General features: G+C 41.4%; 51 protein-coding genes (2 of these 51 running past the window's edge). 26 read left to right on the top strand and 25 right to left on the bottom strand.

Going from position 1 to position 57,671, the window contains the following annotated elements:
- Together G563_RS0123760 and G563_RS0123755 are read right to left on the bottom strand one after the other, a co-directional pair.
- Positions 1-3,728, bottom strand: partial view of a M12 family metallo-peptidase gene (locus tag G563_RS0123760; RefSeq protein ID WP_028667532.1) — the 5' portion only. 19 nt of this gene lie to the left of the window's left edge; the window shows 3,728 of its 3,747 coding nt (coding positions 1-3,728); the start codon lies at positions 3,726-3,728; the stop codon falls past the left edge of the window.
- Between the two features lie 14 nt (positions 3,729-3,742).
- Positions 3,743-4,168 carry a hypothetical protein gene (locus tag G563_RS0123755; protein WP_028667531.1) on the bottom strand — a complete coding sequence of 142 codons (426 nt, stop codon included), beginning with the start codon at positions 4,166-4,168 and terminating at the stop codon, positions 3,743-3,745.
- 275 nt (positions 4,169-4,443) lie between these two features.
- Here G563_RS0123755 and G563_RS0123750 point away from each other — a divergent pair, with 275 nt between their 5' ends.
- Positions 4,444-5,463, top strand: coding sequence for a motility-associated ABC transporter substrate-binding family protein (locus G563_RS0123750; RefSeq protein ID WP_157585569.1), 1,020 nt, complete (start codon positions 4,444-4,446; stop codon positions 5,461-5,463).
- Positions 5,464-5,909: 446 nt separating this feature from the next.
- Here the strand turns inward: G563_RS0123750 and G563_RS0123745 are convergent, their stop codons facing one another.
- The 3 genes from G563_RS0123745 to G563_RS0123735 form a co-directional block, all read right to left on the bottom strand.
- Complete coding sequence (locus tag G563_RS0123745; RefSeq protein WP_028667529.1) at positions 5,910-7,304, bottom strand: FGGY-family carbohydrate kinase; 1,395 nt, start codon at positions 7,302-7,304, stop codon at positions 5,910-5,912.
- 1 nt (position 7,305) lies between these two features.
- Positions 7,306-8,580: a sugar isomerase gene (locus G563_RS0123740; RefSeq protein ID WP_028667528.1), complete on the bottom strand. Its 1,275-nt coding sequence runs from the start codon at positions 8,578-8,580 to the stop codon at positions 7,306-7,308.
- Positions 8,581-8,729: 149 nt separating this feature from the next.
- The gene (locus G563_RS0123735) at positions 8,730-10,862 is read right to left on the bottom strand and encodes a bifunctional rhamnulose-1-phosphate aldolase/short-chain dehydrogenase (protein WP_028667527.1); all 2,133 of its coding nucleotides are present in this window, start codon (positions 10,860-10,862) and stop codon (positions 8,730-8,732) included.
- A gap of 296 nt (positions 10,863-11,158) precedes the next feature.
- Here G563_RS0123735 and G563_RS0123730 point away from each other — a divergent pair, with 296 nt between their 5' ends.
- Positions 11,159-12,133: an NAD(P)H-quinone oxidoreductase gene (locus G563_RS0123730; RefSeq protein ID WP_028667526.1), complete on the top strand. Its 975-nt coding sequence runs from the start codon at positions 11,159-11,161 to the stop codon at positions 12,131-12,133.
- Here the strand turns inward: G563_RS0123730 and G563_RS0123725 are convergent.
- From G563_RS0123725 to G563_RS0123705, 5 genes are all read right to left on the bottom strand, one after another.
- A complete protein-coding gene (locus tag G563_RS0123725) occupies positions 12,130-13,404 on the bottom strand; it encodes a hypothetical protein (protein WP_028667525.1) in 1,275 nt (424 codons plus the stop codon). The genes G563_RS0123730 and G563_RS0123725 overlap by 4 nt on opposite strands.
- Before the next feature lie 97 nt (positions 13,405-13,501).
- Positions 13,502-13,915 carry a hypothetical protein gene (locus G563_RS0123720; protein WP_028667524.1) on the bottom strand — a complete coding sequence of 138 codons (414 nt, stop codon included), beginning with the start codon at positions 13,913-13,915 and terminating at the stop codon, positions 13,502-13,504.
- A gap of 53 nt (positions 13,916-13,968) precedes the next feature.
- Positions 13,969-14,451: a hypothetical protein gene (locus tag G563_RS0123715; protein WP_028667523.1), complete on the bottom strand. Its 483-nt coding sequence runs from the start codon at positions 14,449-14,451 to the stop codon at positions 13,969-13,971.
- Positions 14,452-14,467: 16 nt separating this feature from the next.
- Positions 14,468-14,884 carry a hypothetical protein gene (locus tag G563_RS37225; RefSeq protein WP_051211160.1) on the bottom strand — a complete coding sequence of 139 codons (417 nt, stop codon included), beginning with the start codon at positions 14,882-14,884 and terminating at the stop codon, positions 14,468-14,470.
- 122 nt (positions 14,885-15,006) lie between these two features.
- Complete coding sequence (locus G563_RS0123705; protein WP_028667522.1) at positions 15,007-16,440, bottom strand: mandelate racemase/muconate lactonizing enzyme family protein; 1,434 nt, start codon at positions 16,438-16,440, stop codon at positions 15,007-15,009.
- Positions 16,441-16,658: 218 nt separating this feature from the next.
- Between G563_RS0123705 and G563_RS0123700 the strand changes: the two genes are divergently transcribed.
- Entirely contained in the window at positions 16,659-17,573 is a 915-nt protein-coding gene (locus tag G563_RS0123700; protein WP_028667521.1) for an RraA family protein, read from the top strand.
- 8 nt (positions 17,574-17,581) lie between these two features.
- On the opposite strand, the gene G563_RS0123695 is transcribed toward G563_RS0123700, so the two are convergent.
- From G563_RS0123695 to nadB, 6 genes are all read right to left on the bottom strand, one after another.
- Positions 17,582-18,766, bottom strand: a complete 1,185-nt coding sequence (locus G563_RS0123695) for an RNA/DNA-binding domain-containing protein (RefSeq protein WP_037327969.1) — start codon at positions 18,764-18,766, stop codon at positions 17,582-17,584.
- Positions 18,767-18,772: 6 nt separating this feature from the next.
- Complete coding sequence (locus G563_RS0123690) at positions 18,773-21,169, bottom strand: COR domain-containing protein (protein ID WP_028667519.1); 2,397 nt, start codon at positions 21,167-21,169, stop codon at positions 18,773-18,775.
- A gap of 17 nt (positions 21,170-21,186) precedes the next feature.
- Positions 21,187-21,384 (bottom strand): PIN domain-containing protein, encoded by a 198-nt coding sequence (locus G563_RS35665; protein ID WP_037327965.1) that lies wholly within the window; start codon positions 21,382-21,384, stop codon positions 21,187-21,189.
- Positions 21,385-21,482: 98 nt separating this feature from the next.
- The gene (locus G563_RS0123680; protein WP_028667518.1) at positions 21,483-21,734 is read right to left on the bottom strand and encodes a hypothetical protein; all 252 of its coding nucleotides are present in this window, start codon (positions 21,732-21,734) and stop codon (positions 21,483-21,485) included.
- A 14-nt stretch (positions 21,735-21,748) separates the two neighbouring features.
- Positions 21,749-22,993, bottom strand: a complete 1,245-nt coding sequence (locus tag G563_RS0123675) for a DUF5690 family protein (RefSeq protein ID WP_028667517.1) — start codon at positions 22,991-22,993, stop codon at positions 21,749-21,751.
- Between the two features lie 150 nt (positions 22,994-23,143).
- The gene (gene nadB, locus G563_RS0123670) at positions 23,144-24,727 is read right to left on the bottom strand and encodes an L-aspartate oxidase (RefSeq protein ID WP_028667516.1); all 1,584 of its coding nucleotides are present in this window, start codon (positions 24,725-24,727) and stop codon (positions 23,144-23,146) included.
- 224 nt (positions 24,728-24,951) lie between these two features.
- On the opposite strand from nadB, the gene rplM reads away from it, so the two are divergent.
- From rplM to G563_RS35660, 10 genes are all read left to right on the top strand, one after another.
- Positions 24,952-25,395 (top strand): 50S ribosomal protein L13, encoded by a 444-nt coding sequence (gene rplM / locus G563_RS0123665; protein ID WP_028667515.1) that lies wholly within the window; start codon positions 24,952-24,954, stop codon positions 25,393-25,395.
- Between the two features lie 2 nt (positions 25,396-25,397).
- A complete protein-coding gene (rpsI, locus tag G563_RS0123660) occupies positions 25,398-25,784 on the top strand; it encodes a 30S ribosomal protein S9 (RefSeq protein WP_028667514.1) in 387 nt (128 codons plus the stop codon).
- A 104-nt stretch (positions 25,785-25,888) separates the two neighbouring features.
- Positions 25,889-26,692, top strand: coding sequence for a 30S ribosomal protein S2 (rpsB, locus tag G563_RS0123655; protein ID WP_028667513.1), 804 nt, complete (start codon positions 25,889-25,891; stop codon positions 26,690-26,692).
- Between the two features lie 220 nt (positions 26,693-26,912).
- On the top strand, positions 26,913-27,749 hold the full coding sequence (gene tsf / locus G563_RS0123650; RefSeq protein WP_028667512.1) for a translation elongation factor Ts: 837 nt from the start codon (positions 26,913-26,915) through the stop codon (positions 27,747-27,749).
- Positions 27,750-27,937: 188 nt separating this feature from the next.
- On the top strand, positions 27,938-28,564 hold the full coding sequence (locus G563_RS0123645) for an RNA polymerase sigma factor (protein WP_051211159.1): 627 nt from the start codon (positions 27,938-27,940) through the stop codon (positions 28,562-28,564).
- 4 nt (positions 28,565-28,568) lie between these two features.
- Positions 28,569-28,778, top strand: a complete 210-nt coding sequence (locus tag G563_RS0123640) for a hypothetical protein (RefSeq protein ID WP_028667510.1) — start codon at positions 28,569-28,571, stop codon at positions 28,776-28,778.
- The gene (locus tag G563_RS0123635; protein ID WP_028667509.1) at positions 28,775-29,605 is read left to right on the top strand and encodes a mechanosensitive ion channel family protein; all 831 of its coding nucleotides are present in this window, start codon (positions 28,775-28,777) and stop codon (positions 29,603-29,605) included. Before G563_RS0123640 ends, G563_RS0123635 begins: the two co-directional genes overlap by 4 nt.
- Positions 29,606-29,749: 144 nt before the next feature.
- On the top strand, positions 29,750-30,589 hold the full coding sequence (locus G563_RS0123630; RefSeq protein ID WP_229598556.1) for a DUF3078 domain-containing protein: 840 nt from the start codon (positions 29,750-29,752) through the stop codon (positions 30,587-30,589).
- Positions 30,590-30,659: 70 nt separating this feature from the next.
- Positions 30,660-30,998, top strand: a complete 339-nt coding sequence (mscL, locus tag G563_RS0123625; protein ID WP_028667507.1) for a large conductance mechanosensitive channel protein MscL — start codon at positions 30,660-30,662, stop codon at positions 30,996-30,998.
- Between the two features lie 253 nt (positions 30,999-31,251).
- Positions 31,252-31,647: a LytR/AlgR family response regulator transcription factor gene (locus G563_RS35660; RefSeq protein ID WP_051211157.1), complete on the top strand. Its 396-nt coding sequence runs from the start codon at positions 31,252-31,254 to the stop codon at positions 31,645-31,647.
- A 79-nt stretch (positions 31,648-31,726) separates the two neighbouring features.
- On the opposite strand, the gene G563_RS0123615 is transcribed toward G563_RS35660, so the two are convergent.
- Complete coding sequence (locus G563_RS0123615) at positions 31,727-32,383, bottom strand: porin family protein (protein WP_028667506.1); 657 nt, start codon at positions 32,381-32,383, stop codon at positions 31,727-31,729.
- 341 nt (positions 32,384-32,724) lie between these two features.
- On the opposite strand from G563_RS0123615, the gene G563_RS0123610 reads away from it, so the two are divergent.
- The 3 genes from G563_RS0123610 to G563_RS0123600 all read left to right on the top strand — a co-directional run bounded on the left by G563_RS0123610 (position 32,725) and on the right by G563_RS0123600 (position 35,007).
- The gene (locus G563_RS0123610; protein ID WP_028667505.1) at positions 32,725-33,099 is read left to right on the top strand and encodes a hypothetical protein; all 375 of its coding nucleotides are present in this window, start codon (positions 32,725-32,727) and stop codon (positions 33,097-33,099) included.
- 156 nt (positions 33,100-33,255) lie between these two features.
- Complete coding sequence (locus G563_RS0123605; RefSeq protein WP_028667504.1) at positions 33,256-34,404, top strand: hypothetical protein; 1,149 nt, start codon at positions 33,256-33,258, stop codon at positions 34,402-34,404.
- A 96-nt stretch (positions 34,405-34,500) separates the two neighbouring features.
- Entirely contained in the window at positions 34,501-35,007 is a 507-nt protein-coding gene (locus tag G563_RS0123600; protein WP_028667503.1) for a hypothetical protein, read from the top strand.
- 15 nt (positions 35,008-35,022) lie between these two features.
- Here G563_RS0123600 and G563_RS0123595 read toward each other — a convergent pair whose 3' ends face one another.
- The 4 genes from G563_RS0123595 to G563_RS0123580 form a co-directional block, all read right to left on the bottom strand.
- The gene (locus tag G563_RS0123595) at positions 35,023-35,799 is read right to left on the bottom strand and encodes a hypothetical protein (RefSeq protein WP_028667502.1); all 777 of its coding nucleotides are present in this window, start codon (positions 35,797-35,799) and stop codon (positions 35,023-35,025) included.
- 145 nt (positions 35,800-35,944) lie between these two features.
- Positions 35,945-37,336: a dihydrolipoyl dehydrogenase gene (gene lpdA, locus G563_RS0123590; RefSeq protein WP_028667501.1), complete on the bottom strand. Its 1,392-nt coding sequence runs from the start codon at positions 37,334-37,336 to the stop codon at positions 35,945-35,947.
- Between the two features lie 176 nt (positions 37,337-37,512).
- Positions 37,513-39,642 carry a xanthine dehydrogenase family protein molybdopterin-binding subunit gene (locus tag G563_RS0123585; RefSeq protein WP_028667500.1) on the bottom strand — a complete coding sequence of 710 codons (2,130 nt, stop codon included), beginning with the start codon at positions 39,640-39,642 and terminating at the stop codon, positions 37,513-37,515.
- A gap of 50 nt (positions 39,643-39,692) precedes the next feature.
- Positions 39,693-40,157 (bottom strand): (2Fe-2S)-binding protein, encoded by a 465-nt coding sequence (locus tag G563_RS0123580; RefSeq protein WP_028667499.1) that lies wholly within the window; start codon positions 40,155-40,157, stop codon positions 39,693-39,695.
- Between the two features lie 231 nt (positions 40,158-40,388).
- On the opposite strand from G563_RS0123580, the gene G563_RS0123575 reads away from it, so the two are divergent.
- The 7 genes from G563_RS0123575 to G563_RS0123545 all read left to right on the top strand — a co-directional run bounded on the left by G563_RS0123575 (position 40,389) and on the right by G563_RS0123545 (position 49,281).
- Positions 40,389-41,318: an Rpn family recombination-promoting nuclease/putative transposase gene (locus tag G563_RS0123575; RefSeq protein WP_028667498.1), complete on the top strand. Its 930-nt coding sequence runs from the start codon at positions 40,389-40,391 to the stop codon at positions 41,316-41,318.
- Positions 41,319-41,477: 159 nt separating this feature from the next.
- Positions 41,478-42,728, top strand: coding sequence for an efflux RND transporter periplasmic adaptor subunit (locus G563_RS0123570; RefSeq protein WP_028667497.1), 1,251 nt, complete (start codon positions 41,478-41,480; stop codon positions 42,726-42,728).
- Between the two features lie 379 nt (positions 42,729-43,107).
- Positions 43,108-44,610, top strand: a complete 1,503-nt coding sequence (locus G563_RS0123565) for a TolC family protein (RefSeq protein ID WP_157585567.1) — start codon at positions 43,108-43,110, stop codon at positions 44,608-44,610.
- 36 nt (positions 44,611-44,646) lie between these two features.
- Positions 44,647-45,312, top strand: coding sequence for an ABC transporter ATP-binding protein (locus G563_RS0123560; RefSeq protein ID WP_028667495.1), 666 nt, complete (start codon positions 44,647-44,649; stop codon positions 45,310-45,312).
- A gap of 2 nt (positions 45,313-45,314) precedes the next feature.
- The gene (locus G563_RS0123555; protein ID WP_028667494.1) at positions 45,315-46,562 is read left to right on the top strand and encodes an ABC transporter permease; all 1,248 of its coding nucleotides are present in this window, start codon (positions 45,315-45,317) and stop codon (positions 46,560-46,562) included.
- Between the two features lie 5 nt (positions 46,563-46,567).
- On the top strand, positions 46,568-47,734 hold the full coding sequence (locus G563_RS0123550; RefSeq protein ID WP_028667493.1) for an ABC transporter permease: 1,167 nt from the start codon (positions 46,568-46,570) through the stop codon (positions 47,732-47,734).
- 107 nt (positions 47,735-47,841) lie between these two features.
- Positions 47,842-49,281, top strand: coding sequence for a sigma-54-dependent transcriptional regulator (locus tag G563_RS0123545; protein WP_028667492.1), 1,440 nt, complete (start codon positions 47,842-47,844; stop codon positions 49,279-49,281).
- Between the two features lie 19 nt (positions 49,282-49,300).
- Here G563_RS0123545 and G563_RS35655 read toward each other — a convergent pair whose 3' ends face one another.
- The gene (locus tag G563_RS35655; RefSeq protein ID WP_037327961.1) at positions 49,301-49,999 is read right to left on the bottom strand and encodes a 2'-5' RNA ligase family protein; all 699 of its coding nucleotides are present in this window, start codon (positions 49,997-49,999) and stop codon (positions 49,301-49,303) included.
- An 8-nt stretch (positions 50,000-50,007) separates the two neighbouring features.
- On the opposite strand from G563_RS35655, the gene G563_RS0123535 reads away from it, so the two are divergent.
- From G563_RS0123535 to G563_RS37220, 3 genes are all read left to right on the top strand, one after another.
- Positions 50,008-51,285, top strand: coding sequence for a sensor histidine kinase (locus G563_RS0123535; protein WP_028667491.1), 1,278 nt, complete (start codon positions 50,008-50,010; stop codon positions 51,283-51,285).
- A gap of 150 nt (positions 51,286-51,435) precedes the next feature.
- Positions 51,436-52,875 carry an AAA family ATPase gene (locus tag G563_RS0123530; protein ID WP_169579802.1) on the top strand — a complete coding sequence of 480 codons (1,440 nt, stop codon included), beginning with the start codon at positions 51,436-51,438 and terminating at the stop codon, positions 52,873-52,875.
- A gap of 8 nt (positions 52,876-52,883) precedes the next feature.
- Complete coding sequence (locus G563_RS37220; RefSeq protein ID WP_051211155.1) at positions 52,884-53,750, top strand: HNH endonuclease family protein; 867 nt, start codon at positions 52,884-52,886, stop codon at positions 53,748-53,750.
- Between the two features lies 1 nt (position 53,751).
- Here G563_RS37220 and G563_RS0123520 read toward each other — a convergent pair whose 3' ends face one another.
- The 3 genes from G563_RS0123520 to G563_RS0123510 all read right to left on the bottom strand — a co-directional run.
- On the bottom strand, positions 53,752-55,011 hold the full coding sequence (locus G563_RS0123520; RefSeq protein ID WP_028667489.1) for a DEAD/DEAH box helicase: 1,260 nt from the start codon (positions 55,009-55,011) through the stop codon (positions 53,752-53,754).
- 62 nt (positions 55,012-55,073) lie between these two features.
- Positions 55,074-55,544 carry an IS200/IS605 family transposase gene (tnpA, locus tag G563_RS0123515; RefSeq protein ID WP_028667488.1) on the bottom strand — a complete coding sequence of 157 codons (471 nt, stop codon included), beginning with the start codon at positions 55,542-55,544 and terminating at the stop codon, positions 55,074-55,076.
- A 344-nt stretch (positions 55,545-55,888) separates the two neighbouring features.
- Positions 55,889-57,671: the final stretch of a PVC-type heme-binding CxxCH protein gene (locus G563_RS0123510; RefSeq protein WP_028667487.1), read on the bottom strand. The gene runs 2,045 nt beyond the window's last position; the window shows 1,783 of its 3,828 coding nt (coding positions 2,046-3,828); its start codon lies off the right edge, out of view; the stop codon is at positions 55,889-55,891.

Raw genomic sequence — 57,671 nt, 5'->3', positions numbered from 1 at the left:
TTGTGCGTTTTGGTGCCTTCGTCCGTCATGATTTGGCAAAAATAAACGCCAGCGGGTAGTGAAGTATCATCTAGTTTTATCAAATACCACCCCGCTTCCAAGATTCCTTCTTTGATAGTGTTTAAGGTCTCACCTTTACTGCTGAGCAAATTCATCTTTACCTTACTTTGGCGGGGAAGCCCTAACTTAAAAGTAGTACTTGTCGCAAATGGATTGGGGTAATTGGTCAATACTAAGTTTGTAGGGATGTCCGAATTAGGAACTGATAGCAGCTTATCTATTTGCACCGCTACCGACGCCGATGCCAAGCTACAGCCGTCTTTCTGTACTTTTACCACGTAGCTTCCTGATGCTTTGGCTTCATAAGTAGCACTAGTGGCTCCTACAAGGTCGGTACCGTCTTTTTGCCATTGGTAGGTGAAATTATCTCCTGTATTTGCATTAAGTATCACTGTATTAGGCTCATACACTGCGGTGTTTCCTGCGGGAGTAATTTTTGCTTCTTTAGCACCGGTGGTAGTAAGAATAGCCTCTGCCGATGTTTGGATACAATTGTTAGCGTCTTTTACGGTCACGGTATAGGCTCCTTCGGCAGAAGCTGTATAAGTATCTGTACTGCCACCTTTGGACCAAGTATAGGTATAAGGGGTTTTACCGCCCGTCACTTCTGCTTTCAAAGTAGTAGAATTTCCAAAACAGAAATTAACATTTCCAGTAATCGCCAACTTCGCAAAGGGTGTACTTATTTCGAAGGGTTCACTTTCTTTACTCTCAAAAATGTCCGCAAAAGTATATTTTACCCGATACCCTTTTCCCGTTCCATCAGTGGGGACTGAAAAAGTAATGTAGCCGTCTTTATAGGTGGCCGGAGTTTCTTTGAAATTAGCCCCATTAGCATCCGACAAATAAAACTTCATCGCCATTGAGTTGGTGGGCGGAGTGGCAAGGCCTACTCTAAAAGTAAGATTACAACCCGTGCCCACTTGTTTTTGTAAAAATCCATTGAAATTGTTACGCTCAAAACGATAAATAGTATTGCCCGATTCTACGTAGTAAAGCCTATCTTCGGTGTCAATCGAAAAATTTTGGGAAGTATATGCCGCACTCATTGTATAAGGCGATATAGTGGGGTAATTGTAATAAATATACCTTGCTCCATCATACTCCAAAAGGCCATTGTATCCCATAAAATAAGTATATTTTTTACCTACTAATATGGTGTTCATAAAACTTGTCAAAAAACCAGTTTTTGTAACACCCGTAGATGATTCTACATAGCTGATTTGATTGGTCAAAAACTTAATATCTTCTCTCGATGTAAATACTGCAATGTCATAATTGCTTTGGGACGGAATCCAAGTAGCGAGCCATATCCGGCCCGCATTATCAAATAGCCTATAATAAGTGTTGGGATTGTTGGTAAAATTGGGGATTGTTATCTCATTCCAAGCCCCGTTTTCATAAACCCCAATTCTATTGTTTTTTTCGGCCGAGAGTATATATAAATTCCCACTTTTATCGGTATTGAATATAGCTAGGTAACTACTATACAAGGTAGAAGGCGGCGTAATATCACTCCATTCATTGCCATCATAGCGCAATATTTTAGCAACATCATTAGAATTGGCATATACCACATTGTTGGGAGCGCTAGCCACTCTATTGAATGAATTGTACCAAATATACCCTCCCACATTTCGACCAAAAGGCGCTCGATTTCTTAGGGTAGTCCATTGGTTGTTTTCCAAGTAAGCCAAACCATCTCTAGTAGCGGCCCATGCTCTTCCTCGTGAATCTTTGGTAAGGTCGTTAATAGAATTAGGCAGCATTTTATTGGATGTAGCTTGATTGAAAGTATTGACACTCCCATCAGTTTTTATTTCATAAATTCCCTCGATCCCATATACCCATTGAGCATTGGTATTATCCACATAGATCCCTCTTAAATAAGCATTGGTAGGTAAGCTCGAATGAGTGGTATTGTTCCAAAGTTTCCAGCGTTGCTCCAAACCTGTCCTAAATTCTGAAGTTCGTGTACTGCTATCAATTCTTGAGACGGCCTTGACCCGATAAAAATATTTAGTGTCACTTTCTAAACCTGAAATCGGCAATACACCCACATAAAAGTTTTCGGGCTGATTGCTATCATCATTGACTAACTGTTTGGTAAAGGCTAGATTCTTAAAATCGGCATCTTTTGCTACTTCTACCGTTATTTTTCGATAGCTATCCAATCTATTGAAATCCACATTCAATGACATAGGAAATTCTAAAGGCACATTATAAGTAGGATTGGCGGTGATATTGAGATTTAGTTTATTGTAGAAATAGACAGAGCGATCGTTATCGTCACTCCATTCTCCTACCGTCGTCCCATTCAAAGCCCTTACTCTCCACCGATAGCTGCCTAAGTCGGCAGGTCGGCTCAAGATGTCACCTATCCTCAAAGTTGTTTTAGTGGTTTTGAAAGTTTTATAGGTATTGGCCGCCGTCAAACTTTCATTGCTTCCTGCCCGGTGAAAAGACACTTCGTATTCTATGGCATCGGCAATCGTCGAAAAAGCAATAATTTGATCTTCGTGTGTTTTTAGGTTATAAACTTCATACGCCACGGGTTTGGTCAACGAAATAGAAGAGGCCGTTTTGAAAGTAAAAGATGCCGACCATCCCCCCGCTCCTGATTCATTTCGGGCACGTACCCGCCAATAATGTGGCGTGTTGAAGGCGAGTTTTTTGCCTACCCAAAATGAAGGAGCATGAGTGGTAGTATCCAGGAGAACATTCGCAAAATCGGCCTTATCGGATATTTGTACCTGATAGTGAGTAGTTTGAGTGGTGGCACGCCACGAAAAGTAATGATTAGTAGTACTTTCGGAGCCATTGGTCGGATACAACAACGCAGGTGCAGCAAAAGGAGCCGATTGCATCGGAATCAACCCATAAGAATCCTTAGCTACTTTTTTGATAAGTTCTACACAAAGCGGATGAAATACATTATGCCCTTCAATGCCATATTTACTACAATAGCTCATTATAGTACCCGTATTAGAGGTTTTGGTACCCGTATAGCAGTTTCCCCCTTCGATGTCATTACAAGCATCAATAGGCCCGCCTCTCCAGGAGCAATCATGTGTATGTGGCGAACCGAGATTATGACCTGTCTCGTGTGCAATAAGATAGGGACTCAACTGGTCGCCAGTATCATGCTGATACGCTCCACCCAAAAATGCAACTCCACCATAAGGCTCCCCTGTGTAGCGCGTCCACATCACTGTAAGGTCTCTCACCACATCGCGCCTCTTTGAATAATCTTCGCTAAAATTATAGAGCTGCCCAAATTCATTAGATACGCCTCTGGTAGCAAAAGTATATCTGTTTTTTTTCTTCAAAATCTCAATAGCTACTACATTAAGGTGAATCCCCAACTGCTTATTAAAAATGATGTTGGCTTGTTGGTAAACAAAATACACGTGTGCTTTAATAGCATTTGTATCAGTCTTGTAGAAGCCATAAATGGTAGAATCTACCACCACCCATACTTTCATTTCCCGCAGTGGTTCGTTGACAGCTCGGGCAGTAGGAGCACTTGCTCCTTTGAGACTTAGCATTAGCTTTCGTATATGGTCAGGAACTTCGGTAGTACCGCACGCCAAAGGTTTTTCTTCGGGGACTTGCGCATAGACATTAGCGCATAAACATACTATCAAAAAGCATAAAAGTTTTTTCATGTGAGGGTAAAGTTTTACTCTTTTATAAGTTTGTACTCATTGATACTATTGCCTGTTTTTAGGCTTGCGATAGCACTTTTGAGCGTCATTTGCTTATCAGTGGCATCGCTAATCATAAACTCCAGCGTTCCGTCAGTGGCCGAAGGTTTAGGCGTAAGATTTTTAAGAATGAGTTTGGTGTCGTTCTCTAATTCGTACTGACCACTGAACGTATGACTATCAAATTCAGTATAAGTAACAGATTGCCCACTCAGCACCAATCGCCAGTTGGCATAGCCTGCACGAATATTTGTATTCGCGCCTTTGCTATACACAAGGGTCGCCCCTTCCTTTACTTCGGCAAGTATCCAATTGGCTTGAATTCGTTCCGACAAAGGGGGGATTTTTTCTTTACAAGCTCCTAAGCCAATAATAAAAAAGAGGAATATACTTCTTTTCATAACCTATATTTTTAGTTTTTCGCAAAACTAAAAAGCATCCAAGTCAGAGTCGAGGAGAAAAACCCCCTATTTCATACCGTATTTTTCTCCTTTAGTGATTGGTTTATTTTAGTTTCAGGTTAAACGCATTATCGAAATTTCTGCCAAGATTCTGAGCAACTTGGAAAACTATCATTGGCGACTCTTTCGTAACTCGCTGATAATTGTTCAAAATCGGGTCGATTTTAGAACACTGACCAAAGAAAAATCTTTTATGCGTACAACCTGCAAAGCCGTTGATATACAAAATAACTTGTTATTTTATATATATTGCAGCTTTAATTCATAAGAAGCAAATGCACTTTTCTAAATTCGCTGTATTGATTTTATTCTTGCGTTGTATGGTCTGTATTTCAGTGACCACTGCTCAGCAAATACAGGTCATCTCCGATTCGACTTACACCCTCACATTTAGGCCCTCGAAGAACATTTCTAACAAAACTCTCTTAATTGATACCTATCATAAGACTGTTTTTCAACGTCCCCAAAAAGACCAAGCTAATGAGGTGATGCTCAAATTAGCTCGGCAAGACGGTTTTAGGATCGATTATATTAATAAACCACACTTGAAAGAAAATCTCCAGTCAGGTGCCATTTTACTCATTGAAGGCTTGCCGAATGAGCAAATCATTGTTAACGAACACCCTAAGGCTATTTTTCAAAAATCACCTCTTTCTGATGCTGAAGTGGACAATATAACTCGCTGGATTGCTAACGGTGGTCGCCTTTTTCTGTTTTTGAGCCATTATCCCAATGGGAGCGGCGGTAAACCTTTATTGGAAGCTTTGGGCGTCCGGTTCAGAGACGGGGGAGCGTCTCATCCAAACTTCCCTGGCATAAATGGTGACCCGTGCGCCTGGTTTACTATGACTTTGGATAATGGTTTAATCAATAATAACCACCCTGTTCTCTCAGATATAAAAGACCAGGAATTGAGCGTGAAAACGGCTCGGTTTCTATGTGCAACGGCGATTTTTCGTAATCCGGAAGATGTAATATTAGCTTTTCCCAAAGGTACTACTCACCTTGCTCCCTACGAAAATGAGCGATCCGAACTAAGAGAAACCTCGGATTCGTATGCAGGCCTGTTAGGTTTTGTATTTGGTAAAGGAAAAGTGATTATTTCCTCTGATCTGGGGGTATTCCGAAATCAAAAAGTGATTAATGGCAACATGGTTTATTACAATACAATCACTGATCCTAAAGCTGACAATGCCAAACTTTTGGTAAACTGCCTAAGATGGCTAAGTGAGTAATGATCTTCTTTCTTTTAATGCGACCAAAATCATTTTCCAAATAGTGGTTGATTATTTCCATTGTTGATAATCACAAATGCCACTGACAAGCGAGTTTTTTTCTTATTCCAACTTTTTTTCAGAAAATTATGAAGTAGCCTAAAAAGCCACTTCTCCTCAGAAAAATATTTTCAAATTTTGTTTTCCACGCCCTTGACACATACTACATTGATAGATTTTAAACAAGGTTTTGGCAATCAGATTTATCCTTTATTAAGTGCTCCATCATACAAAATAAACTTTTTATTTTTTTAAGATAAAAAGAATTAAACTATTATCAGTTGATACTGTATTTTCCCGTTGATTTTTCTTACTTTGTTTCAATTTTTTTATAAAATAACAATAAAAAAGGGCTTGCCTTTAATAAAGCCAAGCCCTTTTCTTTTTTGTAGAAACCTAAAAAGATTTTAAGGAAGAGAAAGTTTACTATTATAAAACCGTAAATCAATTAAATCAGGTGGAAGAGATTTTGAATTCCAGTGCCGATGAATACTCAAAGCAGCCCCTAGTGAAGTCGCTTGTGCCACAGATGCCGCAAACACTTCCATGGTCGGAAAAGCAGCCGCTAATAAATTCATATAAATAGGGTTTTTGCCAAACCCTCCATCCACAAATATCCGCTTAACCGTAGAGCCGGCCAAAACCAATTCGGTAGAAATAATTTGCTGCGCCACTATATCCAAAATCAATTGATGATAGGCACGTTCGTAGGAGTCGAAACTTACCAAATCGCGCTGCCCAAAAATCGTAGTAGGCATCGGCGGTTTTGACAATGATTCAAAATCGATGCCGTCTGTTTTTTTATCTGCCTTTAGTTGCGCAATCATCTCCGCATCGAAAGCCACACTTTTATAGTAATCGGTGGCTACTCCAAAATGCTCCGCTAGGCGTTTGGTCTGCTGCTCATGCTCGTAGCCTGCAAACAACCGCGACGCCTTCACTGGCTTACCGTTGTATTGCATATAGCACAGACAATCATACTGAAGTTCTTCATTGGTCAAAGGTGTATGATTGAAAGGGTTGAGACTGATGCACCACGTACCTGTAGAGATAAGCACAAAAGGCTCCAAAAAACTAACCAAGTAGGGAATCAGTGCAGATGAGCTATCGTGTAGACCTACGCCTACTAAACACTCTTGATTACTGATCGTCTGAATTACAACTTTATCACCTTCTTCGATAGGGGCGAGTTTGTCTAAAACACCTTCTTTTTCAACCCATTCGTGATAACTATTGGTATCAAAATTCCAGAAATGAGTATGACATCCGATACTCGTAATATCAGACGCAAACACTTCTGATATCAAAGACCCTACATATTGAGGTAAATGAAGAGAATAGGCTATTTTTTCAAAAACCTCAGGTTGCTCATATTTCAAACGATACAATATCATCCCCGAATTAAGACTACCTAGGATAGGCGACGCTGTCTGACGGGATACGTGCTGCTCTCCTCCGTAAGTATCATAAAACTGTTTCTTGAGTGTATCAGGATAAGGTTTTAGATAGTTGTACAAGGGCGCTACGGTTTTGCCTGTTTTATCCACATGCACTAAACTTGCCCCATAAGTAGAGAAATTGATAGCTCTGACGTCGTATTCGGACAGTTGTAAGACTTGGAATATCGAATTTTTTACCCAACGAGTAAGCAAATCTACGTCCTCACAAGGATCTCCATCTTCGTCGACAGTTTCGGGAAATTGCTCTGTTTTTTCTAAAACGATTCGGTAATTTTCGTCAAACAGAAATATTTTTTTGTTGGTTTTGCCAACATCTAATACGGCACAAACGGGTATTTTCATACTATAATCCAGTCGCAACAGTTTTAAGACCTCTTTCCGCAATTAAATTTTCGCGAACTTTCAAACCACGGTACAAAGACAAGGGATTCAGAGCACCTCCTGCTCTCAAACGAGCCTCTGCTACCAACGCTCTCACATCCGTACGAAAAGCGTTTTGGAGGATTTCCTGCGCTTTTACCACATCATTTACAGCTTGAGCCTCTATCAATGATTTTCTATCGACAGCCAACGCTTGGGCATAAGCCACCATAATCCCTTCTACAGATTGGAGCAAATCTTCGAGCGGGTCTTTGACATTGTGAGACGCATCAATCATCCATCCCAAATCAGTGGCGTGATTCATGCCACGGGCATCCATTCCTTCTACCAATTCATTGAATATCAAAAACAATTGATAGGGTTTCATAGCGCCCGCCGTAAGGTCGTCGTCGCCGTATTTGGAATCATTGAAGTGAAACCCGCCCAGCTTTTCTTCCATCAACAGCAACGCCACAATCTGCTCGATGTTGGCATTGGGCAAATGATGCCCTAGATCTACCAAAGTATAGGCTTTAGGGCCTAGTTTCTGGGCAAAAAGCAAGGATTGCCCCCAATCACCGACGGTCATTGAATAGAAGTTTGGTTCAAAGGCTTTGTACTCCACAAACATCTTCCAATCATGGGGCAAGGCCGCGTAGATTTCTTCCAAACTTTCTAATGTATTTTGAAAAGCTTTGCGAAAGTTCAATTGACCCGGAAAACACGAACCGTCAGAAAGCCATACCGTAAGCGACTCTGAGCCCAATTCAATTCCGTGCTTTATTACCTCTATGGTGTGTTCGATAGCTTGTTTGCGTACGGCCTTATCTACATTTTGCAACGACCCAAACTTATACGTCAGAGCTTGGTCGGGCTGGTCTTGAAAAGTGTTAGAATTGACGGCGTCAAATTTGAGTCCATGCTGTGCCGCCAATGCCTTGATAGCCTTGGCATCTTTGGGAATATCCCAAGGAATATGCAGCGAAATCGCTCCACTTGCCTGATTGAGAGCGTGTAGAAGCCCTACATCTTCGATTTTTTCTTCCAATACCCGTGGCTCACCTCCCCCCGAAAAGCGGCCAAAGCGCGTACCGCCTGTACCCAGTGCCCAAGAAGGAATAGCAATCTGAAAATCAATCAATTTTTGGATGATTTGCTCGGCATTTTCAATTTCTGAAACCGCAAAATTCAAACGACGTTCATGGCTTTTTTGTAGGTCGTCGTTGTGTTGTTGTATCTTATATTTTTCGAGTTGCATGGTTTTCCGGATTTAGAGTCATATTTCATGGATAGGTATCTCAGAAAAATCTAACGCCTGAAGCCAGGCGTTAGATTCAAGTATTAAACTAACCTATGATGAAAAAACAGTCTTAAAAATCTGTTTAAGAAAAAACAGATTGATGTGTATTAGCGTACAAAAGCCATCGCTACTCCGCCATCCACATTGAGTACATTTCCGGTAGATTTACTGAGAAGTCCTCCCACAAAAGCAAAGCACGCATTGGCAATATCATCAGGCAAAATCGCCTCATTCAATAATGTCCTTTTAGCGTAGTAAGCGGGAAGTTCTTCAATCGTGATACCGTATGCTTTGGCACGGCCTGCGGCCCATCCGCCAGCCCAGATATTAGAATCGGCGATCACGGCATCAGGATTCACGGTATTTACTCTGATTTTATCAGCGCCTAGTTCGGCAGCATTCAAGCGACTCAAATGCAATTGAGCTGCTTTGGCCGAGCCATATCCCGCATTGTTGGGACCAGAGACAAGCGCATTTTTACTTACAATATTGATTACATCTCCACCAAACCCTTGCTTGCGCATTACTTCCACGCCCGCTTGAGTTACCAAAAACTGTCCTTTTACCAAAATATCGTACAGTCTGTCCCAATCTTCGAGGGTATGGTCTTCAATAGGCTTAGAAATACTAATACCCGCATTGTTGACGATGATATCGACACCCCCAAAAGCCAAGGCCGAAGCATTCATGGCCTCTTTGATACTTGGAGCGTCAGTTACATTCAATAAAGTAGTAGCGACGGCATCTCTGCCAAATTTTGCCACAAACTCCGCTTTAGCTCCTTCTAAACGCTCCTCGTTGATGTCATTTAAAATCACTACTGCCCCTTCTTCCACAAATCTTTTGGCGATTGCTTTGCCAATACCTCCTGCACTTCCCGTAATCAAAGCCACCCTTCCCGACAATGCCTTAGGCTTAGGCATCCTTTGAAGTTTGGCTTCTTCTAGCAACCAATATTCAATATTAAAAGCCTCCTGACGTGGCAATGAGGTATATTCGGATACCGCCTCGGCACCTTTCATTACATTGACGGCGTTGATGTAATATTCGGAAGCCAAACGAGCCGTCGTTTTATCTTTAGAAAAAGTAAACATTCCCACTCCTGGATATAAAATAACCACCGGGTTAGGGTCGCGCATAGCTGGCGAGTTAGGATGTTTACAGTTTTCGTAATATTCTGTATAAAGCTCACGATATGCTACAAAACTTGGCAAGAGTTTTTCTTTCAAAGCTTTCACATCCGACAAATCTTCATCAGGTGCCAAATTCAACACTAGTGGGCTGATTTTGGTACGTAAGAAGTGGTCAGGGCAAGAAGTACCAAGCGGGGCCAATTTTTCTAAGTCGTTGGAATTAATAAACTCCAATACCCGCGCATCGTCTGTGAAATGCCCTACCATTGTACGATAAGACGAACAAAAACCACGCAAAACAGGGGCTAGTTGTGCAGCTTGTTTTAAGCGCTCATCAGCTGGTAAGCTTGGGATTTTAGCACCGCCAAATACAGGGCGCGTTTTACCATAATTTGCTTCTAGATATTCAGCACATTTTTCGATTACTTCGAGGGTATTGATGTAGCTATCGTAAGAAGTATCCCCCCACGTAAACAAACCGTGAGAACCTAGCATGATACCACGCAGCTTGATGCCTTTCGCAGCCGCTTCTTCTAGGCAAGCTCTTAGCTTAAGTCCCAAATCAAAGCCTGGACGCTGCCACTCTACCCATCCTACTTCTCCACCGAAGAGCTCTTCGGTGATTTTTTTACCATCTTTGGCGGCCGCAATCGCAATAGCCGCATCAGGGTGAAGGTGATCTATATGTTTGAAGGGTAAAAACCCGTGTAAAGGAGTATCAATAGAAGGGGCTTTGGAGGCTAAATCAAAAATGCAATGATTAAACAACTCTACCATTTCATCTTCAAACTCTATACCACGGTACACATTTTCTAAGCTCAACAACCGATCCATGTACAAAGCCGCACAACCTGATTTCTTGAGTGTACCTATATCTCCTCCCGAGCCTTTAATCCACATTACCTCCGTTTCTTTGCCAGTGAGGGGGTCTTTATCAGTTATTTTTACAGACGTATTTCCACCACCATAGTTGGTAAGGCGAAGGTCTGCACCGAGCATATTCGAACGGTAAATAAAAAGGGCTACTTCATCGCCTGCCAATTCGGCAGCTTTAGCTTCATCCCATAAATAGCTTACATACTTAAACTGCGAGGTAGTTGCTGACATATATAATAGAAATTTGGTAGGTCTTTTAAAAGTTTAGAATAAATCAACAATACAAATGTATATTACCACCCGTGCATGGGTGTCATGTACCTTCATGGATTTTTTTAGATTTGAGTAATTTGTAAAATTTTATTGAAGGCTTTGCCCAATTGAGCGCAGCAGAGGGCTATTTTCAGGATTCGTTATGATTAAAATTATTTTAATCCTATTTTAGTCACTTCCTCATCATCGTCCAAATTTTAGTTGTATCCTTACATTTTACATAGGCATTCATTCCTTATTCTCGTTTCAAAAGCATGAAAGCAGTCATCGTTACTCAAACAGGCGGCCCTGAAGTTTTACAGTTGATTGAGACCGCAGAGCCACTTCTCAATCCTTCGGAGGTTCTTATCAAAGTCTATGCCAGTGGTGTCAATCGCGCCGACATCCTGATGCGCCAAGGCCGATATGGTACTTCCAAACAAGCACCTTCTGCCCCTCTCGGTCTGGAAGTAGCAGGAGTAATCGTAGAGATAGACGCAGAAGTAAGCCGATGGAAAATAGGCGACAAAGTATGTGCGCTCCTTAAAAACGGAGGCTATGCCGCTTATGCTGCCGCCGACGCGCGTCATTGTTTCCCTATCCCTGATTCCTTTTCCTTTGAAGAAGCGGCTTGCTTGCCCGAAACTCTCATGACGGTGTGGTCCAATGTATTTCAGCGAATGCACTTACAAGCGGGTGAGAATTTTTTGGTACATGGTGGCACAAGTGGCATTGGTACAACGGCAATTCAACTAGCAAAAGCGTTTGGGGCACGTCCCTTTGCAACAGCTGGTACTGATGAAAAATGCCACTTCTGCGAACAACTCGGAGCTATCAAATGCATCAACTATAAAACCCAAGATTTTTTGGAAGTTTTAGAACCTGAAGGTATGGATGTAATCTTGGACTATATTGGTGGAGATTACACCCCCAAAAACCTACGTCTCCTAAAGCCCGACGGGCGTTTAGGTTTTTTGGCTAGCCTAGGAGGTGCTCAGTCACAATTCAATATTTTGGAAGTAATGACCAAGCGCCTGACCATCACAGGAAGTACTTTGGCTCCAAGAGATGCTGATTTCAAAGCTAGTCTGGCAGCAGAAGTTGAAAAGCACATTTGGCCTTTATTAGAAAACCAACAGTTCAAACCTATTCTTTTCCGAAGTTTTGATTTGGGTGACGCTGCCGAAGCTCACACACTCATGCAAAGCAGCCAACATATCGGCAAAATCGTGCTAACGGTGGAGCATTAATTGTGTACTAAGTCTTTAGCAAAAGCCGAAAAAGATTTGATTTGATACTGAGATTGGACTTTTTGATTGAGTTGCTGATACAATGATGCTTCTAAGTTTTGGAGAATTTCGGCTAAATGTGCCTCTGATTTTACCGCATTTTGGGGAGCGAGATTTATCAAATGTCGGTCATTTTGGTATTGATGGATAAAACTATAGAGACTGAGTCCTTCTCTACTGGTATAGCCATAATCTAAGATAAAAGACGGTGTTTGAGTAAAGCAAGCCTCCAAACCCATGGTCGTTCCTAGGTGAAAAAAAGCTTCGGCTTGGGTTATTTTCTCAAACTTTTCTAAAATATGTCCATCTTTTACTGACAAATCAAGCGTCTTAAAACCATCATCCATGACCACGTTTGGAAGAGCCCGAAGAGGATGATACAGTTCCCAATTTCCTTGTACCGGGTAGGGTCTTACTACTACCTTCAAATCTGGCCTTACGCTCGCTGCTACTTTGGCGATTGAAGTCACTACGGCGATTTCATCAGGTACTAAGTCTGCGGCACCTATCGCACAGCCTACGTAAAGGTACTGGAAGGAATAGGTTTTTGGGAGCGTGGCTTGTTGGCAACGATACTCCTCAATATACGCAAATTGGCTTGCTCCCACGGCTTTTACTTGTGAAATAGGAATATGCTGAAGCTCACAAATATCCTCTTTGATACGCTCATTCCAACAGATGTATTTGGCTCGTTTGGAAAAACAAACATGCTTACAAGCGTGATCCCAGCTATAAACGTATACTTTAACGGGATGATTTTCACGAACCAAACGTGCCATCAAAAAATCGTCAGCGATGGCCGTAAAACAGATAAACTGATCGATTCCAGCCAATTCTGTATTTTTTTTATACTGGAGACGATTCAAATAAAAATCATACGAAATAAACTTAGGCAAACGCTTGACCCAATCTAAAATTCGATAACTTTTTGCTCTCAAGGCCGCGTCTGGAATCAAGGAAGATTTGTAGAATTCCATCAAAAAGAAGTTATGGCGGCTTTTGGGTATTTGCTTAAAAAGCACATAAAGTTTGAGCCAAAGCGCATTCCACCATCCACTTTTCTTTTCGTCAATAAGCCGAAAATCTACATTGGGTGGGAGATGTCGCAAAATTTCGTCGCGGTTTTCGGGTTTTCCTAAAATCACTACCTCATGCTGCTGCGCCACTTCCGCAATCACCCGCCTAACATCATTTCTAAAATCAAAGAAAGAAACTACAAAACCAATTTTCATACACAAACTTCGGCATTAGATATTGAAAATGCCAAAGCGCAAAATTGCGAAAAACTGTGTATCTCCCCAAAAACTGAGTTGTGAATCCAAATTTTCTTTACTCTCGCACAAACCGATTACCAGCAGAGGAGCAATACCTTACAATGAGGGTATCATTTTGTAAGTTCATTTCCCATGTATCGCAAGCCATACAAAGTACCAGCGCACAGCTAGGATTTTGGGGAAGAGATTCTTTGGGTTCGATAACGAATTTTTGCCCATTGAAAAGTAAGCTACTAGGAGCACAACAGGCTGGAAGTCCACCGGCATCAAGTATGACGCCATCATAACGTACCTCAAAAACATAGCCATCTTTAGCAGAGATAGGCTTCCATTTTTTTTCTCCTGTAGCTTCCTCTACGGCTTCAAGTCGCCATTTACCTACCAAAGGGCTTATCTCTTCAGGGCCGAGTTTTTTATCACCGCACGATAGCAACACCACCGAAAGTAAAAACACCAGAAAAGTCTTCATTGTCTTTGTTATCTAATCTATTAAACCATTTTTTATACCTACAATCACCTTTTTTAACCTTTAAAAATCTTCAACCAAACTGTATAGTTTTCTTTAGGAGTCGAGCCTGCCCATTCTTCATTCAAATTTTTAACATCTACTCTTTCTAAGCGCACGATATAAGGCACATTATTTAATTCTACCCTCGCTTCTTTGGTATAAGCGGCCTCCATAGGAATCGGAGCTGGTAAGGAAGTCAATTGATCAAGTGTAGGTCCATCCAATCGAAGCTTTACCACTTTGTTATTGTCAAATACTAAAGTCACCCAAATATCTCCTGCCCAAACACACACTATGTTTTTTCCGATACATCTTCCGTCTTCAAGCTCGGAGAGTTCTAAAGTTGACTTGAGACCTTCTGCTTTAATGATTGTTTTGTCTTTGTATTTTAGTCCAAAAGCATTATCTACAGGAGCAGTTTTGGGAGAAATGTCATTTTTGGGCCTACATCCCCAACTTATCCCAATGAGCATAAGCACATAAGCAACATTTTTCATAAGGTCTATTTAGAGTTTAGATTTTAGTATAACGTGCTCGCCCTACTCCTCCATTACAATACCTGATTGTTAGTACATCATCCTGTAAATCCATATACCACGTTTCACAATACACACAATTGACCAAAGCACACTGAGGATTTTCGGGAAGGCGCGATTTAGGCACTATCTTAAATGTTTTACCGTTTATGTCAAGTTTGTTTGGGGCGCAACAAGCAGGTAAGCCATTGGGCCAAAGCACGACTCCGTCGTAGCGAATTTCAAATTCATATTCCTTATTTTGTGTCACATATTGCCATTCGTTTTTTCCAACAGGCTCCACCGCTACTAGCCTCCATTTTCCTACCAATGGTTGGATATCTTCAGGAACAAGGTATTTTTCTTTACAGGAGAAAACAAACACCAACAGGAATAACAACAGTATACTTTTCATCTATGTGTACATTTTCATTAAAGACGCCAGACGATACCAAAAAGTTGGAAAAATAAAAAAGCGCCCGTTGATTTTTTGAATCGACGAACGCCTTACTTATATCTCAGCCCTAAAGAAGCCCACTAGCTCCAATCTCTATCCCAAGAGTCTTTGGTGTTCCACTCGTCGGTGGGTGCAAACCATTTCTGGTCTTTCATCAAAAACTTCTTAGCAACCTCTTCGTTAAGCTCTACTCCCAAACCGGGCTTGTTGGGCACTGGCGCAAATCCATTTACTACCAGAGGTTTATTGCCAGTCACAATATCTTCCCAACCGGGCACATCTACGCCGTGATGCTCCAGCGCCACGAAGTTTTCGGTAGCGGCGGCACAGTGTACATTGGCCATAAACGAAATAGGGCTACCTGCAAAGTGCATCGCCATCGGAATCCCGTGTTCTTCGGCATAGTCTCCAATTTTTTTGGTTTCCAAAATCCCGCCTGAAGAAGCCAAATCAGGGTGAATCAAATCCACCGCTTTGGCATCAATCAACTTGATAAATTCTTCTTTCAAGAAAATATCTTCACCCGTAAGCGTCGGAGTATCAATCGCATCCGAAATCTGCTTCCACTGGTCGGTATAAAACCAAGGCACCAAATCTTCGAGCCAAGCCAACTGATATTTTTCGACGGCTTTACCCAAACGAATCGCCGTGTTTACATCAAAGTGACCAAAGTGGTCGGCAGAAACCGGAATGTTATACCCTACTCCTTCCCGAATCTTGCTCACATACTCGGCAATATAATCAAGCCCCTTGTCCGTAATCTGAATACGCGTAAAAGGATGCTTGGTAAGGCCATAGTTTCCTACTGTTTTTGTCTTATTATCCCTTTGATTGAGTTTCCACACATTGGCTCCGATGAGCATGCCGGGTTTATCAGCCAACAAACCAATGCCAAAATCCATTTTCAAAAATGTATAGCCTTTGTCCAAACGGGTTTCTTTTAGTTTTTTGGCAAAAGTAGAAGGGTCACTGATTTCGGGGGTATCGGCATAGAGGCGCACTTCGTCCCGATATTTACCTCCAAGCATCTGATATACAGGCACATTATAAGCCTTTCCTGCCAAATCCCACAGCGCCATCTCAACACCACATACGCCACCAGCAGCCCTACCATGTCCGCCAAATTGTTTGATTTCTTTGAATATTTTTTCTACGTTACAAGGGTTTTGACCCAACAAACGGCTTTTGAGCATGAGTGCATAATTGGGGCTTGCCCCATCTCTCACTTCACCCCATCCCACCAATCCTTGGTTGGTATCAATCCGAATAATGGGGCTTCTAAAAGGTACACCTTGCAAGTGAGCAATCCTTAAATCAGTGATTTTAAGTTCTGAAGGTTTTGAATCCCGTTTTACTTTTTGGGTAATAAATTCCATTTCTTGCTCAGGCTTGCCGTCGAGCATCAGTCCTAATGATAATCCTCCCAAAACACCTTTTCTCAAAAAGTCGCGGCGATTGTTTTCACTATTCGCATGGGTGGAGGGTAACTTGAATCGGTCTAATAGTTTTTTCATTGGGGTTTAGAATTAAAAATGAAAAGAAAAGTGGGACTTAGGACAACGAGTTGTGTGTCGTAAAAAAGAATAATTTAAAGATTAATCTTATCTTGGCACAAGATTAGGTCAATTTTTTCTGAAAATATTTCAAAATTCACCGTTGGAAAAAGATAGAAGTGTAGAAAAGTTAATTGTCAGACTTTTGTCTATATAATCCTTAACAAGTTCAATCTATCATGAAAAAAATTTTCTCGGCTTTTGTACTAGCCTTTATCACCTCACCTTTATTCGCTCAGATTCAAGCCCCCAAAGAGCTTATCATGTTTTATACGCAGGAATGGAAGGGCGAGCGTTTTCCTGACGGCCGTCCCAAAGTTCCTGATGAAATTGTAAAAAGGCTCGCCAACGTCTCTATCGAAGAAGCATGGGGAATCATGCGGGGAGATGGCTACAACAACCAATTTGAAGGTAATTTTCAAATCATTCACCCCGAAAAACCATTGGTAGGCCGTGTCTTGACGGCGCAATACATGCCCGCCCGTCCCGACATGGAAAAACCCATCAAGGAAAAAGGCAAGGCCGAAGGACGTAAAGGCAACACCAACTCATGGCCTATCGACGCCCTCCAAATCAACGATGTATACGTGGCTGATGGCTACGGAAAAATCATCGACGGAACACTCATTGGCGATAACCTAGGCAACTCCATTTATGCCAAATCCAAAACGGGCGTGGTGTTTGACGCAGGCGTGCGCGACTTGGAAGGTCTAAGTGCTATTGACGGTTTTGTAAGTTTTACGCGTGGCTACGACCCGTCGGCCATCAAAGACATGACCATGACCTGTATCAACTGCCCTATTCGCATCGGTCGGGCATCGGTATTGCCAGGTGATTTGGTATTAGGAAAACCTGAAGGCGTGATTTTTATTCCTGCGCATTTGGCCGAGAAAGTGGTAAATCAGGCCGAGTTTATTGCATTACAAGACGAATTTGGTCATAAAATGCTCCGCGAAAACAAATTCACTCCCGGCGAAATCGACATGAAATGGAGTGATGCCATCAAAAATGCCTTCCGCGAACACATAAAAACCCGCTCAGGAAAAGTGTACCTGACTTCCGAGCAGATTGAGAAGTTTTTGTCGAGGGAGTAATGGCGTAATTAAGGACGCTGCATCACCACCTTGAATTGTTGTCCTTCTGCATCATTCACAAATTCAGTAGCAGGGTGTTCTTTTAAAATTCGGCTGATGCCCGAGCCTAAGCCACGGTAAGGCAGCAGTTTGGTAGCATAACTCAACAAGATGGGATTGCGGGGTACTGCATTCCCATTTTTTATTTGCTCCACGGTGAGATGATTAGGAAGGGCGCCAGGACTAACAATTTCGACGCGATTTTGGAAAACAAATACCCTGATGGGGCTGGTTTTTCCATAATCGCGGTGAATAAGCGCATTTACGAGTGCTTCTTCTAACGCTACTTTGGAGATTTCCAGCATACCTTGACTGTTGAAGCTGGCTCCTTGGGGTTGTTGTTTGTGCAAATTGATCATAATAAATGCCAAACTTTGATCAAACTGACGGTCTAATCCGCCACCAATGTCGGTGCTCGAACGATAAGTCGTATCGCCTAGTTCGTTACCAAAAAAACTAACACATTTTACCTCCAATACTGGTCGGAAACGTTGCGGATTTTTACCAAAAAATAACAAACCGACGAGGTTGAGTTGCTGCTTTTGAGCAATTCCCAAGTTATTCAGAAAGGTCTCAAAATGCTGTTGGGTTTCTTCTAAATGGGCTGAAACCGATTTCCCTTCGTGCTGCGCCTCGAAATATTCATACAGTTTGATTCGGTCCAATTCGGTATCAATGGCAGCGCCTCGAATGGCCAACTCTTCAATGTGATACGAGCCACTCGCTTGAAACATCCTCGACAACTCTTCCTGCGATACGCTACGTTTGTCGGCTCCCGCTCGCATGAGATACTTGCCCGATTTGGTTCGGTAGGGCTTTTGGTTGCCCTCTTCAATGTAAATGACCACGACAGGCTTGTCATCAACAAGCAAAGTTTGGCTTTGGGGGAAGAGTGCAGGAATACAGTTTTCGGAGGCTGTGTTTGAAATATGATTGTTGAGGGATTTTAAGTTTTCTACTCCTACCACTTTTCCAGCTCCGTGGGCATCTTCGGCAATACCGATTAGGATATAGCCACCTTTTCCGTTGGCAAATGCTACCATTTCTTCCGCTAAACTTTCGGCGTTTTTGACTTCGGTTTTAAACTGAGTGAAGGTGTCTTCGCCCGTACGAAGCATTAATCGTAAATCGGTCTCGCTGATAGGAAAATTCATACGTGTTTATCCCCAATTATCAGGTTTTATAAAGTCCTGAAAGCTATTGTCTTGGAGCAAATTTACTATTCTTTGTTGTAATGAATCAAACTTTTCTTTAAACGATACACCGTCTAAGGCCGTTTTGGTTGCCCATTTTACGGCTTCTTCGCTGGCTATTTTGGGTAAGTTTTTGGCCGTTTCTTTCAATTGAGCCAATACGCCTTTGGCTTTCTTGAGACTTTCTGCTTTCTGGAGTTCGGCAAGCAAATCAATTAGTGATTGAATTTGTGCTTGATTTGCTTCAGTTAGTTCTCGCTTGATATTTTCAAATTCTTCTGCAATCTCACCGGCTTGTTGAATAATAACTTTATTTGCCCCATGTATTTCGTAGTAATTTCCATTAATGTTGAATGTTTGCTGAATCACTTTTTTTGTATCATCCTGTGTCTCAAACATCCCGAGTAGGCGATCGATGTTGTAGTCATTTCCTTCTTCGTCAGTGTATTCGATTTTGCCTTTGTGTTTTTGAGCTATCAATACCCGATACTTGACAGACGTATCATAACGAGTATCGAGCCCAATCATTTCATCTACTTTTAGTCCAGGATAGCGTTCGTGAAACTCCCGAAATAGTTGTCTGATTTCGATAAAAAACTCCCGACGATGCGTGCCTTGTACCCAAATATCAATGCGGTTTCGAGTATCCGTTTGCATGACCAACGCGGTTTGGATTTCGTCGGCTTCGTTTCGCTCAATCACAATGCCTTTTTGCCAGTAAAAATGCCCACGGACTTGACCGAAAGTGCGTGCAATAAAACTGCTGATAGCTCCTGCTGGAATGTGAGTTTCGTACCGAAAAAAGAAATGTAATGCCTCTTTTTTAAAATCCTCGGGCTGAAATCCAATGGGATAATCGCTCTGAAAGGCTTGAGGAATAAAAATTTCGTGCGTATCGGGATTGACGTAGCCCAAATAAAATCGGCGAATCATTTCAATCAAATACCCATAATGTTGCTTGGGGTATTGGAAGGTATGAGCGTCGGTTTTGTACAAAATTCGATTAAAATCTTTCTCCGAAATGACCCCATTTCGTTGGTGAGTGTATTCGGAAGTAAGAATACGATACACCCCGTCACTCAGCCATTCAGGATTCAGGATTTGTAAGTGATTTAAGCTTAGTTTATCAAAATAACGTACGGTCCCCAGTCGATCTAAAATCATCAGTAGGCTTTCGTCCGACTCTTTTTCTAGGTTTTTCTCACGACAAATGGCTTCATAACGCTCATAGGTAATGTAGGGCTCATCTTTGAAAAAGCGGCTTTCTAAATAGTTTTTTACCTCAAAATAGTTTTGGGGGACAATTTGGCGAATGTTTGGCATCAGGAGCAATTCGCGAATGATACTAGCCTCTAACGCTCGCACCGCAGGCAAAAAAAATGGGTCATTCTGTTCGTGTACTTTACGAATGGAAGTTTTATAAACATCCCGTATCATACTTTCGCCCGTCTCAGTTCTATATTCGGCTCGGAGGCGTGATTCATCAATACTTCCGTTGTTTTCATCCATACGATTGATGACGATAATCACGGGAGAATTGGGCGCATAGCTACGAATTTGTTCTAAATATTTGTCGGGCTGTTCGTCTTTACGGGCATTGAGGACGACCACGTACAACGTTTCTTGGGTTAAAAAGAACTTATGAACCGTACTTTGAATTTCTTGCCCTCCAAAATCCCAAATATTAATTCGGTAGGGCATTCCTGACTCGTCCGCAATTTCCCACGGTTCTATCCTAATCCCCTGTGTCGTTTTAGTTTCAGTAAAAGGCTTTCCTAGCAAGTAGTTCATCAACGTCGTTTTTCCCGCATCTGGCTCGCCGATGATGACCATTTTCGCTTCGTTGAGAGGACGAGTGCCTTTAGATTCTTCTTTTTCGAGGTTGTCTAAATAGTCTAGGACGGCTTTATTGCCTTGGTGGATGGCTTCGATGAGAGCGGGAGGAAGAGGGTTATTGAAGAAGTTGATGCAATACGCGTCATTTTTACTCGAATACTTTACTTGAATACCTCTTTCGATTAGATTCCGTAACGGCCTAATATCACTTATCTGATTATTAGTCAAAAAAAGTATTTGTAATTCATCTAATTTTTTTAGTGGATTAACATCAATTATTTGATTACCAGTTAAATCAAGAATAGCTAATCGAGTCAAATTCCTCAACGGAGAAATATCGGTAATTTTATGATGAAGTAAGCGAAGGTCTTTCAAGTATATTAACTCTTTTATCGGATCAAGGTCACTAATCTGCTTATCAATTAAAGTAAGATTAGTTATTTCTCCGTTAGAGTCAATCCTATAATTACCAGCCCAAATCTCAATCCCCCAATAATCCTCTAACTCCAATATTTGTTTTGGCTTCATGGTAGTTCTGTACAAATTTAACGAGTCCAATTATCAATACTAAGCTCGTTAATCCTTTGAAAGTGGTTGGTGTTGTTAGTAATGAGCTGTAAATCATTGGCAATAGCAATACCCGCAATAAGTGTATCAGTATGCCCAATCACAGTGCCTTTTTTTCGTAAATCAGCTTGAATGACAGCCGCAATTCTTGTGGCTTTGAGATAACGATTAGCCAAGTAAGTGTGCTAAGTTATTATATTTTGTATTTCCTAAAACCTCACGTCTTTAGGCTGGGGCTTCAGAAGAGTGAAATTTTTCATCACTATTTACGCACTTAATAAGAACCTCGTAATAAGTTAGGCCTGTCAAACAACTCTTTGCGACTTTTCTGTACCTCTGATGCAAACTCTTGGTAGCTTTCTTCCGACATATCACTAAAGGCTCCTGCAAAAGAGAGTATCTTTTTACGTAATCGACTGTTTTTTTTGTGGGGTGTCAAAGAATGTACATATTCATACACATCTTCCAATTTATCTACTGGAACGTCTTGTATTTCCTTCAAAATGGTATTCAGTGTGATAGTCATGTCATTGCGTAGTTTTATTGTAAACTTACATACTTCTTCCGAAAATACCCAAACGAAATCACGACCAAGATGACATAAAACACCGCTAAAATATAACCTCCGTAGATAAAGAAATCAAGAAAACTGATATTGGGCTGACCGAAGTTTTTGTAAAGCAATACCAGTACACTTCCCAAATACCCCCACCAATCGGCCAAAGTCACCACAAATCCTACGGTACTGACATATTTGAAAGAAGCCACTAAACGTTCAAAGTAAAGGCCATTACAAGGTACATACGCCAGATAAAGCCCCACACCTGTCAACGTAAACCACACTCCTGCCGACAACATTCCTTGCTGAAAAAGCCAAGTACTCACCCCTACCGTAATACCTCCCACAATCAACAGTCCATTGATAAAATAAAAAGCTCGCCAATTGTCTTTTACCCAGCGTAGCGTGCCCATCAGCACCAAGATAAACACCGAAACCGTGGTTTCGGTTTGCGTAAAAATCAGGGGATTGTCCACCCCTGCGGCGCGCAAAATTTCAGGAGCAAAATTGTCGCGAAAATCGCGGAAAGCCGATAGTAACACGTACGAACATATCAGCAGTACCAACCCCACCGAAAAAGTTTGAATAAATCGGGAGCGTTCGGCGGCATTCATGGGCGCGCGCTCGGTACGCTCGGCTTGGTCTTCAAGAGTGGGTGCGGGGAGCTTGGCCAAAGCCCAAATCGCCAACACCAACGGCACGGCAAATAATAAGCCCGTCACAAAAGGCATCCAAAACTCCGACACCCCTTCGTTGAGCAGCATTTTGCCAATGGTTTTTACAAAACCTGAAGCAAAAATAAACGAAGCCGTAAGTCCTGCGACCAAAGCGTCGGTTTGGCGACGTCCTTCCAAAAAGCCCAAGACTGTTCCATACACCATACCCAAAGGCAAACCATTCAAAAACAAAAAGGGGATATTATAAGGCGCTGGTACGAGCGCAAACCCTAGCAAAGCTAACTCCGAAATCCCAATAAAAGAAAGAATAAAAAAGGCGCGTTGGGCTGGTTTCATCTCCGATACTACCTTGATACCGATAAGCTTAGAGAGCGCATACCCCAACACTTGCAACGTAATGAGCCAAATTTTGTAATCAATCCCCCAAAAAACCATTCCTTCAAAAGTAGCGGCGGTGATTCCTTTGCGAAAAGCATACATACAAGCATAAGTGGAGAAAGCAGCAGTAGCACCCCAAACCATCAGGCGGAGTTCGGATGTTTTTTTCATGAAAAAGGGTTTAGTAATAATAAAAAAAGGGTGTTTGTTGATAAACACCCAAAAATAGTAAAATCCGTGTTTTGCAAATGTTAAGTATTTTACAAAACGAGACTTTCCAAGTCTAGAAAAACTTGGAAAGTCTCGTTTTATTCTGCTTTATTACTTCTTCACATTATCTAAATTGTAATGTAGCCCCACATTTTCACGGCGAGCCATCGCCATTTTGAGTACCAAATAAGACACATTAATCATGTTGCGAAGCTCCATAATCGGCACCGACACCTTCGACTGCCAATAGAGCTCTTCGTGTTCTTTATAAATCAATTCTACACGGTCATGGGCGCGTTTCAAACGGCGATTGGTACGGACAATGCCGACGTAGTTTGACATGATAGCTTCCAACTCCTTGGTCATTTCGGTTACCAAAATCGCTTCCTCTGGATGCGTCGTACCTTCGTCGTTCCATTCGGGTACGTTGTCTGGGATATGGGCATCGGGCAGATTTTCAATGGTTTTTAGGAAAGCTCGGTGTGCAAATACTACTGCTTCCAAAAGCGAGTTAGAAGCAAGGCGATTGGCTCCATGAAGGCCCGTACAAGCACATTCGCCAGTAGCATACAAGAAGAAAATGTTGGTTTGTCCAAACTCATTAACCTTGATTCCTCCGCACATATAATGCTGCGCTGGCACGACGGGGATATAATCTTTACGAATATCAATCCCTAAATTCTCTTTACAATAGGCCGTAATATTGGGAAAATGCTCAATAAACTTCTCGTAGTCGCAATGAGTGACATCGATATACACGCATTCATCTCCATACTTTTTCATTTCGGAGTCAATCGAACGCGCTACAATATCGCGAGGAGCAAGCGACAAACGTGGGTCGTAATGCTCCATGAAAGTTTCCCCTTTTTTGTTTCGCAAAATTCCCCCAAAACCACGCACAGCCTCCGAAATCAAAAAATTGGGTTTTTTACCGGGTTGATAAAGCGCCGTAGGGTGAAACTGAATAAACTCCATATTGTCACAAACTCCTTTGGCACGATACGCCATCGCAATACCGTCGCCGGTAGCAATGCGCGGATTGGTGGTATTTTGGTAAATATTTCCGATTCCGCCCGTGGCCAACATGGTAGTTTTGGCCAAAAACTTTTCGACTTTACCCGTTTTGGTATCAAGTACATAAGCGCCAAAACACTTAATATCGTCGCGATGTCGATAGACCGTTTCGCCCAAATGATGCTGCGTAATCAAATCTACCGCAAAATAATGCGTAAAGATTTGGATAGACTTGTGCCTCTTCACTTCGTCCAACAAAGCCCTCTCGATTTCGGCACCTGTTGCATCTTTAAAATGTAAGATACGATGGTCAGAGTGGCCTCCTTCTTTGGCCAAATCATAGTCTCCGTCGGCTTCTTTGTCAAAACGAGTCCCATACGAAATCAGCTCCATAATACGCTCAGGAGCTTCTTTGACCACAATCTCCACAATGTGGCGTTTGCTGATACCACCTCCTGCCACCATAGTATCTTCGATATGTTTTTCGAAAGAATCTTCCTCCGACCACACCGCTGCTATTCCTCCTTGGGCGTATTTAGTATTGGTTTCGTCTGCCTGTACTTTTGTAATCACTGCAATGGAGACATTCTCTTTGCGTGCATCAAAATGCCGAGCTAATTTGGCGGCATAGCTTAGGCCTGCAATCCCAGAACCTATGACTAGAAAATCAAATTGAGGCATAAAATTTTATTGGTGAAATGATAGTTTTAAGAACACGATTGGGTGTGGGTAAGGTATTCCTTTCCTGACTGCAAGAATAAAGAAATATTTAGTAATAATTTAATTTTCAGAATCATTTTGCTATTCAAAAACCAAACCGCTATATTTGCAGTCCGATTTTCGCCTCAAAATGCCCGTTTATATAGTTAATTAATTGATTTTCAACGAAAAAAGTAATAACTAAAGTGGATACACTCAGTTACAAAACCGTTTCGGCTAACTCTGCTACCGTACAAAAGGAGTGGGTAGTGGTAGATGCAAACGGTGAAATTTTGGGTCGTTTGGCTAGCCAAATTGCCAAAATTTTGCGCGGTAAGCACAAGCCGTCTTTCACCCCGCACGTAGACTGCGGAGACAACGTGATTGTCATCAATGCCGACAAAATTCGTTTGACGGGCAAAAAGATGACAGACAAAGAATACGTACGTCACACAGGTCACCCTGGTGGTCAACGTTTTGCCACTCCTCGTGAAGTTTTAGCTAAACAACCTCACAAAGTGATAGAAATGGCAGTAAAAGGTATGTTACCTAAAAACCGTTTAGGTCGTAGCATTTTTACAAATTTGCACGTGTACGCTGGTGCTGAGCACCCGCATGCGGCTCAACAACCGAAAGAAATTAAATTTTAATCATGGAAGTTACGAACACAGTAGGTAGAAGAAAAACTTCAGTAGCCCGCGTTTATGTATCTGCCGGACAAGGCGAAATCAAGGTTAACGGCCGCGAATTTGCTGAGTATTTTCCAGTAGAAACGCTTCAAATCATTTTGAAGCAACCTTTAACGACCGTCAACGTAGTAGCAAACTACGACATCAAAGTGAATGTTCGTGGTGGTGGAATCAGAGGCCAAGCCGAAGCCACTCGTATGGCGATTGCGCGTGCTTTGTGCGAAATCAATAACGATTTCCGCCCAGCATTGAAAAAAGAAGGTTTCTTGACGCGTGACGCTCGCATGGTAGAACGTAAGAAATACGGACGCGCTAAAGCTCGCCGTCGCTTCCAGTTCTCAAAACGTTAATATTTTTCAAATTAAATTAACCACGTCCAGACTGCGCTTACAGTGTCCGTCGCGCGGTGCTGCGTATTGTTTAATTATTTACAATTTTCATTTTAACACAAAAAATGGCACAATTAGAGTACAAAGACCTGTTGGATGCAGGCGTACACTTTGGTCACTTAACCCGCAAATGGGATCCACGTATGGCACCGTATATCTTCATGGAGAAAAACGGAATCCATATCATTGACCTTAATAAAACAGTTGCCTCACTTGACGAAGCTTGCCACTACGTAAAAAGCGTAGTTCGCTCAGGCCGTAAAGTGATGTTTGTAGCGACGAAGAAGCAAGCCCAAGAAATCGTATCAGAAGAAGCGCGTCGTTTGAAGATGCCATTCGTTACAGAACGTTGGTTGGGTGGAATGTTGACCAACTTCGCCACAATCCGTAAGTCATTGAAAAAAATGCAAGGATTGGAGAAATTGTTGGGTGATGAAGCTACTGCAAATAATATCGCAAAACGTGAGCGCCTTATCAAAGGCCGCGAAAAAGATAAATTGGAGCGTTTGCTTGGTGGTGTTGCTGATTTGACTCGTTTGCCAGCCGCATTGTTTGTAGTTGACGTAAAACGTGAGCACATCGCAGTAGCCGAAGCAAAACGTCTGAACATCCCTGTCATTGCAATGTGTGATACAAACTCTAACCCCAACGAGGTAGATTTTGTAATCCCTGCCAATGACGATGCTTACAAGTCTATTTCTCTCATTACGTTGGCTATCGGAAAAGCAATCGAAGAAGGATTGCTTGAGCGCAAACAAGAGCGTGACGATGCCCGCCTTGCAGAAGAAGAAGACGCCAAACGCTCAGAAGACTTAGGTGAAGAAGTTGAGACTCCTCAAGCAGCTGTAGAAGCCGCTGACGAGGAATAAGCACTCAATCCCGCTTCGGCGCGACGGTCGGCAGCGGCCGTCCTCTTATCGGATAGCCCGTAGCCTTCTAAATGCTATGGGCTTTTCCGTTTAACGATTTCATAAAATAAGTATTTGAGTTTCAACCAAAGGTATTGTGTAGTTTTACCACTTCTGATTCCATTGTAACTCAATACATTGTACTCATCTTGATTAAACTAAATAATTAAACTTTAAACAAATGGCTATCACAGCAGCAGATGTTAACAAACTTCGCCAAATGACTGGTGCAGGTATGATGGATTGTAAAAAAGCCCTCACCGAAGCCGATGGTGATTTTGAACAAGCAATTGATATTCTCCGTAAACAAGGCCAAAAAGTAGCAGCTAAACGTGCCGACAACGTGGTATCGGAAGGTTTAGTATTAGTTCATGTAAGCGCTGATGGTACTAACGGCAAAATCGTAGGCTTGGCATGCGAAACTGAACCTGTATCTAAAGTAGAAAGCTTCCAAAACTTGGCAATGAATATCATGAGCCAAGCCGTAGCAACCAATGCTCCTGATAAAGAAACTCTCTTGGCTACTGTGCAAGCAGACGGTCAAACTCTTCAAGCCCAAATCACTGAGCTGATTGGTAAAATTGGCGAGAAACTTGAATTGGTATCTTATGAAAACGTAAGTGGTGATGTAATAAGCTCTTACGTTCACTCAAACAACAAACGTGGCGTATTAGTAGCCTTCATGGGTGCTAATGGCACTGATTTGTCAGAAGTTGGAAAAGATGTAGCGATGCAAATCGCGGCCATGAAACCTATCGCTCTCGACAAAGATGATGTAGATGCCGCTACAATCGAGCGCGAAATCGAAATCGGAAAAGAACTAGCTCGTAACGAAGGCAAGGCCGAAGCAATGCTCGAAAAGATTGCACTTGGTCGTCTTAATAAATTCTACAAAGAGAGCACTTTGCTCAACCAAGAGTTTATCAAAGATGGTTCTTTGACTATCGCACAGTTGCTCGACAAAACTCAAAAAGGTCTTACTATAAAAACATTCAAGCACGTGGCTATCGGCGCTTAATGTATCTCAATATTAACCTTTCAAAACCCCTGAAAATTAATTTCTGGGGTTTTTTTATATCTATATTCTTTAAAAACACTTTCTTTACGTGTTGTTTACGGCAGCAATTAACTAACATACAGATATTTTGTAAAAATTTCATTTTTTTCTGGTCTACTTTGTTACTATAAACCTCATTACGCGTCACAATGTCTGTACACTCAATTGGACTGAGCCACTACACCGACGAACAGTTGGTGCGTTTATACGTCGATACCCAACGTAATACTTTTTTTGAAGAACTATATGAACGTTATGCGGATAAAGTTTATCGGAAATGTCTTTCTTTCGTAAAAGACCAAGCTAAAGCAGAAGATTTTACACATGATATTTTTTTAAAGCTTATTTTACGAGTAGGCACCTTTAATGAAAGTTCAAAGTTTTCAACTTGGCTTTTTTCAATCACTTACAACTATTGTATGGACCAATTACGGGTGCATAAAAAGCAAGCAGAAGACGAATTAGATGAGACAATTGATATAGCCGATGAGCCAGAGGAATTTGATGATATTGAATTAGAAGCAAAAAAATTAAAAAAAGCTTTGGAGGTATTATCTCATGACGAAAGAACTATTTTATTAATGAAATATCAGGATGGTTTTAGTATCCGTGACATTGCTGACACTTTTGGTTTCACAGAAAGCGCAGTCAAAATGCGATTAAAAAGAACAAAAGAGAAACTCAAAAAACGCTATCTAGAAACTATTGTTTTGGTAGTTTTATTAGCAAGTCAAATAGCAATTCTCATCAAGTGGTGGCTAAATCATTCTCACTAAAAAAATGAATGAGGTCTTTTTTGATATAGATCCCGACGACAAAGTTCCTGAGTCTCTCAAAAGAGCCCTCGTATCTGAAATTGATACTGTACGTAATACCTTAGAACTAGTAACTTTGTTTGTAGGCCATTTTTTCAACGTAGCTGGTTCGGCAGCAACTATGAATAACCCTTTAAATTCAACGGACTCAACCCCCAAATCAGACATTGAATGAAAGAACTTCCCAATCTGACCGAAGTTTTGATAAGTACTCTAACGAAACTCATAAACCAATTTGTTGATTTTGTCCCAAGATTCATTTTTGCGGCTTTTATCCTTTTAATAGGATATTTAGTAGCTAAAGGCATCTCGATTATTCTCAAAAAAGTATTAGAAAAAATTGGGTTTGACCGAATTGGCGAAAAACTCAATGAAATAAGTATTGTCAAACAGTTACAAACAGAAATAAAACTAAGTCAAATAGTTTCGAAGGTACTCTATTATTTTATCATGCTAGGCTTTATTACGGACGCTACTCGTACATTAGGAGTGGGCGCTATTACTGGCTTAGTAGAAAAATTAGTAAACTTTGTACCTCAGCTAATCGTAGCTGCTATCATGCTACAAATTGGCGTCTTGGTAGCAGAGACACTCAAAAATGCAGTAGTATCCATTTGTAAGTCTTTCAATGTCCCCTCAGCCAAACTTATAGGTAGTATTGTTTTTACCTTCTTTTCAGTCATAACACTTATCAGCGCTCTAGGACAAGCAGGTATCAATACAGAGCTCCTGGAGTCTAGTTTCAACCTCATCATTGGAGGCATTATTCTTGCATTTTCGGTAGGATATGGCTTTGCTTCTCGCGACGTTTTGGCAAATTTGTTAGCTTCTTTTTATAATTCTAGTCGGTTCCAGTTAGGTCAAACAATCCAAATAGACGAAATAAAAGGCCGAATAGTACACATAGATAATACCTCTATAACCCTTCAAACCGTAGACTCTCAAACAGTATTTCCGCTTCAAGTAATTCAATCTAAAAAAATAACAGTCTTTGATAATTAATCTCAAAGGTCTTAAAACCTTTGGTGTTATTACCCGATGAACATGGTTTCTGGTCGGGTTCTATTTTCACAACCATAAATATCAATCCCTATGAAAAAGTGGACTTTTGTTTTAGTTACCCTTTTTGCTTTAGCAAATACGTTTATGTCTATAGCTCAAGAGGCAGTTAAAGACACAAGTTGGAAAAAAAGCTCACAGTTTGGGCTCAATTTAAGCCAAGGTACTTTTAGCGGCAGTTGGCAAGGCGGTGGTATCACTAATATCTCTTTAGGTGTATATTTCAATACCAAGGCTGAATATACCAAAGACCGTAACAATTGGGTCAATGATTTCCAGTTTCAGCTAGGGGCTATCAGCAACAAAGAAGATGCTTTTCTCAAAAGCTTAGATCGGTTATTTTTTGATTCTAAATACGGGCGTAAACTAGGCACAAACTCAAAGTGGCTTTTCTTTGCAAACCTAAACTTTTTGTCACAAATCGCCAATGGGCGCGACTATAAAGATGCACGTCGCCCCTTCATTTCAGGCTTTTTTACACCCGCTTATATCACGGAAGCAATTGGCTTAGAATGGAAACCTCAGAAATATTTCAATATGCAATTTTCCCCAGGTGCTGTTCGTCAAACGATTTTAGGAAATAAAAACCTTTACTTAGATGTCGACCGGCTTAATCCTGAATACAAATTTTCAAATTATGGAGTAGATAGAGGTAAAGCCCTCAGAAATGAAGTAGCCTTGATGCAGTTAGTAATGAACTTTGACAAAGATATCGCCAAAGATGTCAACTTCAAATGGCGCTACCAAGCCTTTGCCAATATCAAAGACTTAGCTGCGATTGATAATCGCCTAGATGCGCAACTGACGGCCAAGTTTGCCAAATATTTCAATGTCAATTTGGGTCTCATTGCTATCTATGACCAAGACCAAATTGCAAAAATGCAAATAGCACAATCTATCAATTTTGGCTTTTTGTATAAATGGTAATTGTTTTTATGAACAAATATCTTTTCTTTTACAAATCATTTTATTAATTCACCCTTACCTTTTATACGTTATGCTCAAAGAATTCAAAACCTTTATTGCCCAAGGTAATGTGCTTGATTTGGCCGTGGGTGTGCTGACGGGCGCTGCCTTTGGAAAAGTAGTAACTGCCCTTATGGACGACATTCTCAACCCTATTCTAGGTTTGATTATTGGCGGAGTAGATTTCTCTGCGCTCAAAATAGTACTTAAAGCAGCAGACCCTGCCGCTGGCGTAGCAGAAGTGGCTGTCAGATATGGTAGCTTCTTAAACGTAATTATTCAATTTTTGCTAACTATGTGGGTTATTTACATGATTGTAAGAGCTGCCAATAAAGCTAAACTCTCAAATTCTATGGCACCTAAAGAATAGTTTTTTTATAAACAAAAAAGTTAAACCCCATTTTTGAGCCTAAAAATGGGGTTTTTCTATATAGGTATTTCTACGTGTTTTATCAAGTGGTAGTACTGATTTACACCTAACCACAAAAACATAATAAATTCAATATCAATACATTACAAACAAATACGTAAAAATACGTGTTGTGTAAGCATTTTTTTTTATATTAAGTTTGTCACGTCGATTTGAATAAATCTACTTTTTTCAACTCTAAATGACAAGCATCATGAACACGCACCCTTTACTCAACGCCTTTTCTTCAAACAATACTGTTGAAACTCAACCTCTGCATAGCATTATCATCCCCAACGGCAATCGTCAGGTGATTATTCCTACAGAACAGTTGGTATGCTTAGAGGGATGTGGCAATTACGCTTATCTCTATACTCAAGATGGCAAAAGATACTTAGTTTCCAAAACTTTGAAAAGCTACATAGGGATTCTGGATGAGCAGCAATTTGTACGAGTACATAAATCCTGGATTATCAACCTCAAGTATTTGCAGGAGTTTTGCGAAGATGAGCGTTCGCTCAAATTAAAAGGGGGGAGAGAAGTGGCTATTTCGCGACGTAGGATTCGAGAAGTAAACGGAATACTAGCGCCATTAGTTAATTGCGCCTAAAGATATTAAAGACAAGCTTTTTAGTGGGTTAATTGTTGTAAACAGCCACTCTTCGATTGAGAGTGGCTGTTTTGTATGCTTAGAAAAGGACAAAACCCGCTGTCAACTGCCACAGTGATACTTTGCTGTTGAATTGAGCATTGTTTTGAAGGTTTAGTTGCGAAATATTCGAAAAGCCTCCTTCATAACGCAAATCAATATTAAAGGAACGGATATCAAGCCCTATCCCCGCCTGATACCCAAACGTAGCTTGCTCAATCGTTTTGTTGATATTTTGTGAAGTATAATCTCTCAAGGCATCTCCCAACTTATCTCCTTGAGCTACGTTTAGAGAGGCCATAGGGCCTGCATTGAAGCGAAGCGGGCCTAGTTTGAACCCAAGTAAGACAGGGATGTCAATTTGACTAAACTTAACATCTACATTGACCGGTGAGGTACTTCCATTTTTAAAAATTTCGAAAGTCCCACCTTTGGATGAAAACAATACCTCAGGCTGAATAAATACTTTACGACCTATACGAGTGTATAGCCCCAAAACATAACCTGTGCGATTGGCTGAGTTGTTCTTAAAAAAATCTACCGTAGAAGCCCCAGGCCGCGTAATGCTCAATCCTTCAGTTTGAAGTTGGGAGAAATTGGCTCCTCCCCTTATTCCAACAAAAATAAATTTACTGTTAAACTGTGCATTTGCTTGTAAAGTCAAAAGGAGCACAAAGCCCAAAAGTACTCGTTTCATGGTTGTAGAGCGTGTTTTGTGTAATAAATTATGAAATATCGTGACCGATTAACGCCCACAAAGGCATATAGATTGTTTGTTTATTTTTAATTTTCAAAATATACCAGTCCTAATCAAAAAAAACACTTCTTAAACTCCCCCAACCTTCCATAAAAATCTTTGATTGGGAGTGAATCGTAGCGTGTATTTTTGAATTGTTTAAAACAAAAATACAATCAAAACACTGATTACTAAGCATTTAATACTATCAAATTTCTTTATACATATTGCCTTTAGTATCTTTATCTTTGTGAGTAATACATAATATCGTTTTATATCTTTATTAACAATCATTAACCAAGATGAATCCACCACACGCTAAAGGCTTTTGGTCCCAATTATCGACTTTTTCAAAAGTGCTCATTTTACTACTAATCTTAGGAATAAGTGGCAGTGTGATAGCTTATATGTACCACCAACAAGAAACAGAAGTTATCACTTCTTCCACAGCGACTGATGATGCGATAGTGGTAGATTCAGAAAACGAATCGGAAAGTATTGCCTCAGCCTCTCCTATTGCTCCTGAGCCTGAAACTAAGGAAGCGCTTCCTACCATAGCTCAGAAAGATACGGTGAAGTTGTTTTCGAAAGAGACACATAAAAGAATAAAAAATCTGGTCCAAAAAATGGCTAAGCAAGCGGAGGCTCATCCCCAAGACAAAGAGAAAACAAATTGAGTACTTAGTATAACAACAGCTAGTAAGAATTAACCATCTAAAAATGCTAAAAAGCCAGTCAAAAATTGTATAATCGCAATCTGTGGCTGAAAGCACTGAAAATGAAGGTTTATTTCAACAATAGATAGTATTTTTAACCTTATTTATTTTCTAATCATGGAAAACAATCAAGCTTTAACCAAACTGAGTGATCTGCCCATTCTTAAACACTTAGAAGGCGGTGAGAATAAATTGAAGGTATTGCCCCAAAATATGGCAAACTGGAAAAAGGGCGAAAAAACATTAGCCTACCTTGTAGGTATCGTGTTGCTGCTTGCCGTAGGCTATGGTTTTATTACGGTAGTATTACCGTTACTCACGCAGCTATTGGTAGGAGTCGTAACGCTAGGCATCAAGCTCCTTCAAGCAATGATTATAGTGGGGGCGGTATTACTAGGATTTATGCTTTCTCCTTTAATTATCAAAGTATTTCGTCGTATTGTACGCAGTTTACATAAGTTTTTGATTAAAGTAGACCCCTTTGCTGAACTTGACGACCAACTCGACAAAATGAAAGACTCGCGTCAGCAGTTTGAAAAGGTAAAAGCCGAAATCAATGCTTGCAAAATTCAGATGAAGCAAGAAGCCGTCAAAGCCGAAAAACTAGCAAAAGATGCCAGTCAAAAGGTAGTGTATTGCCAAGAAGAAGCCAAATCTTTGAAATCGAAATTGGATAAAATGGTTGAAAAAGGAGGTGAAAATGCTCGCGAAACGGATGATTTTGTAGAACTTGAAGCCAAACTTAACACTGCTATTGGCGACGGGAATCGCGCGGTATCGGAGGCTGAGACTTACCGTCGTTTGGTAGATACTTTTGGGTCACGCGCCAATGTGTTTGCAAAGCTTGATCGTAAACTAGTAGTATATGGTCATGCTTTTGACGAAAAGCTCAAAGATTTTGCAACCAGTATCAATCTCCTAAAAACAGAATCAAGAGCTATGGCAGCCGCCAACAACGCCACTACCCGCGCTCGCAAGGTACTGGGACAAAGTCAAGATTGGCAGCTAGATTATGCTTTGGAAGTGATTTCTGGACAAATCGCCAGCGACATCGCCACTACCCAAGCCAATATCCGGGATTTGGATAGCATTGTCAAAGATTTCAATCCCAACGACGAACGCGCTTATGCTCGCCTTGAAACTTTTGCCAATCAAATCAAAGGAGGAGAGTTTGAAGTAAGCGACCCAAATCGCATCTCTAATCCCAACTATAAACTTACACCACAGCAAAAAAATGCAGGTGGCGGGTTAACTGATATTTTTTAATTAGATGATATAAAACAAGCCCTTCCTAGTTTAATTTAAACTGTGGAAGGGCTTGTTTTACAGATAGTTGTTAAGCTATTTTTTCAAATTAAAATAATGACTTTACAGCAGTTTTTTGACCGCATAGGCGAGCGCCCAGATTGGGTGCTCATTTATTTTGCGCTTTTACCCTTTATGGCTTTTCTGGCTGGTATTTTGGGCAAAAATGAAGGGCATTTATCCCCGTGGAATTATTTCTACACTTTTTTGATTTATTTGGCTTGTATTCCTGGGATTTTTTCGGTGACACTCAATATATATCTGTTTTTATTTGAGCGTCGAAGCATTTTTGATTTCAATATTTACACCCAAATTCTCCCATTTTTTTCAATGTTTCTGACATTGTGGTTGATTCGACGGAATGTTATTTCGTTTGATTATATTCCTGGCTTCCAGAAACTGAGTGCGTTGGTTTTGATGATTTTTGCCACAATCGCCCTCATGTGGATTGTAGATCGCACGCGTATCGTGGTATTTTCGTACCTCAAATTTGAATACGTTCTCGTGATTTTTGTTCTCTTATTGGGAGTATTGCTTTGGGGATGGCGAAAACTATTCAATTAACTATAAAAGTTTAGTTTATAATTCTTCAACCGAACCAGCTCCCAATTCTTGTAATAAGGTAGTCCAATAGGTAGTCACAGTAGGATTATTTTCTTTGGTACTGCTTGTGGGTTCAAAAGGCAATGCAATTTTGACTTCGGCGGCACTTAGGCCATATTGCTGCATTTGCTTAGCGTCTTCTTTGGCCCAAGTTTCGGCCTGAGCGTTGTCTTGTGGGGGAGTGTTATGAAAATCACGGCGATTAGCTCCTTTCATACTTTCAATCATATCACTCAAATAATACACCTTTACTTCTGCACCTGATTCGGCGGCTTTGTTGATTACGGGCAAACTAGCCCAAATATCGGTCTGACGTTGCGAAGCTCCCACATTCTGAATACCTAGTTTGGCAATAAGTTGTTTTAAAAACACCATGCGTTCGCGTTGAATAGCTAAGTCAGCGGTAGTTTCAGCGGCTTCGCGGTCAGTGGCATTCATGTGGCTCACATCATCAATCTCTGTACGACAAGTCAGGGAAAGTGCTTTGGCTTTTTGGGTGTTTTCATGAATAAAATATACTTCTAGCTTATCTCCTTTTTGGCGGATATTTTGTTCTACCAAATCCGTCAGTATCTGCTGATACTTTTGAGCTACAAAAGCTTTATTGACATTTACACTTTGGGTCTTATCCATAAAAACCAAAGTATATACTGGGCCAGCGGTCACTGGTTGTTTTTCTTTTTCAGAAGTGCAACGCGCGAAAAACAAGGAACAAACACTAATCAAAAAACTATATTGGAAGGCTCGACTCATAATTTAATGGGATTTGGCTCGAAGATGCAATTTGCGAAATAAATACGCAAACCAAAACGGATAAGCGGTATAAATATTGCAAAATATATCACAAAAAAAGCCCTTAATCAGGGAGTTAAGGGCTTTTTGAGGAGTTGTATCAATACTACAAATGAATCACTTCACCATAAGCAGCGGCGGCGGCTTCCATAATAGCCTCCGACATAGTTGGGTGTGGATGTACCGACTTGACGATTTCGTGGCCTGTCGTCTCTAGATTTCGAGCTACGACTACTTCGGCAATCATTTCGGTGACATTGGTACCAATCATATGAGCCCCCAACCATTCGCCATACTTAGCATCAAAGATTACTTTTACGAAGCCTTCGGGTGCGCCAGCAGCTTTGGCTTTGCCCGATGCGGAGAAGGGGAATTTACCTACTTTTACTTCATAACCTGCTTCTTTAGCCGCTTTTTCAGTATAACCTACCGAGGCTATCTCTGGCGTACAATAAGTACAGCCTGGGATATTGTTATAATTTAAAGGATGAACTTTTAGACCAGCTATCTTTTCAACACAAATAATGCCTTCGGCTGAGGCTACGTGCGCCAAGGCTTGACCTTTGGTGACATCGCCAATTGCATAATAACCCGGTACGTTGGTCTGATAATAATCATCCGTGACGATTTTACCTTTTTCGACTTTAATACCTGTTTCTTCCAAGCCGATGTTTTCGATATTGGCTACTACACCTGCTGCCGAAAGTACCACATCAGATTCAATTTTGATTTCGCCAGAAGGAGTTTTTACGGTCGATACACAACCTGCACCCGAAGTATCTACTTTTTCGACGCTAGAATTGACATGTATCTCAATGCCCAATTTCTTATACTGTTTTGCCAATTCTTTTGAGATTTCTTCATCTTCCACTGGCACTACATTTGGCATAAACTCTACAATCGTTACTTTGGTACCCATGCTTGCATACACGTACGCAAACTCAACACCAATAGCACCCGAGCCAATCACTAACAAAGATTTAGGTTGTTTTTCGAGCGACATTGCTTTGCGGTATTCAATCACCTTGGTACCGTCAATGGGCACATTGGGCAACTGACGAGCACGTCCACCAGTAGCAATCATGACGTGGTTGGCGGTGTATTCTGTTTTTTTACCGTCTTTTTCCACTTCTACTTTTTTGCCTGGCTTCACACGGCCATTTCCTTCAATGATGTCGATTTTGTTTTTCTTCATCAAAAAATTAACACCCTTGCTCATGCCATTGGCTACATCGCGGCTACGTTTGATGACCGCTCCGAAATCGGCTGATGCTTCGCCGACCGTAATACCATAATCTTTGGCGTGGTTGATATACTGAAACACTTGTGCGCTTTTCAGTAATGCTTTGGTAGGAATACATCCCCAATTCAAACAAATACCACCAAGGCTTTCTCTTTCTACAATGGCGGTTTTGAGACCTAATTGTGAAGCGCGGATGGCAGCTACATAGCCGCCTGGCCCGCTACCGATAATTATCAAATCGTACTGTGAAGCCATTTTTTTTTTACGGGATCGCCCGTGCGATGAGTAGTGAATATTGGGGATTGAGCAATAGAAACAAGTCTTAAATACGCCCCTGTGGTGTCTCTACCTTGTCTCTCTTGCTCAATCCTGATTTCACTGCAAAAATAGACGGAAAACTTGGTTTGACAACAAACTTCTCCGTGTTGATTTTAGCCTACTGTAGCCCCTTGTTCTACAAAAGGTTGATTGTAGAGACGCTTGCCAGTGCTTTTGAAAATAGCATTGGCAATGGCTCCCCCCGTAGGCGGCAATGCTGGCTCCCCTAGCCCGGTAGGTTCGATGCCATTATACACAAAGTGCGCTTCGATTTCGGGGACTTCGTTGTACCTAATCAAGCGATATTTGTTGAAATTGTCTTGCTGCGGTGCTCCTTCTTTGAAAGTGATGTTACCATACATAGCATGGCCCAATCCATCTACTACAGCGCCGAAGATTTGGTTACGAGCACTGCTTTCGTTGATTACGATGCCACAATCCACCGCTGCGTATACTTTTTTCAAGACAGGTTTTCCTTTCACTACAGCCATTTCGGCAATTTGTGCGACATACGAGGCATGAGAGAAATACACGCTAAAGCCTTGATAAACGCCTTTTTTCTTTTTGTTCCACCCTGCCTTTTCGGCGGCTAGTTTGATCACTTCCCTAAAGCGATTGGGTTCATAAGTCAGCTTTCCTACGGGTTTTTGTTCTGCTTTATCAAGCAGTTCTAAACGAAGCTGTATGGGGTCTTTGCCACCCGCCATTGCTACTTCATCTAAAAACGCCTGCTCTGCATAAGCCAAGAAATTGGTGATAGGAGCCCGCCAAGGGCCTGTGGTAATAGGGGATTTATGGTCATTGGATTGAATCAACACGTTTTCGACTGCTCCAGAAGGAAAATTGTCGGGGCGGGTAGAATTGCCGGCGTTGATACTTGCTCCGTGTAGCATATAGCCTGTGATATTTCCGGCTTTGTCGATAGAAGCTTTGAAACGATACCTTACCGCTGGGCGATAGATGCCCCCTGTCATATCATCCTCGCGTGACCAAGTTACTTTCACAGGGGCTTTGATAATACTCGATAGTTCGGCAGCTTCTACGGCATAGTCGGTATTGAGGCGACGGCCAAAGCCCCCTCCCATGCGTGTAAGCTCAATACTTACTTTTTCGGGAGCTAAATTGAGTAGTTTGGCCACTTGCTTTTGAGCGGCTTCGGGTGTTTGGCTGGGGCCTGCCATTTCGATGCTATCCCCTTTGTAGTGAGCAAAGAAGTTCATCGGCTCCATAGGGCTATGCGGCAAGAAAGGGCACTGATATTCCGCTTCTATGACTTTATAAGCATTTTTGAAAGCAGCTTCTACATCACCATCTTTACGGTGTATGGTGGGGGTACTGCTACTGAGCATTTCCTTAAAAATACGGTCGTGGTCGCTAGAACTTTCGAGGTCTTTGTCTTTTTCCCATTCTATTTTGACTGCTTTGCGCGCTTGCATTACCTCCCATGTAGTTTTGCCCACCACAGCCACTTTGTTTGCAAACGAAACTACATCTACTACTCCCGGCATTTTTTTAGCTTCAGTAGCATCAAAAGACTTGAGTTTTAGACCAAAAGCAGGTGGGCGCTGAATCATGGCATGTAGCATTCCCTCACGTTTGTAGTCAATTCCAAAAAGTCTTTTACCACTCAAAATATCTTTATTGTCAACACCTTTAATTGATTTTCCAATCAGACTAAAGTCTTTCGTGGATTTGAGTTTTACGTCTTTGGGAGGAGCTATCTGAGCGGCAGCGGTGGCGAGTTCACCATAGCTTAGTTTTTTGCCAGATGTATGTACCACAAACCCTTTATTGGTACTACACTCACTTGCCGCAACATTCCACTGTTTGGCGGCGGCTTCTATCAACATCACCCGTGCCGTAGCTCCGGCTTTTCGCAAACGCTCCCAAGAGTGGCGAATCGCACCGCTACCACCAGTAAGCTGACGCTCAAATTTTTTAGTATCAAGGGGAGATTGTTCTACCTTTACTTTTTCCCAATCAGCATCCAATTCTTCGGCCACAATGATAGGAAAAGCCGTCTTGATGCCTTGTCCAATTTCTGGATTGGGCGAAAAAATAGTAACTGTTCCGGAAGGCGAAATCGACAAATAGGCATTGAAATCTATGGCATCAGCTGCCGTATTTCCTAATACTTTGGGTTGAAAAGCCTCGGTTGTTAACCAACTAAACCCCAACACCAGACCTCCTCCCGCTGCTGCGGTAGATTTTAGGAAGTTTCTTCTTGATTGAATATTGCTCATAGTATATGGTACAGACGTTTGTCTGCTATTTAGAATGGTTTAGGAGTAAATTATTTTTTCATTTTAGAAGCCGCCAACTTTACTGCATCATGAATCCGATGGTAAGTACCACAACGGCAAATATTGCCTACCATTGCTTCTTCAATGTCTTTATCGGAAGGATTAGAATTTTTAGACAAAAGTGCCGCCGCTGTCATCATTTGTCCTGCTTGACAGTATCCACACTGAGGCACGTCGGTTTCGTCCCAAGCTTGTTGTACAGGATGGCTTGCAGTTTCTGAAAGCCCCTCTACAGTCGTAATAGTTGCATTTTCTAAAGAAGATACTGGCATTACGCATGAGCGCGTAGCCTCTCCGTTGACGTGTACCGTACAAGCACCGCACATAGCGATACCGCAGCCGTATTTGGTTCCTACCAAATCAAGGTGATCACGCAATACCCACAACAAGGGCGTATTGCCATCTACATCCGCCTTGTAAGTTTTTCCATTGATTTTCAGGTTAAACAATGCCATGTTAGAGAAGGTTAAATTTTGGGATATAACATAAAGTTCACTATAAAAGTTAGATTTTGCAAGCATCTCCTCCTCTTCTTAGCGACAAACAGCCTTCCGTTGACGACGAAAACCAAAGGTATTTAGTGATGCCATAAATCTACATAACTAAAGATAAGACCGTTCAATTACATTGTAACAGGTGATGTTTACCTACAAAATCGTAAATTTGCTTCAAAACTACATAAGCAGGTGAGTATTAAAGAGAAATACGTTAATCCTTTTACGGATTTTGGTTTTAAAAAACTGTTTGGTACTGAACTAAACAAAGACTTGCTAATTGATTTTTTAAATCAGGTAGTACTTCCCTCTCATCATAAAATTGCCGATTTGTCGTACGCCAAAAACGAGCAACTTGGTAATACTGAAATCGACCGAAAGGCCATTTTTGATTTGTATTGTGTAGGCACAAATGGAGAGCGTTTTATTGTAGAAATGCAAAAGGCCAAACAAAACTATTTTAAAGACCGGAGCATTTTTTATTCTTCTTTTCCCATCCAAGAACAGGCCAAACGAGGCGATTGGGATTTTAAATTGTCGGAAATATACACAGTGGGCATCTTAGATTTTGTATTTACGGAAGATAGTGATGAAAAAGAAGTACGTCATGAAGTGAAATTGAAGGATAAAAATTGCCGGGTATTTTATGAAAAATTGACTTTCATCTATTTAGAAATGCCTCACTTTACGAAAACAGAAGAGCAACTAGAGACTACTTACGACAAATGGCTCTATGTTTTAAAACATCTTCCTTATTTAGACAACCGCCCTAAAGCATTACAGGAAAAGATTTTCGCTCGATTGTTTGAAGCTGCCGAAATTGCCAAATTTACCCCCGACGAGCGAGAGAGGTATGAATCAAGCCTTAAGTATTACAGAGATTTGAAAAATGTTATTGATACTGCAATTGCGGAGGGAGAATCAAAAGGAAAAATAGAAGGAAGAATGCAGGGAATAATTGAAGGGAGATTGGAAGGAAGATTAGAAGGGAAATTGGAAGGGAAATTGGAAGGGAAAATAGAAATGGCTCGTAATGCAATTGCCGAAAATATTCCTGTGCCTATTATTATGCGCCTCACAGGACTCACAGCAGAAGAAATAGAAAATTTGAAAAACGAATAATATTTTCTATTCTATAGCTTTTCCCATTTTCAAACAAAGTGTTCGGAATCGAACACTTTGTTTGCACTTAAAAGCAAATAAAGCCCTCATTTACAGACACCTAGTCATTGGCGCAGGTATTGAAGCCATTTAAGAGAAACAGCCAAATTTTTCTCAAAAATGGACAGAAATATACCTGAAGAAACCCAAAACCAACAAAAACGTCGTCTTTGGCTATGGATTGCACTCTTGGCCTTAGTAGTAGTAGCCGCAATATGGATTTTACGCGGCACCTTAGGCAACAGTATCACTTCTAGCGATATCCGCATTGCTACTGCCGAAATAGGCGACGTAGAAAATACCCTCACTGCATCTGGTGAAGTCCAACCTGACTTTGAAGCAGTGATTACTAGCCCCATTACAGCTGTAATTCAGCAAACCTACTTAGACGCCGGGGCAAACGTCAAAACAGGCGACAAAATCCTAGAACTTGACAAAGAATTTACCCAACTCAATCTCGAAAAATTAAAGGATGAGCTAGAACTCAAAAAAAATGCCATCGTAAAACTAAGATGGGAGTTGGAAAAAAGTTTTTATGACCTCAAAATCAACGACTCCATCAAAGTACTAAAAATCAATAGCCTCCAGGCTGATATAGAAAATGCTAAGCGACTTTTTAAAGCAGGAGGCGGAACCCGCGAAAATATTGACCAAGCCGAACAATACCTGCGTATTGCACAACTCGAAAAACGACAACTCGAAAACGACATCCGCATCAAACAACAGACCATGCGGGCTGACATTCGAGAGTCGGAAATTGACGCTCAAATCAAGGAAAAAGACCTTCAAGAGCTTCAACGCAAGCTCCAACAAGCCAACATCATCGCCACCCGTACGGGGGTATTGACTTACGTCAACAAAAACATTGGCTCCAAAGTCGCAGAAGGCGAAATACTTGCCCGCTTGGCCGACCTCGGCGGATTTAAGATAATGGGCTCTATATCTGACAATTACGCCCCTCAAATCCGCGTCGAAATGCCCGCCATAGTACGTATCAATGAAACTCAAATTCGGGGTTTACTGACCAACATTCTACCTTCTGTACAGAATAATATTGTCAATTTTGATGTGCAACTCGATGATAAAGCAAACAAACTTTTACGTCCCAAAATGAAAGTAGAAGTTTATCTCGTAACAGAAGCTCGACCTAAAACCATTCGTGTGGCCAATGGAGCGGGATTCAACGGTGCTCCTGTTCAAGATGTATTTGTACTACGTACTAATGGCAAAGCCGAACGTCGAACGGTGAAAGTAGGGTTAAGCAATTTTGATTTCGTAGAAATCACCGAAGGTATCAAAGCGGGGGAGCGAGTCATTGTTTCGGACATGACTAAATTTAAAAATGCGACGGAACTGGAAATCAAACCGTAGGGGCAGGCCTTGCGTCTGCCCCCTACTCTTGCGTCTGTCTTACGTCTTGCATTTGCCACTACGCAACCCTTACATCTGTTCTTGCGTCTGCCCAAAGGCAAACCATAGGAGTAGAGCCAAACCATAGGGGCAAATTCAAAACATAGAGCAAAGCCAAACCATTGGGGCAAATTCAAAACATTGGGCAGAGGCAAACCATAGAGCAAAGCCAAACCATAGGGACAAAAGCAAACTATAGGAGCAAAGCCAAACCATAGGGCAGAAATAAACCATAGGGGCAGAAACAAACTATAGGGGCAGAAACAAACCATAGGGACAGAAACAAACCATAGGGGCAGAGGCAAGCCCTGCCCCTACCATTATCCATATATACACAGCCATGAAATACAGATTTATAGATATGTTACCAAAAAGCTACTCCAAAACTTGGTTATTGCTTTCCTTTTTGGGGGTCATTTACCAAACCTCCGCCCAAAACGTCATCAAACTTACCCTTGCGGAGGTAGTAGAAATGGCCAAAAATCAGTCGATTTCGGCTAGACAAGCCGCTACGACCAAAGAAACGAAATATTGGGAATACCGTACTTTTCAATCCAACTATAAACCTCAACTCACCCTCAACGGCAACTTACCTGCTTTTACTCGGTCGTTTAGAGAAGTGTTACAGCCTGACGGCACTATACAGTTCCAGCCTGTTCGCAACAACAACTCTGCCTTGAATCTCTCTCTCAGTCAGAGCATTGCAGCTACTGGAGGAAGTATCTATGCCACTTCGCAACTACAAAGATTTGATGATTTTGACCGAAAAAATACCCTTTATAATGGTACTCCTTTTGCCGTGGGTTATTTACAGCCGTTGCTGAGATTTAATAGTTTTAAATGGGATAAGAAAATTGAACCTCTCAAATTCAAAGAAAGTCAACAAGCCTACATTGAGACTTTAGAACTGATTTCATTGAGAGCAAGTGCTATTTTCTTTGACTTGTTGCTGGCACAAGTGAATCTACAAATTGCGGAAATCAATCTTACAAACACTCAAAATATTCTTAAAATAGCCAATGAAAAATATGAATTGGGAAAAAACAGTCGCAACGAAATCCTTCAACTTCAGCTCGAACTACTCAAGGGTCAAAAGGCGGTAGGGGTTTCGAAACGAGATTTAGAAATTGCCTCCCTTAACCTCAAAGCTTACATCGGATTACAATCGGAAGGCAAAATAGAGCTCCAAGCTCCTGCGCCCCCTGCTACTTTGGTACTATCGTCCGAAAAAGCCATCCAAGAAGCTTTTGCTAATAGGTCGGATGCTGTCGCTTTTGGCAGGCGTACTCTCGAAGCCGACCGAGCCGTAGCCAAGGCCAAAGGTGACAATGGCCTCAATGCTACGCTCACGGCTACGCTTGGATTCTCAAATCGTGGGCAAACTGTACCAGAGCTTTATCGTCGGCCACAAGACCAACAAACCGTACAGCTCGAACTAGACATTCCGATTTTGGATTGGGGACGCTCCAAATCCAGAACCAAAACCGCCCAAGCCCAACAACAGCTCACCCAATATACGGTAGAACAAGATAAACAAACCTTTAGGCAAGAAATCTATACCCAAGTAACTCTTTTTGAGATGCTTCGCGACCAACTTGACCTTACACTGAAAGCCGATAGCATTGCCTCAGAAAAATATAAAATTGCCCAAGAACGCTACGTATTGGGCAATTTGAGCATTACCGACTTAAGTATCTCTTTTACCGAAAAAGACCAAGCCAAACGAGACTATATCTATGCCCTTCGCGATTATTGGGGCGCCTACTACAAATTGCGTCAACTGACTTTATACGATTTTGAAAACAATATCTCCCTGACCCCCGAAGGGAAAACAAAGCAATAAAAACACCCCGTCGGGGGGCGGGGTATTAACAATCCCATGATACATTTAAAAAACATCGAAAAAGTCTATCGAACAGCTACGATAGAAACAGTAGCTCTCAACAACATCAATTTGAGCATCGAAAAAGGAGAATTTATCTCCATTATGGGGCCTTCGGGCTGCGGCAAAAGTACCTTGCTCAACATCATCGGGCTACTAGACGAACCCTCAAAGGGCAATGTCGAGATTGGCGGTAAATACACGATTGGTTTGCCCGACAAAGAATTGGCAAAGTTTCGGAATCATACGCTTGGCTTTATTTTTCAGAGTTTTCATCTGATCAATGATTTGCCCGTCATCGACAACGTAGAGCTTCCGCTTTTGTACCGTTCGGTATCTGGAAACGAACGCCGTCGATTGGCCTCAGAAGCTTTGGAAAAAGTAGGACTTAGCAACCGTATGAAACATTATCCCAATCAGCTTTCAGGAGGACAAAAACAACGTGTGGCTATTGCTCGAGCCATTGTAGGACAACCAGAAATCATCCTTGCCGACGAACCTACGGGAAACCTAGACAGCAACATGGGCAACGAAATCATGGATATTTTGACCCACCTTAATAGTAACGATAAAGCGACAATTGTGATGGTCACTCACGACGAAAACATGGCCAAGCGTACGCATCGTTTAATCAGATTGTTTGACGGATCACAAGTTTCATAACCATGCTCTTCAACTACCTCAAAATCACCCTCGCCGTGCTAAAACGTAGGAAATTTTTTACGTTTATTAGTTTGTTCGGCATCAGTTTTACGCTCACTATTTTGGTCGTAGCCACGGCATTTATGGATCATTTGATTGCGCCAGGCTATCCCGAAATCAACCGCGACCGTTCTCTTTATATTTGGAACATTAAGGAAAAAGATACTAAAAAAGGCGGCCAAAGCTCTGGTCCCATTAGTTTTTCTTTCATCAACAAATATGTTCGTACGCTCAAAACTCCCGCCAAAGTAGCCGCTGCCACTATTCCCAATAGCATCAATATATATCTCAACAATAGCAAGTTAAATGTATATTATCGCTATACGGATGCCAATTTTTGGGATATTACTTCTTTCGATTTTTTAGAAGGGAAAAGTTATACCCAACAAAACATCGACAACAATGATTTTGTGGTGGTCATCAACGACCACGTGCGTGATGAATACGTAGGCAAAGGCCAATCTGCGGTAGGTAAAATGATTGAAATTGACAATGTGAATTACCGTATTATTGGAGTGGTTAGGGGATGTCCCATTACTCGACTACAAGTATCTTCAGATTTGTATTTTCCTTACAATACTTACAAATCTGACTTAAAAGGCGAGCGCTATCGAGGTACATTTGCCGCTATCATTTTACCCAACAATCCTGCCGACCTTTCCAAAATACAAGATGAATTTGCCCAGGTAGCGTCCAGACTCAAACCTACTCTAGGCGACAAATGGTTTAATCCTGACAAGATATATGTCTCTGCCGATACGTATCTGACGAGTTTTACAAGGCAATTAAAAGGGGACGGCGAAAACTCTGGCAAAAGCATTTTCTTCACGATTTTGTTCGGTGTTACGTTTTTGTTCATGTCGTTGCCCGCTATCAATTTGATCAATATCAACATGAGTCGTATCATGGAACGTGCCTCCGAAATCGGTATTCGAAAAGCATTCGGAGCATCGGCCAATACGCTCGTTATGCAGTTTGTAATTGAGAATATTATTCTGACGCTGATTGGGGGGGTTATTGCTGTATTTTTATCGTTGGGGGTGATTTATTACCTCAATCACAGCGGACTCATTGCTTACATTGACTTGAGTTTCAATTGGAAAGTATTTTCGATTGCGCTCTTGGTTAGTCTCATATTTGGACTTTTGTCGGGTGTGTATCCAGCCTGGCGCATGTCAAAACTACAAGTAGTAGAAGCCCTTAAAAACTAAAAGCCATGTTAAAACACCTTTTTAAAATTATTTGGAAAAGAAAAAAGAGTAACTCTCTGATGATGCTCGAAATCTTCTTTTCATTTCTAATCTTATTTGCAGTCTGGACGCTTGCTGTTTATAATTATAAAAACTATGCTCATCCTGCGGGTCTTGAGACCGATAATGTGTGGGTAGCTTTTATTGATTTTCATGCTCCCAACGATACCGTAAAAATGCAATACAAAGAGCTAGTAAAGCAACAAATGACAAGGTATAAAGAAGTCAAAAGCTTTGCTTTTTCAAGCACCAACGCGCCCTTTACCTTCAGCAGCAGCAACAATCAGTTTGAATACAAAAAAAAGAAAGTAATGAGCGAGGTGATGTCGGTTGAACCTGCTTTTCCTGACGTAATGGGAATCAAACTAGCAGAAGGGCGTTGGTTTACAAAAGCAGACGAAGTGGGCAAATTCCGCCCTATTGTTATCACACGCCACCTCAAAAATGAATTGTTTGGCAATGAAAACGCAATAGGCAAAATAATCAATGAAGGAGAATCAGACAATACCCCTACAAAAGTAATAGGAGTTGTCGATTTTTTTAGACACAAAGACGACTTTCAGCCCCTTTCCAATTGTACGTTTGTCCCCGCAGGTAAGTGGGAAGATACCATGCTCATGAAAGTTACCGAAGGGAATGGTGCCGAACTAGAAGCTCAAATAGCCAAAGGAATTACTCAACTTGGAAAAGATTGGTCGGTCGAAATTCAACAAATGAATAACATGAAAGCCAATCGAAACAAACTAGTATTGGTACCTATCATAATTTTGTCGATTGTGTGTGGTTTTTTGATTTTCAACGTAGCCTTAGGACTTTTTGGAGTATTGTTCCAAACCATCAATCGCCGCAGGCAGGAGATCGGTGTTCGGCGTGCTATGGGGGCTACCAAAAAAGCTATCTTGATTCATTTTATTGGCGAAACGGCCGTTATTGCTACTTTTGGCCTCATCTTAGGCGTGTTTTTTGCCATTCAATTTCCGCTCTTGAATGTCTTCGATTTAGAGGCAAGTGTGTATCTGACGGGTATTGCACTGGCTGTTGTATCAGTTTATGTTTTAGTAACTATCTGTGCTTTTTATCCAAGTCGCCAAGCTTCGGTATTGCATCCTGCCACGGTATTACATGAAGAATAGTAACACAACAGTAATCCTAATAGGAAGGTACGATAGACGCAAATATTTTGCGACCTTTGCCCTATCCATCCTATTGCGTCCATTGCGATTAATATAATACAGCAAAAATGCACTTAATCATCGACGACGATATCGCCGTTTGTACGTCGCTTTCGCTACTCTTGCGCAAAGAAGGATTTGATGTGGCTATTGCCCAAAACCCCGAAGATGCATTTGCAATCTTAAAAAGGCACCCTGTGGAATTGGTATTGTTGGATATGAATTTTTCCAACAATACCACAGGTGAAGACGGCTTACAGCTTCTTCAGCAGCTCAAACTGTTGCAGCCTACCTTGCCTGTCATTCTGATTACGGGCTGGGCTACTATCGACCTAGCCGTACAAGGAATGAAACTAGGAGCGGCCGATTTTATCAATAAACCTTGGCAAAATGCGCACTTAGTACAAAGCGTTCGGACGGCTTTGGCTTTGGCTACACCCAAAGCGCCAGAAGCTTCCAATCTCAATACCGCGCCCAAAGCACAAACCAACGCGCTTGCCTCCGCTTCGAGTAATCGCCGCGCCCTCGACAAACAATTTGATTTTGGGCAAATCATCGGGGAAGATGCCCAACTCATCCAAATCCTCCAAACTATCGGTCGTATCGCTGCTACTGATGCGTCGGTGTTGATATTGGGCGAAAGCGGCACTGGTAAAGAGCTTATTGCGGAAGCCATTCATCAAAATAGTCAACGCAGCAAGCGTCCTTTTGTGAAAGTAAATTTAGGGGGCGTTTCGACTAGTTTGTTTGAATCCGAGATGTTTGGTCACGTTCGGGGTGCATTTACCGATGCCCGTTTTGACCGTACGGGGCGCTTTGAGTTGGCACACCGAGGTACTATTTTTTTGGACGAAATTGGCGAATTAGACTTAAGTAGCCAAGTCAAATTACTGCGAGTACTCCAAGATCGTACCTATGAGGTACTGGGAAGCAGTAAAACCAAATCAGTAGATGTGCGGGTCGTCTGCGCAACCAATCGAAACTTAGAAGAAATGGTGGCACAAGGTACATTCAGAGAAGATTTATTGTACCGTATCAATCTCATTATTATACAATTACCAGCTTTACGCCAACGCCCCAACGATATTCCATTGTTGGTCAATTTTTTTGTAAATAACCTAAGTCAGCTTTATCATAGACCTCAGCTAAAAGTAAGTCACGAAGCCATCAAATGGTTGTCTCAACTGCATTTGCCGGGCAACATCCGTCAGCTCAAAAATCTGGTCGAACGAACTGTCCTCATCACCCCGCACGATACCTTACAAATAGAAGACTTCCAGCAAAACTATCACACTACGCCCTCCATCCATCACAGTAGCAGTCAAACGGCTTCTTCATTGCCTGAGGTAGGTAGTATGACTCTCGAAGAAATGGAAATTCAGATGATTAAGCGAGCCATGGAATATCATCGTTATAAAGTAGCACGGGTAGCCAAAGCACTGGGTCTTACCCGTTCGGCGCTCTATCGGCGGCTAGAAAAATACCAAATCCCGTTTGAGGAAGAGTAATTTCACCCTATTCTGATTATCAAAAATTCTGCATTTGACCTAAACTAAATTTAGCCAAACTTACCGTATGTTCTGCTTTTTGATACCAATCATTATATACGAGTTCTAGCTCATTTATTTCAAAAGTCCCGAAGTCATAGCTTCTATATTTTTTTATTTTTTCTAACCAATCAAGAGGCTGTTGGGGAGGTATTTGAAACCGTACCACTGTCGAATGCGCCGTTTGAAGACTATAACGTTTGTCAATAGAATGCTGTAAATCAGACTTTTTGAAACAAACTCGTAAATCATCTCTCAGCTGATTGAGTTGGTTTCCGTTCAAAAACCCCTGAATCATCAAACAACTAGGAGAAGCGGTGATTCCTTCAAAATTGATACCAAAAGGAGGATGATTTCTTAAAGCCTCAGTGATAATTTCGATGTAGGCTTGTGGCGAAATAAGATCCAACATAAAACCCTCATAACAAGAAATAATCGATAAAATAGTAAGATGAATATCGGAGGTAGGATAATAATATTGGCGGGGTTCGCTACTTTGCAACTCGTCTAGCATTTGTTGGATACGGGTAGCTACAGCCAGAGGCGGGCGAGCCAGGAGCGTGATACCTCTCCGCCGATCAGTGGGGGTGTGGAGAAAGGCGTCACATTCAAAATTTCCACTTTCAAACAAACTGCTTGCCTGCATCCACATTTGGTCATAATGCTGTTGTAAATTCATTTTTATCCATGAAATTAAGTACCAAATTTATCACCTTTATCGTCACTATTCACTTAGTTGCAGGGTGGTTATCGTTGTATATTTTTAAAGAAAGACCTCTTTTTTTTATTGTATCTGAGGTTTTTATTCTGATTTCGTTGGCGATTGCGTGGCAGCTATATCATGATTTTATCCAACCCCTCAAACTCCTCATGACGGGCGTAGAAGCCATCAAAGACCGCGACTTCAACGTGAAGTTTCTTAAAACAGGTAAGTACGAAATGGACAAGCTTATCGAAGTTTACAACGAAATGATAGACCAATTGCGCACCGAACGTACCCAACAGCAAGAACAACACTATTTCTTAGAAAAACTCGTCACTACCTCCCCTACTGGTATTCTGATGTTGGATTTTGATGAAAACATTACTCATATCAATCCCAAAGCCCAAAAACTTTTAGAGCTTACTGCGGAGGCTACACTTCATCGTCCATTAAAGTCCGTGGCGCATCCTGTTTTGAAGGTAATCAGCCAACTCAAAACGGGAGAATCTCGCACTATCAATTTCAACGGTGTCGAAACCTTCAAGTGTCAAAAAGCCCATTTTATGGATCGTGGATTTCCGCGTTATTTTGTGATGATAGAAGAACTTACGACGGAGATTTTGGCCGCCGAAAAAAACGCCTATGGTAAAGTAATCAGGCTGATGGCGCATGAAGTCAACAATTCGATTGGAGCGGTAAACTCAATTCTGGATTCGGCACTTCACTTTTTAGACCACACGCCCGATGTACAAAATGCCGTACAAATAGCCATTGAGCGCAACGACCACCTCAATCAGTTTATGCGTAATTTTGCGGATATTGTGCGCTTACCCTTACCTCATAAAGAACTTATCAACATCGAAGAGTTAGTTATCAACATAGCACGCTTGATGGAGTTTGATGCACGTCAGCGCGATATAGTATTTGAGTTTGAGTTTGTTGCGCCTCCCCCCCAAATCTTCGCTGACCGCCGCCAAATGGAACAAGTACTTGTCAACGTCCTAAAAAATGCGTTTGAAAGTATTGGGACCCAGGGAAAAATCATTTTTAGGATCACTTCCTCTTCTCTCGAAATCATCGACAACGGCGCTGGCATCTCTGCCGAAGCAGCGCAGCATTTGTTTTCACCTTTTTTCTCAACCAAAAAAAATGGGCAAGGCGTAGGTCTTACGCTAGTCCGAGAAATCTTGCTTAATCATGGTTTTGGTGTCTCTCTACAAACCGTAGAAGCAGGAAAAACGGTGTTTAGAGTGGGATTTTGAGGGGTTTAGTTTTCTTCCTAACTTTGACCAAACGCAAACTCTATGGAAGGAATGGATAAGCAGAAGTTGCCATTGCAGGTTTTGAAAGAGCTTAAAATTTTATCGGATTTTTTTTCAGAAACTATAAAATCATCAAGTATTCAAATGTCCATGAATACTAATGAAAAGTTTATCGTAGAAATTACTCCTAAAAAGTTCGAAGATTTTTATTTTAAAATTTTTGGCTATGATTTAAATAATAGTATTTATACGGGCATTGAAGTTACTTTTAAAGTATATACATACCCAGCCTCTATAATTGGCGATACATTAAAAGTCGATCGAACTTTAGAGAAAACAAAAGAACAGTTTTTACAATGGTTAGATTTAATTATTGGATATGAGTCTATTGATATCGATACTTTCTTTGCTCTTGATGTTCGAGAATCCCCCCTTCAACCAGAAGAAGATATTTATGAAGAACAAGACAAAATTCTTCCTTATTGCCTCAAAAGCCTAGATGTTTCTAATTTTCAAGGGATTAAGCACACTACTATTGAAAATCTCCCCGTAGATACTCAGTGGGTATTTTTAGTAGGAGAAAATGGTTTTGGTAAATCGACCATACTACAATCTATACTGTTGGGGCTAAATGGAAATAAAGATGAAAACTATCAGTTAGTCCAAGACCCTAGGGTTCGTGTGCAAGTGGAATATAAAAGCAATGACAATAATCTCATCAACGATAATCGGACCAATTCTCATCGCCTACTTCAATTAGCGGCTTACGGCCCTTCACGGCTCAATTTGCAAGCAGATGCCACTATCAGTGAAGAATATAGAAAAAGTTCTGTAGCCTATGGACTTTTCAATTCTGACGGGGCTTTGCTTAATATCGAAGCCAAAATGAAAGATTGGTTGCTTCAAAAAGATAAAAAACGCTTTGAGTTGGTCAAAAAGGCTTTTTGCAAACTAATTCCATATTTGGCTGATGTTCGTTTTAATTCAGCAACAAGCCAAATAGAATACCTTGAAAAAGATATGATTGATGGTACTGAAACTTACGAACCGCTTCCTTATCACAAACTAGCTTCGGGCTTCAGGGCAATCATAGGTTTGGCAGGAGATATGATCGTACGTCTTTCTCATTCCCAACCTGACATCAAAGACCCTGCTCAACTAAAAGGAATTGTCATCATTGACGAATTAGATTTGCATTGGCATCCCAAACTCCAAAAGCAAATTCCACAGTTGTTTTCAAGCGTTTTTCCCAAAGTTCAATTTATTGTCTCTACACATAGTCCCATTCCACTTTTGGGTGCGCCGCACAATTCTGTCATTTTGAAAGTAGTCCGCACAAAAGAAGAAGGTATTAAGATTGAAAGAGTTGACGTGGAGCTTAAATACCTTACTCCCAACCTCATTCTGACTTCGGGGATTTTTGACATGGATGATGTGCTATCTGTCGAAAACGATGACATTACTAAAACTCGTACCGAAGATAGTTTTGAAAAAATGAAGCAAAACGATGAGATAGAAAATTATTTGGCTGAATTTGAAAAAGGCAATCGCCAATTTCCTGATGATTTATTTATCCCTAAAGCCGATTAGTTGTTTGTATGATTAGTATCAAAAAAGATTTTGCTCTAGCTCCTACTACCTTAACCACTGCCGAACGTGATACTTCCATCAAACAGGCATTGATAGAAAAAAACACGCATAAGTTTAAATCGAAAATATATCGAGATAGCACGTTAATTGCTCTCGAAACTCTTTACCAACGTAAATGTGCTTATTGCGAAACCGATACTACCGCAGGCGCACCTATGCAAGTTGAGCACTATCGCCCCAAAGCTAAAGTAACAGAAGCACAATTGCATGAAGGATATTATTGGGTGGGGTATGAATGGAGTAATTTGTTGCTGAGTTGCTCTAAATGTAACAACAAAAAGCGCAACCATTTTCCTATAGCAGGAGTACGAGTCAGCACACCCACCCTAAATGTAAATGGCTTTCCTGACGATGCTTCTCGATTGGCCAATTCGCCTTTTTTTCTCAATGAGCAACCTTTACTCCTTCATCCCGAAATTGATCCTGTAGAAGATTTTTTCATCTTCAAACCTGACGGAAAAATCGAAGCCTTGAATAATAATCCGCGCGCCATCGAAACTATAAAAACATGCAACCTTAACCGTAAAGACCTAATAATTAAACGCTTAAAAATTTTAAATGGACTATTTAATGAAATACAATTAGAACTTAAAGAGCTAGCCGCTGGGACGATTTCTACTGCCAATGCCCGTTATAGTATCAAGCGAATTTTTCAAAAAATATTTTCATTACAAAACACAGACAAAGAATACTCTCGTTTTGGATATTTTTTGTTTACCAAGTTTGATAATTTCTTCACAGAGCGTTTTCCTACTGCCCAACAACAAGATGCTGTCAGAAAATTATTCCAACTCTTCCTAAAAGACCAACTTTAGTCTACTTCTTCCTACTTATCTTTCTTCCCTTACGAAGTTTTTTCTCAGCTTCGAGATTTTCAATTTCTTCGAGTAGTGATTTTATGTTGCCCGACGTATCGTTGCTATAATCTACGATGCTATCGTATTCGGCTTTTGTAACTTGTAAAATAGCAATCGGCTTCCCAACTAATGTCTCAATTTCAGCCAATTTAGGCTTTTCTTCTTGGCTACAAAACGAAATGGCAGTACCTCGCTGCGTACCTCTTCCTGTACGTCCTACTCGGTGTACATAGTTTTCGGCCTCATCCGGAAGGTCATAGTTGACCACATAATCTACATTCGAAATATCAATACCGCGCGCGCTTATATCGGTCGCTATGAGCACCTTCACTACTCCTTTTTTGAAATCATTCAGTGCCAACGAACGATCCTTTTGCTCTTTGTCGCCGTGAAGGGTTTGGGTTTTTATACCCATTCTGTCCATAGCATGAGCCACACGCTCGGCTCGTACTTTGGTCCGTACAAAAACCATGATTTTGCTATCGGGATGCTCGTTGATGATACGTTCCAAGAAAAACCGCTTATCGTCCATTTCTACGGGCGTCACAAAATGGTCAATGTTTTTGGAGACAGGATCTTTGGGAGAAATTTGAATTCGGATAGCAGCTTTATTGACCAACGAATAAGCTAATTTCTTGATTTTGTCGTCGATAGTAGCCGAAAAAAACAAGGTTTGACGACGACGCGGCAAATGACGTAACAAATCGCGAATGTCTTTGATAAAACCCAAATCAAGCATATGGTCAGCTTCATCCAAGATAAGCACTTCTACGCGCTCTAGTTTAAGGTGCCCCTGACTCACCAAGTCAAACAATCTACCCGGCGTAGCGACTACCACATCTACTCCTTTTTCTAATTTGGCGATTTGGGGGTCTTGAGATACCCCCCCAAACAAACCGATGGTTTTGACCAAAGTAAAATGTCCAAGCCGCTCAAATACTTCGGTGATTTGGAGTGCCAACTCGTGCGTTGGTACCATTACGATGCATTTCACACCATCAGGACGGCGGCTATTTTTCTTACGTTCGTTGAGTAAATGGATAATCGGAATCGCAAAAGCTGCCGTTTTTCCAGTACCTGTTTGGGCAATTGCCAATACATCTTCCCCCTTCAAAATCGAAGGAATTGCTTTGTACTGAATATCGGTAGGGCGTTTGAAGCCTTGTTTTTCTAAGCTTTTTTTGATTTCGGGGGCAATGTGATAATCTTCAAATTTCATGCGAGTCGCTTTTTTGGGAGTACAAAGGTACAAAGGAGATTGGTCTTTGTAAGAAGTACTTTTTAAGCTTCATTCTCAAACCATTCGAAGAATTGCTTTTTGCCGATGTCTATCCCAAAATCCTCACAAAATTTAAGAAATTCTTCTTTGAATGTTTTCCGACGATGATGTTCTTTTTGATTCAAAATATATTTACAAACAGCATCAAGTTGTGAGCGGCTATGCGAAAATACACCATACCCATGTTGCCAGTCAAATTTGATTGTAGTCAATCTTTCATTTCTAATAAAATCATTAGAAGCTACTTTTATTTCTCGTACCAAATCGGATATTGACTCGGCAGGTTTTAAACCAAGAAAAATATGAATATGGTCAGGCATTCCGCCAATTGCCAAAAGCTTATGCCCTCGTGTTTGTACAACTCCTGTTATATATCTGTACAAATCTTCTTCCCAAGAATGATGAATCAAAGAATGACGATGCTTTGGAGCAAATACCAAATGAATATATAATTGTGAAAAAACGTCAGCCATGAAAAACAGTCTTTCTCCTAAAGACTGCCTATTCTCGCAAAAGATACTTTTACAAGAAATTTTCTTTTCACTTTAAAATATGGCAAATATTCTTGATACGGAGAAGTGTAACATTGTGCTTCTCCGAAGCATATACCAAACCAATCTCCTTTTTTCCTACAAACGTTCTCGTTCGCCGAACGAGAATTGATAATCAATAACTACTTCGGAGAAGTAAAATATTTGTAGACTAAAAACCATGCACGAAAATGAACACCACTTCGGAGAAGTGTAACATTGCGCTTCTCCGAAGCATATACCAAACCAATCTCCTTTTTTCCTACAAACGTTGCCCTTTTCCCAACCTACCGTCCTGCTTGTTTTGGGCCACTTACTGTTCGCAGGTATTTTACCAAATTCAAGACTTCGGCTTCAGACAGAGCATCAAACAAACCCACGGGCATCAATGAAGTCGGCATCACCTCCCGCGACTGAATCGCCGACTTGTTTACTACTACGGCGTCTTGTCCTACTACGCGCATGGTGAGCTGACGTTCGTTTTCGGAGACTACATTGCCCGAATACGTGCGTCCGTCGCGGGTTGTCACTACTACAAGCTTATAATCATCCTGAATTTCGCCACTTGGATTGAGAACATTGAAAAGTAGATAATCAAGACTAGCACGATTTGAACCCGTCAAATCAGGGCCAATATTACCGCCTTTTCCGTACATTTTATGACAACTACCGCAGGTGCGCTGAAACACCACTTCTCCTTTGGTAGCATCGGCAGCCGCCACGGCTTTGTCAGTAATCATACGTTGATATTTGGAATAAGCCTTTTCCAAAGAAGGTTCTTGCTCTATAGGCCCCCACACTTCGATAAAACCACTTCCTACCACACGCAGCAACTGACGGGCAGCATAGGGCGGCACATCACGTTTTGGTACCGTCTGATTTTTAAGGGCTTGCGTAAGTTGCCAACCGTATTTGGGTCTGGATGAAAGTGTCTGAATCGCTTGTTGTTTTTCGGTGGGATTCAAGTCCTTGTATTTTGAAATCAACAATTTTGCCAAAGGCTCTTTGTCGTATTCTGCAATAGCCCGAATCGCCTCCAAACGCAATTTTGAATCGTTGAGTAGCACCGGAATTTCGTCTGCCAATTCTCCTCTTTTCCGCGCAGCAAGTGCCTGTATCGCCTGTTGACGCTGGGCTACAGGCGCATTTTTGTTTTTGAGCGTAGCCATAAACTTCTGAGTAGCTTCTGTATCCCCAAACCGCTGCGCTATTTGTAAAGCCAACTGCGCTTTTTCACCTTGACTTTGACGAAGTTTATTGTACACTGCGGGCCAATTAGCAGGCGCTTTTAAGTCAAATCTTCCTTCCAGCCCATCCCGCATCCCTTCCAAAAGCCCGACACTATTAGCAGGCGTCAAGCTCGAAAATGCGGCTAGGGTTTTTACTACGCTTTCGGGATTGTTGGCATCTACCAATCGGCGCGCTACGTATTTGGCAATGAGCGGCAGCTTCGTCTGAGAAGCCAACTCAAGTGCTCGTTGAGGATTATTTTTTACCAAAGGTTCCAAACCAAACCAAATCATTTTGGGGAGGTTATGGTCTTCGGTATCCTCAACATGTTTTGAAAGGTTTTCGAGTATTTTCCAAGCCGCCTCTTCGTCTATCCGCTGTACTGCCGAGGTTAAGTAAAGTCTTACGACAGGGGAGGTATCGTCTTTTGACATCTTGACAAACATCGATTTAGCTTCGTCTGAAGGAGCCTTGTCTTCGCACAAAAGCTGAATTGCCCACGACCGTATGTATTCGTCGGTATCAGAAAGTGATTTCAACAATTCGGTAGCGGGAAGATTGTTTGTAATAAACAACCCCCACATGGCCCGCAGGCGATAATCGGCGTTGGAATGGGTCTGAAAAATAGTGCGTAAATCACCAATAGCATCTTTATCTAAAGAATTTTTGGTAGCGCGTGCTTGCAGAATTACCCTTGCACGCCGCGCATGCCAATCGCTCGGACTCGTTTGCAGCGCCACGAGTTGCTTATCCGACATTTTTGTCAAATCGCTATATCTCCCTTCCCACTGCTGAGCGAGTGATTCTTTAGGCATAATTCTAAAAACCCGCCCTGTTTCT

The organism is Runella zeae DSM 19591 (genome assembly GCF_000423565.1).
Taxonomy (GTDB): Bacteria; Bacteroidota; Bacteroidia; order Cytophagales; family Spirosomataceae; genus Runella; species Runella zeae.
This window is presented reverse-complemented; position numbering and strand designations above follow the sequence as displayed.

What these genes read in the sequence shown, in the direction of transcription:
- rpsB (WP_028667513.1), top strand. Translation starts at nt 25,889, where the DNA reads ATGGCACAATTAGAGTACAAAGACCTGTTGGATGCAGGCGTACACTTT.
- G563_RS0123555 (WP_028667494.1), top strand. Translation starts at nt 45,315, where the DNA reads ATGCTCTTCAACTACCTCAAAATCACCCTCGCCGTGCTAAAACGTAGG.
- G563_RS0123690 (WP_028667519.1), bottom strand. Translation starts at nt 21,169, where the DNA reads ATGAAGCCAAAACAAATATTGGAGTTAGAGGATTATTGGGGGATTGAG.
- G563_RS0123745 (WP_028667529.1), bottom strand. Translation starts at nt 7,304, where the DNA reads ATGAAAATACCCGTTTGTGCCGTATTAGATGTTGGCAAAACCAACAAA.
- G563_RS0123545 (WP_028667492.1), top strand. Translation starts at nt 47,842, where the DNA reads ATGCACTTAATCATCGACGACGATATCGCCGTTTGTACGTCGCTTTCG.
- G563_RS0123725 (WP_028667525.1), bottom strand. Translation starts at nt 13,404, where the DNA reads ATGAAAATTGGTTTTGTAGTTTCTTTCTTTGATTTTAGAAATGATGTT.
- G563_RS0123615 (WP_028667506.1), bottom strand. Translation starts at nt 32,383, where the DNA reads ATGAAACGAGTACTTTTGGGCTTTGTGCTCCTTTTGACTTTACAAGCA.
- G563_RS0123695 (WP_037327969.1), bottom strand. Translation starts at nt 18,766, where the DNA reads ATGAATTTTCCTATCAGCGAGACCGATTTACGATTAATGCTTCGTACG.
- lpdA (WP_028667501.1), bottom strand. Translation starts at nt 37,336, where the DNA reads ATGGCTTCACAGTACGATTTGATAATTATCGGTAGCGGGCCAGGCGGC.
- G563_RS0123595 (WP_028667502.1), bottom strand. Translation starts at nt 35,799, where the DNA reads ATGAGTCGAGCCTTCCAATATAGTTTTTTGATTAGTGTTTGTTCCTTG.
- G563_RS35660 (WP_051211157.1), top strand. Translation starts at nt 31,252, where the DNA reads ATGAACACGCACCCTTTACTCAACGCCTTTTCTTCAAACAATACTGTT.
- G563_RS0123640 (WP_028667510.1), top strand. Translation starts at nt 28,569, where the DNA reads ATGAATGAGGTCTTTTTTGATATAGATCCCGACGACAAAGTTCCTGAG.
- G563_RS0123600 (WP_028667503.1), top strand. Translation starts at nt 34,501, where the DNA reads ATGACTTTACAGCAGTTTTTTGACCGCATAGGCGAGCGCCCAGATTGG.
- G563_RS0123730 (WP_028667526.1), top strand. Translation starts at nt 11,159, where the DNA reads ATGAAAGCAGTCATCGTTACTCAAACAGGCGGCCCTGAAGTTTTACAG.
- G563_RS0123700 (WP_028667521.1), top strand. Translation starts at nt 16,659, where the DNA reads ATGAAAAAAATTTTCTCGGCTTTTGTACTAGCCTTTATCACCTCACCT.
- G563_RS0123675 (WP_028667517.1), bottom strand. Translation starts at nt 22,993, where the DNA reads ATGAAAAAAACATCCGAACTCCGCCTGATGGTTTGGGGTGCTACTGCT.
- G563_RS0123570 (WP_028667497.1), top strand. Translation starts at nt 41,478, where the DNA reads ATGGACAGAAATATACCTGAAGAAACCCAAAACCAACAAAAACGTCGT.
- G563_RS0123535 (WP_028667491.1), top strand. Translation starts at nt 50,008, where the DNA reads ATGAAATTAAGTACCAAATTTATCACCTTTATCGTCACTATTCACTTA.
- G563_RS0123645 (WP_051211159.1), top strand. Translation starts at nt 27,938, where the DNA reads ATGTCTGTACACTCAATTGGACTGAGCCACTACACCGACGAACAGTTG.
- G563_RS0123680 (WP_028667518.1), bottom strand. Translation starts at nt 21,734, where the DNA reads ATGACTATCACACTGAATACCATTTTGAAGGAAATACAAGACGTTCCA.
- G563_RS0123715 (WP_028667523.1), bottom strand. Translation starts at nt 14,451, where the DNA reads ATGAAAAATGTTGCTTATGTGCTTATGCTCATTGGGATAAGTTGGGGA.
- G563_RS0123550 (WP_028667493.1), top strand. Translation starts at nt 46,568, where the DNA reads ATGTTAAAACACCTTTTTAAAATTATTTGGAAAAGAAAAAAGAGTAAC.
- G563_RS37220 (WP_051211155.1), top strand. Translation starts at nt 52,884, where the DNA reads ATGATTAGTATCAAAAAAGATTTTGCTCTAGCTCCTACTACCTTAACC.
- G563_RS35655 (WP_037327961.1), bottom strand. Translation starts at nt 49,999, where the DNA reads ATGAATTTACAACAGCATTATGACCAAATGTGGATGCAGGCAAGCAGT.
- G563_RS0123720 (WP_028667524.1), bottom strand. Translation starts at nt 13,915, where the DNA reads ATGAAGACTTTTCTGGTGTTTTTACTTTCGGTGGTGTTGCTATCGTGC.
- G563_RS0123580 (WP_028667499.1), bottom strand. Translation starts at nt 40,157, where the DNA reads ATGGCATTGTTTAACCTGAAAATCAATGGAAAAACTTACAAGGCGGAT.
- G563_RS37225 (WP_051211160.1), bottom strand. Translation starts at nt 14,884, where the DNA reads ATGAAAAGTATACTGTTGTTATTCCTGTTGGTGTTTGTTTTCTCCTGT.
- G563_RS0123565 (WP_157585567.1), top strand. Translation starts at nt 43,108, where the DNA reads ATGAAATACAGATTTATAGATATGTTACCAAAAAGCTACTCCAAAACT.
- G563_RS0123740 (WP_028667528.1), bottom strand. Translation starts at nt 8,580, where the DNA reads ATGCAACTCGAAAAATATAAGATACAACAACACAACGACGACCTACAA.
- G563_RS0123520 (WP_028667489.1), bottom strand. Translation starts at nt 55,011, where the DNA reads ATGAAATTTGAAGATTATCACATTGCCCCCGAAATCAAAAAAAGCTTA.
- G563_RS0123530 (WP_169579802.1), top strand. Translation starts at nt 51,436, where the DNA reads ATGAATACTAATGAAAAGTTTATCGTAGAAATTACTCCTAAAAAGTTC.
- mscL (WP_028667507.1), top strand. Translation starts at nt 30,660, where the DNA reads ATGCTCAAAGAATTCAAAACCTTTATTGCCCAAGGTAATGTGCTTGAT.
- G563_RS0123630 (WP_229598556.1), top strand. Translation starts at nt 29,750, where the DNA reads ATGTCTATAGCTCAAGAGGCAGTTAAAGACACAAGTTGGAAAAAAAGC.
- nadB (WP_028667516.1), bottom strand. Translation starts at nt 24,727, where the DNA reads ATGCCTCAATTTGATTTTCTAGTCATAGGTTCTGGGATTGCAGGCCTA.
- G563_RS0123560 (WP_028667495.1), top strand. Translation starts at nt 44,647, where the DNA reads ATGATACATTTAAAAAACATCGAAAAAGTCTATCGAACAGCTACGATA.
- G563_RS0123635 (WP_028667509.1), top strand. Translation starts at nt 28,775, where the DNA reads ATGAAAGAACTTCCCAATCTGACCGAAGTTTTGATAAGTACTCTAACG.
- G563_RS0123755 (WP_028667531.1), bottom strand. Translation starts at nt 4,168, where the DNA reads ATGAAAAGAAGTATATTCCTCTTTTTTATTATTGGCTTAGGAGCTTGT.
- G563_RS0123705 (WP_028667522.1), bottom strand. Translation starts at nt 16,440, where the DNA reads ATGAAAAAACTATTAGACCGATTCAAGTTACCCTCCACCCATGCGAAT.
- G563_RS0123735 (WP_028667527.1), bottom strand. Translation starts at nt 10,862, where the DNA reads ATGTCAGCAACTACCTCGCAGTTTAAGTATGTAAGCTATTTATGGGAT.
- tsf (WP_028667512.1), top strand. Translation starts at nt 26,913, where the DNA reads ATGGCTATCACAGCAGCAGATGTTAACAAACTTCGCCAAATGACTGGT.
- G563_RS0123610 (WP_028667505.1), top strand. Translation starts at nt 32,725, where the DNA reads ATGAATCCACCACACGCTAAAGGCTTTTGGTCCCAATTATCGACTTTT.
- tnpA (WP_028667488.1), bottom strand. Translation starts at nt 55,544, where the DNA reads ATGGCTGACGTTTTTTCACAATTATATATTCATTTGGTATTTGCTCCA.
- rpsI (WP_028667514.1), top strand. Translation starts at nt 25,398, where the DNA reads ATGGAAGTTACGAACACAGTAGGTAGAAGAAAAACTTCAGTAGCCCGC.
- G563_RS0123605 (WP_028667504.1), top strand. Translation starts at nt 33,256, where the DNA reads ATGGAAAACAATCAAGCTTTAACCAAACTGAGTGATCTGCCCATTCTT.
- G563_RS0123585 (WP_028667500.1), bottom strand. Translation starts at nt 39,642, where the DNA reads ATGAGCAATATTCAATCAAGAAGAAACTTCCTAAAATCTACCGCAGCA.